Annotated in this window: 50 protein-coding genes and 4 pseudogenes (1 of these 54 running past the window's edge); 30 read left to right on the top strand and 24 right to left on the bottom strand. The window is 61.6% G+C overall.

Features of this window, described 5'->3' with window-relative positions:
* The 3 genes and pseudogenes from NKJ17_RS14995 to NKJ17_RS14985 form a co-directional block, all read right to left on the bottom strand.
* A pseudogene (locus NKJ17_RS14995) lies at positions 1-408 on the bottom strand (transposase); the annotation flags it as partial.
* 71 nt (positions 409-479) lie between these two features.
* Positions 480-746, bottom strand: coding sequence for a hypothetical protein (locus NKJ17_RS14990; protein WP_352689242.1), 267 nt, complete (start codon positions 744-746; stop codon positions 480-482).
* A gap of 285 nt (positions 747-1031) precedes the next feature.
* Entirely contained in the window at positions 1032-1283 is a 252-nt protein-coding gene (locus tag NKJ17_RS14985; protein ID WP_352689240.1) for a DUF982 domain-containing protein, read from the bottom strand.
* Positions 1284-2268: 985 nt separating this feature from the next.
* On the opposite strand from NKJ17_RS14985, the gene NKJ17_RS14980 reads away from it, so the two are divergent.
* Both NKJ17_RS14980 and NKJ17_RS34050 read left to right on the top strand, forming a co-directional pair.
* Positions 2269-2985, top strand: a complete 717-nt coding sequence (locus NKJ17_RS14980; protein ID WP_352689239.1) for a pentapeptide repeat-containing protein — start codon at positions 2269-2271, stop codon at positions 2983-2985.
* Between the two features lie 131 nt (positions 2986-3116).
* The gene (locus NKJ17_RS34050; protein ID WP_502899825.1) at positions 3117-3362 is read left to right on the top strand and encodes a Y4oE-related protein; all 246 of its coding nucleotides are present in this window, start codon (positions 3117-3119) and stop codon (positions 3360-3362) included.
* A 192-nt stretch (positions 3363-3554) separates the two neighbouring features.
* Here NKJ17_RS34050 and NKJ17_RS14975 read toward each other — a convergent pair whose 3' ends face one another.
* Together NKJ17_RS14975 and NKJ17_RS14970 are read right to left on the bottom strand one after the other, a co-directional pair.
* Positions 3555-3806 (bottom strand): hypothetical protein, encoded by a 252-nt coding sequence (locus NKJ17_RS14975; protein WP_023722511.1) that lies wholly within the window; start codon positions 3804-3806, stop codon positions 3555-3557.
* A complete protein-coding gene (locus NKJ17_RS14970) occupies positions 3803-4231 on the bottom strand; it encodes a putative toxin-antitoxin system toxin component, PIN family (protein WP_352508730.1) in 429 nt (142 codons plus the stop codon). Before NKJ17_RS14970 ends, NKJ17_RS14975 begins: the two co-directional genes overlap by 4 nt.
* Positions 4232-4371: 140 nt before the next feature.
* Here NKJ17_RS14970 and NKJ17_RS14965 point away from each other — a divergent pair, with 140 nt between their 5' ends.
* The 3 genes from NKJ17_RS14965 to NKJ17_RS14955 are packed head-to-tail and all read left to right on the top strand — an operon-like array spanning position 4372 to position 6218.
* Complete coding sequence (locus NKJ17_RS14965; RefSeq protein ID WP_352508729.1) at positions 4372-4599, top strand: hypothetical protein; 228 nt, start codon at positions 4372-4374, stop codon at positions 4597-4599.
* Positions 4600-4623: 24 nt separating this feature from the next.
* Positions 4624-5136, top strand: a complete 513-nt coding sequence (locus tag NKJ17_RS14960) for a recombinase family protein (RefSeq protein WP_352508728.1) — start codon at positions 4624-4626, stop codon at positions 5134-5136.
* Complete coding sequence (locus NKJ17_RS14955; RefSeq protein WP_352508727.1) at positions 5085-6218, top strand: recombinase family protein; 1134 nt, start codon at positions 5085-5087, stop codon at positions 6216-6218. Before NKJ17_RS14960 ends, NKJ17_RS14955 begins: the two co-directional genes overlap by 52 nt.
* 57 nt (positions 6219-6275) lie before the next feature.
* Here the strand turns inward: NKJ17_RS14955 and NKJ17_RS14950 are convergent, their stop codons facing one another.
* A complete protein-coding gene (locus NKJ17_RS14950) occupies positions 6276-7178 on the bottom strand; it encodes a LysR substrate-binding domain-containing protein (protein ID WP_352508726.1) in 903 nt (300 codons plus the stop codon).
* Positions 7179-7278: 100 nt separating this feature from the next.
* Between NKJ17_RS14950 and NKJ17_RS14945 the strand changes: the two genes are divergently transcribed.
* The 8 genes from NKJ17_RS14945 (at position 7279) to NKJ17_RS14910 (ending at position 14712) form a co-directional block, all read left to right on the top strand.
* A complete protein-coding gene (locus NKJ17_RS14945; RefSeq protein WP_023680716.1) occupies positions 7279-8493 on the top strand; it encodes a trans-sulfuration enzyme family protein in 1215 nt (404 codons plus the stop codon).
* A 24-nt stretch (positions 8494-8517) separates the two neighbouring features.
* The gene (locus NKJ17_RS14940; protein WP_245274882.1) at positions 8518-10116 is read left to right on the top strand and encodes an ABC transporter substrate-binding protein; all 1599 of its coding nucleotides are present in this window, start codon (positions 8518-8520) and stop codon (positions 10114-10116) included.
* 9 nt (positions 10117-10125) lie between these two features.
* Positions 10126-11061 carry an ABC transporter permease gene (locus NKJ17_RS14935; RefSeq protein ID WP_023680718.1) on the top strand — a complete coding sequence of 312 codons (936 nt, stop codon included), beginning with the start codon at positions 10126-10128 and terminating at the stop codon, positions 11059-11061.
* Positions 11062-11063: 2 nt separating this feature from the next.
* Positions 11064-11957: an ABC transporter permease gene (locus tag NKJ17_RS14930; protein WP_352508725.1), complete on the top strand. Its 894-nt coding sequence runs from the start codon at positions 11064-11066 to the stop codon at positions 11955-11957.
* The gene (locus tag NKJ17_RS14925; protein ID WP_352508724.1) at positions 11954-12952 is read left to right on the top strand and encodes an ABC transporter ATP-binding protein; all 999 of its coding nucleotides are present in this window, start codon (positions 11954-11956) and stop codon (positions 12950-12952) included. Before NKJ17_RS14930 ends, NKJ17_RS14925 begins: the two co-directional genes overlap by 4 nt.
* Positions 12952-13938: an ABC transporter ATP-binding protein gene (locus tag NKJ17_RS14920; RefSeq protein WP_352508723.1), complete on the top strand. Its 987-nt coding sequence runs from the start codon at positions 12952-12954 to the stop codon at positions 13936-13938. The genes NKJ17_RS14925 and NKJ17_RS14920 overlap by 1 nt, the downstream gene beginning before the upstream one ends.
* Positions 13939-14195: 257 nt before the next feature.
* Positions 14196-14441 carry a TetR/AcrR family transcriptional regulator gene (locus NKJ17_RS14915; RefSeq protein WP_352508722.1) on the top strand — a complete coding sequence of 82 codons (246 nt, stop codon included), beginning with the start codon at positions 14196-14198 and terminating at the stop codon, positions 14439-14441.
* A gap of 76 nt (positions 14442-14517) precedes the next feature.
* Complete coding sequence (locus tag NKJ17_RS14910) at positions 14518-14712, top strand: TetR-like C-terminal domain-containing protein (RefSeq protein WP_352508721.1); 195 nt, start codon at positions 14518-14520, stop codon at positions 14710-14712.
* A 151-nt stretch (positions 14713-14863) separates the two neighbouring features.
* Here the strand turns inward: NKJ17_RS14910 and NKJ17_RS14905 are convergent, their stop codons facing one another.
* Complete coding sequence (locus tag NKJ17_RS14905; protein ID WP_352517488.1) at positions 14864-16309, bottom strand: hypothetical protein; 1446 nt, start codon at positions 16307-16309, stop codon at positions 14864-14866.
* Positions 16310-16467: 158 nt separating this feature from the next.
* On the opposite strand from NKJ17_RS14905, the gene NKJ17_RS14900 reads away from it, so the two are divergent.
* Complete coding sequence (locus NKJ17_RS14900) at positions 16468-16806, top strand: hypothetical protein (RefSeq protein WP_352453299.1); 339 nt, start codon at positions 16468-16470, stop codon at positions 16804-16806.
* Between the two features lie 48 nt (positions 16807-16854).
* Here NKJ17_RS14900 and NKJ17_RS14895 read toward each other — a convergent pair whose 3' ends face one another.
* The 5 genes from NKJ17_RS14895 to metC all read right to left on the bottom strand — a co-directional run bounded on the left by NKJ17_RS14895 (position 16855) and on the right by metC (position 22208).
* Positions 16855-17604 carry an amino acid ABC transporter ATP-binding protein gene (locus NKJ17_RS14895; RefSeq protein WP_352517496.1) on the bottom strand — a complete coding sequence of 250 codons (750 nt, stop codon included), beginning with the start codon at positions 17602-17604 and terminating at the stop codon, positions 16855-16857.
* Positions 17605-17648: 44 nt separating this feature from the next.
* Positions 17649-18704, bottom strand: a complete 1056-nt coding sequence (locus tag NKJ17_RS14890) for an amino acid ABC transporter permease (protein ID WP_352689235.1) — start codon at positions 18702-18704, stop codon at positions 17649-17651.
* A gap of 39 nt (positions 18705-18743) precedes the next feature.
* Positions 18744-19859: an ABC transporter permease subunit gene (locus tag NKJ17_RS14885; protein WP_352517485.1), complete on the bottom strand. Its 1116-nt coding sequence runs from the start codon at positions 19857-19859 to the stop codon at positions 18744-18746.
* A 70-nt stretch (positions 19860-19929) separates the two neighbouring features.
* Positions 19930-20970 (bottom strand): transporter substrate-binding domain-containing protein, encoded by a 1041-nt coding sequence (locus NKJ17_RS14880; RefSeq protein WP_352517484.1) that lies wholly within the window; start codon positions 20968-20970, stop codon positions 19930-19932.
* Positions 20971-20993: 23 nt separating this feature from the next.
* Positions 20994-22208 carry a cystathionine beta-lyase gene (metC, locus tag NKJ17_RS14875; protein ID WP_352689233.1) on the bottom strand — a complete coding sequence of 405 codons (1215 nt, stop codon included), beginning with the start codon at positions 22206-22208 and terminating at the stop codon, positions 20994-20996.
* An 80-nt stretch (positions 22209-22288) separates the two neighbouring features.
* Between metC and NKJ17_RS14870 the strand changes: the two genes are divergently transcribed.
* Both NKJ17_RS14870 and NKJ17_RS14865 read left to right on the top strand, forming a co-directional pair.
* A complete protein-coding gene (locus NKJ17_RS14870; protein WP_352517482.1) occupies positions 22289-23185 on the top strand; it encodes a LysR family transcriptional regulator in 897 nt (298 codons plus the stop codon).
* Positions 23186-23668: 483 nt separating this feature from the next.
* Positions 23669-24250, top strand: a complete 582-nt coding sequence (locus NKJ17_RS14865) for a DDE-type integrase/transposase/recombinase (protein WP_352517480.1) — start codon at positions 23669-23671, stop codon at positions 24248-24250.
* Between the two features lie 200 nt (positions 24251-24450).
* On the opposite strand, the gene NKJ17_RS14860 is transcribed toward NKJ17_RS14865, so the two are convergent.
* Positions 24451-26001: a winged helix-turn-helix domain-containing protein gene (locus tag NKJ17_RS14860; protein WP_352517479.1), complete on the bottom strand. Its 1551-nt coding sequence runs from the start codon at positions 25999-26001 to the stop codon at positions 24451-24453.
* Positions 26002-26188: 187 nt separating this feature from the next.
* Between NKJ17_RS14860 and NKJ17_RS14855 the strand changes: the two genes are divergently transcribed.
* The gene (locus NKJ17_RS14855) at positions 26189-26884 is read left to right on the top strand and encodes an alpha/beta hydrolase (RefSeq protein ID WP_352517478.1); all 696 of its coding nucleotides are present in this window, start codon (positions 26189-26191) and stop codon (positions 26882-26884) included.
* 103 nt (positions 26885-26987) lie between these two features.
* On the opposite strand, the gene NKJ17_RS14850 is transcribed toward NKJ17_RS14855, so the two are convergent.
* The 5 genes and pseudogenes from NKJ17_RS14850 to NKJ17_RS14830 all read right to left on the bottom strand — a co-directional run.
* A complete protein-coding gene (locus NKJ17_RS14850) occupies positions 26988-27155 on the bottom strand; it encodes a hypothetical protein (protein WP_352517477.1) in 168 nt (55 codons plus the stop codon).
* Positions 27156-27219: 64 nt separating this feature from the next.
* Positions 27220-27315, bottom strand: a pseudogene (locus NKJ17_RS14845) (hypothetical protein); the annotation flags it as partial.
* On the bottom strand, positions 27312-27938 hold the full coding sequence (locus tag NKJ17_RS14840; RefSeq protein WP_352689231.1) for a hypothetical protein: 627 nt from the start codon (positions 27936-27938) through the stop codon (positions 27312-27314). The gene NKJ17_RS14840 and the pseudogene NKJ17_RS14845, both read right to left, overlap by 4 nt.
* 86 nt (positions 27939-28024) lie before the next feature.
* On the bottom strand, positions 28025-28525 hold the full coding sequence (locus NKJ17_RS14835) for a hypothetical protein (protein WP_352517475.1): 501 nt from the start codon (positions 28523-28525) through the stop codon (positions 28025-28027).
* 86 nt (positions 28526-28611) lie between these two features.
* Positions 28612-28783: pseudogene (locus tag NKJ17_RS14830) on the bottom strand (DNA starvation/stationary phase protection protein); the annotation flags it as partial.
* Between the two features lie 623 nt (positions 28784-29406).
* Between NKJ17_RS14830 and NKJ17_RS14825 the strand changes: the two are divergent.
* Positions 29407-30282: a MurR/RpiR family transcriptional regulator gene (locus NKJ17_RS14825; protein ID WP_352517473.1), complete on the top strand. Its 876-nt coding sequence runs from the start codon at positions 29407-29409 to the stop codon at positions 30280-30282.
* Between the two features lie 60 nt (positions 30283-30342).
* Here the strand turns inward: NKJ17_RS14825 and NKJ17_RS14820 are convergent, their stop codons facing one another.
* From NKJ17_RS14820 to iolD, 3 genes are all read right to left on the bottom strand, one after another.
* Complete coding sequence (locus NKJ17_RS14820; RefSeq protein ID WP_352517472.1) at positions 30343-31176, bottom strand: SDR family oxidoreductase; 834 nt, start codon at positions 31174-31176, stop codon at positions 30343-30345.
* Between the two features lie 4 nt (positions 31177-31180).
* The gene (gene iolE / locus NKJ17_RS14815; protein ID WP_352689230.1) at positions 31181-32080 is read right to left on the bottom strand and encodes a myo-inosose-2 dehydratase; all 900 of its coding nucleotides are present in this window, start codon (positions 32078-32080) and stop codon (positions 31181-31183) included.
* Between the two features lie 125 nt (positions 32081-32205).
* Entirely contained in the window at positions 32206-34053 is a 1848-nt protein-coding gene (gene iolD, locus NKJ17_RS14810; protein WP_352689228.1) for a 3D-(3,5/4)-trihydroxycyclohexane-1,2-dione acylhydrolase (decyclizing), read from the bottom strand.
* Between the two features lie 150 nt (positions 34054-34203).
* On the opposite strand from iolD, the gene iolG reads away from it, so the two are divergent.
* The 9 genes from iolG (at position 34204) to NKJ17_RS14765 (ending at position 43807) form a co-directional block, all read left to right on the top strand.
* The gene (iolG, locus tag NKJ17_RS14805) at positions 34204-35169 is read left to right on the top strand and encodes an inositol 2-dehydrogenase (protein WP_502899827.1); all 966 of its coding nucleotides are present in this window, start codon (positions 34204-34206) and stop codon (positions 35167-35169) included.
* 3 nt (positions 35170-35172) lie between these two features.
* Positions 35173-36609: an NAD-dependent succinate-semialdehyde dehydrogenase gene (locus tag NKJ17_RS14800; protein ID WP_352517468.1), complete on the top strand. Its 1437-nt coding sequence runs from the start codon at positions 35173-35175 to the stop codon at positions 36607-36609.
* A 10-nt stretch (positions 36610-36619) separates the two neighbouring features.
* Positions 36620-37435 carry an HpcH/HpaI aldolase family protein gene (locus tag NKJ17_RS14795; RefSeq protein WP_352517467.1) on the top strand — a complete coding sequence of 272 codons (816 nt, stop codon included), beginning with the start codon at positions 36620-36622 and terminating at the stop codon, positions 37433-37435.
* The gene (locus NKJ17_RS14790) at positions 37435-38400 is read left to right on the top strand and encodes a hydroxyacid dehydrogenase (protein ID WP_352517466.1); all 966 of its coding nucleotides are present in this window, start codon (positions 37435-37437) and stop codon (positions 38398-38400) included. Before NKJ17_RS14795 ends, NKJ17_RS14790 begins: the two co-directional genes overlap by 1 nt.
* On the top strand, positions 38390-39514 hold the full coding sequence (locus NKJ17_RS14785; RefSeq protein WP_352517465.1) for a Gfo/Idh/MocA family protein: 1125 nt from the start codon (positions 38390-38392) through the stop codon (positions 39512-39514). Before NKJ17_RS14790 ends, NKJ17_RS14785 begins: the two co-directional genes overlap by 11 nt.
* A 137-nt stretch (positions 39515-39651) precedes the next feature.
* On the top strand, positions 39652-40392 hold the full coding sequence (locus tag NKJ17_RS14780; RefSeq protein WP_023676590.1) for an ATP-binding cassette domain-containing protein: 741 nt from the start codon (positions 39652-39654) through the stop codon (positions 40390-40392).
* The gene (locus tag NKJ17_RS14775; RefSeq protein ID WP_352689226.1) at positions 40385-41485 is read left to right on the top strand and encodes an ABC transporter permease; all 1101 of its coding nucleotides are present in this window, start codon (positions 40385-40387) and stop codon (positions 41483-41485) included. The genes NKJ17_RS14780 and NKJ17_RS14775 overlap by 8 nt, the downstream gene beginning before the upstream one ends.
* A gap of 58 nt (positions 41486-41543) precedes the next feature.
* Complete coding sequence (locus NKJ17_RS14770; RefSeq protein WP_352517463.1) at positions 41544-42548, top strand: substrate-binding domain-containing protein; 1005 nt, start codon at positions 41544-41546, stop codon at positions 42546-42548.
* Positions 42549-42757: 209 nt separating this feature from the next.
* A complete protein-coding gene (locus tag NKJ17_RS14765; protein WP_352517462.1) occupies positions 42758-43807 on the top strand; it encodes a Gfo/Idh/MocA family protein in 1050 nt (349 codons plus the stop codon).
* Positions 43808-44262: 455 nt separating this feature from the next.
* Here NKJ17_RS14765 and NKJ17_RS14760 read toward each other — a convergent pair whose 3' ends face one another.
* Entirely contained in the window at positions 44263-46089 is a 1827-nt protein-coding gene (locus NKJ17_RS14760; protein ID WP_352689225.1) for a heavy metal translocating P-type ATPase, read from the bottom strand.
* A gap of 123 nt (positions 46090-46212) precedes the next feature.
* Positions 46213-46486: pseudogene (locus NKJ17_RS14755) on the bottom strand (transposase); the annotation flags it as partial.
* A gap of 265 nt (positions 46487-46751) precedes the next feature.
* On the opposite strand from NKJ17_RS14755, the gene NKJ17_RS14750 reads away from it, so the two are divergent.
* Positions 46752-47057, top strand: a complete 306-nt coding sequence (locus tag NKJ17_RS14750; RefSeq protein ID WP_352689224.1) for a hypothetical protein — start codon at positions 46752-46754, stop codon at positions 47055-47057.
* Here NKJ17_RS14750 and NKJ17_RS14745 read toward each other — a convergent pair.
* The gene (locus NKJ17_RS14745) at positions 47047-48411 is read right to left on the bottom strand and encodes a hemolysin family protein (RefSeq protein ID WP_352689223.1); all 1365 of its coding nucleotides are present in this window, start codon (positions 48409-48411) and stop codon (positions 47047-47049) included. The two genes, NKJ17_RS14750 and NKJ17_RS14745, sit on opposite strands and share 11 nt — an antisense overlap.
* Positions 48412-48827: 416 nt before the next feature.
* Between NKJ17_RS14745 and NKJ17_RS14740 the strand changes: the two genes are divergently transcribed.
* On the top strand, positions 48828-49502 hold the full coding sequence (locus tag NKJ17_RS14740) for a response regulator transcription factor (protein WP_023722098.1): 675 nt from the start codon (positions 48828-48830) through the stop codon (positions 49500-49502).
* Positions 49489-49794, top strand: partial view of a sensor histidine kinase gene (locus NKJ17_RS14735; RefSeq protein WP_352689222.1) — the start only. Its footprint extends 1101 nt past the window's final position; 306 of the gene's 1407 nt are visible here — the first part of the coding sequence; it begins with the start codon at positions 49489-49491; its stop codon lies off the right edge, out of view. The genes NKJ17_RS14740 and NKJ17_RS14735 overlap by 14 nt, the downstream gene beginning before the upstream one ends.

Below are 49794 nucleotides of genomic sequence, written 5' to 3'. Positions count from 1 at the left end.
GCCGTCGAACCAGTCCCGGCGCCGCTTCAGGATGTCGAGGCGACCCTGCTCCAGTGCGTGCGCGGACTTTTTTGAATGTCCAGCCGTGACCGCGAAGCCAGGCGCTCAAGGCGCTGCGGCTGATCCGCATCGACTGCTCGGCGACGAGCCGCTCCACCATCTCGTTCAGCGTGATGTCCTTGCGCTCCTCAATCAGCCCGACGATGAAGGCTTCATGCGCATCGAGGCCGGAGGCGCGGCGGGGGCCCTGCGGGCGTGGCGCCAGTTCGCCGATCTTCGCCCGCGCAATCCAGCGGATCGCGCTGGACACTCCCACGCCGAACCGCGCCGCCGCTTGCCGCGCCGACATGCCCTCGTCCGAGCCTTCAAGACCCGCGACCGAAGATCCCCGCTCAATGCTCTTCCCATCGTCCACCTCCATCGAGGTGGATGTTGAATCAGCACAAAACGCAGCCGTCACATCACAATCGATTCATCGATCACAGGACGTGCTCTAGCTGTGCTCTCCCGGAGGCGCCGGTAAGGATCCCAGCTAGCGCATGCCCCTGATGAACGCGGCCGCGCAGCTCATTGACGATCGCCATGTATGCGCCGAGCGGGATCGCGTCGAAAACCTCGAGCACGGCGGCCATGCCCTGCTTCACCAGGTCCGGACCGGCCAGCAGCAAGTCAGAGACGGCCGTCAGGCTGCTTTCTTCGATGAGCGCGTGATTGCCGCGGCCCTCACCCAGGACACACAGGACCAACCGTGCATGCTCAGCGCCATGATTGTCGATCAGCCGGCGGATGGAGCCGACGGCGCGCGTCTGGCCTTCCTTTGGTATCGGCTCTTGGGAATGATCTCGACTTCGAACTCGACACAGAGGGCAGCAACGCGCGGGTCGACGGCGAGTGCAGATCCGCGGCTCCAGCCTTCTCGCGCAAGCATTCGGCGTCTCCGCATGATCGACGCACGATGTTTGCACAAATGTAACGGCCGCTGCAAGAGTGATGCACGATGGACAAGTGGTGGGGCACGCATTGACGAGATGTCAAGCGTTCAGGATTTTCGCTTCATTGGCGGCGCTGAGAAATGCCACGCGCGCTATGTCCGGTGCGCTGCCGCCGCCGAGCACTTTCATGCATGCCATACGAGCCTGGATGCGGCGCCCGGTTTCTCCAGCGGGCCAGCGGTAAAGCAGCATTTCGGCGGCTTCCCGGGTGCTCGAAACACTGACTTTGCCCGAGGACAGCAAAACGGTCACGGGCTCTTCGAACGTGCCGACGTCTCGTTCGCAGGTCATATGCTGGTCTCCTTTCGCAATCTCCCCAAGACCTTACGGGTGAACCATTCGTTCCGTTGCGTCACGTTTGGCCCGGTGGGCGAACATTCTGTGAGGATGGGACCTCGTCCAGAGCGCGGGCTTGATCGCTCAGACTAGACTCGCCAACCCGTTGCGGTCCTCAAATAGCGAGAACCGTCCTTATCGTTACGAGCCCGCTATGCCTTGGTCAGTTGCCGGCGCTGATATCGGAAACGAAGCGCGGAAGGGCACTCTGCCGCCCAGAGTAGCCGGCCTGCACGGTGAAGACGAGAAGGACGCTCTTCCAAGCGCGGAGTTCGAATCCTCCCTCACCGCCATAAGTCATTGTTTACATCAATAAAAATACAAGAATAGGTTGGGCGCCCGCCATAAAGCCCGCCTACCGAAAACGGGGTATTCGCGGCACGTCAGCTTACGACACAAATATGCGGGTTGATGCTTCAACCTGGTAGATGGCAGAGATCAACTTCGGCCTCGCTAAGCGAAGTCGTGGGATTTATGCGACAGCGGAATCAGGATACGCGACTAGCACCCCGTGCCGGGTCAACCTCGCCGTCGGGAAGTACCGACCGGTGCGGAACCAAGCGGATTCACGCTTGTCGGCAGCGGACGCCGGCGGTGGCGGTCTGCACTCGAGCAGGCTCCCAATTAGCGAGACAAACGTCCAGAGCGGAGGCCAATCTTGGCACGCGACTTCGCCAGCCTGAACGACCGCTCTCCTCGGCTTAGTCAAGCATACCTACGGAATGATGCGCCTGGCCGGTGACAAATGAATCTCTGCTGGACCGCCGATGATATGGGGAGGCGCTCGCAAATCGCGCCCTACGCGCGGGTTGATCGGTTGATCAACATCAAAGCTTGAATATGAGAAATGCGCTAACTGTGACGGCGGTGGTCACCGTGGCTCGAGTGTCAGCAGATGTGGTAAGGTTGAGTGTCGGCGAGTAGCAGAGGTCCAGCAACAATGACTTTGAGGCGAACCAGAGCTTACGGCGCATCCGGCTTGGTTCTAGCGGTTTGCACTGTGTTTGCTTGGCAGAACGCCACTGCTGCTCACAATTGCCACGCAGCCGCGACGCCTGGCGTCAATTGGCACGAGTGTGACAAGAAGCTTCTCATCCTAGAAGGACAGGACCTGAGCGGGGCGAACCTGTTCGGTGTTGATTTCACTTCGACCGACCTCAGGAACAGCAATCTCCTTGCGGCAAATCTTGAGAAGGCAACGCTTGTGCGTGCTTCCCTGGCCGACTCGACCGCCAAAGGCGCCCGGTTCGACAGAATCGAGGCCTACAGGACCGACTTCAGCCGTATGGACGCGCAGGGCGCTGTGTTTGCGAGCGCGGAAATACAGCGCTCGAATTTCCAGGGCGCCAATCTGACCAATGTTGATTTCACAAAGGCAGAATTGGGGCGTGCGCAGTTCCATGACGCCGATATCAGCGGCAGCCGCTTCTCGTTTGCCAATCTCGCACGGGCGGACTTCCGAGGAGCGACGTTCACCGCGCCGATAGACTTTGACCGCGCCTTTTTCTTTCTGACCCGTATCGAGGGCGTCGACCTTTCCAATTCGGCGGGTCTGTCCCAGTGGCAGCTCAACATGGCTTGCGGAGACGCCCGGACCGAGTTGCCTTCTGGCTTGACGAGGCCTGAAGATTGGCCCTGTCAATTCCAGCAGGAATAGTTGTCGGCAAGCGACCCCTCAACTTGCGCGAAGCGTCTGCCTCACGTCACCCTCCAACCGCCAGGAATTGCCAGCACAGAGCACTCTTGCGGCATCTCACCATCCGGCGGTGAGCGATCCCGATCTGCTGGATGCCTTCAACCGCGATGCCGCCGTGCACAAATGGACCGTGGCCTGAAGCTGCAGAGGCAGCGACAGCCCTGTGGGGAAAGACAGCCGCAACCGCAATCGCCTGGGGCGCCGTGTCGGCGCGTTGCGACGGGCGGACACAGGAGTATCGATTCTGGTTTCGGGTATTCGCCCATCTTCAAGTGGGTTCGCCCAATGCCGTGGCGGAAGCAGCGTCGGAGAGAGTTCGTCCAGGCTTTTCCCGATAGGGAAATCATGTTCGACGAGGGAACTGCCTGCTTGTCGAGGGAACGCCGGACCGAAGTCAGCCCGTCAATGCCAGAGCCGCATCGCTGTGGCGCGTGCTGCGCCAGCCTTGACCGGCAGTCTTCGGCCCGGCGGCCGCTTTGGACGCAGGCAAACTCCGGTACGAGCGGTACCGCTCTGCCCCTCGGGGTACATTACTCCGGCAATTCGTCGCCCTTGATCGGCGCCTTCCCTTTGCCGGCCCGTTTCAGGATATGCAGCGCCTTGGGAAGGTCGGCACGGGCGGCGCGTTCCTGAAAGTAACTTTCCGTGCGCAGCGCCGAAAGCTTTTCAGCGACTGCCACGTTAATGAATTGGTTGAGCGGCACGCCTTCGCTCTCCGCCACCTTGCGCGCCTCATCCAGAAGCGAGAGCTGAAGCCGCAGTGCGAAATTGCTTCTCCTCATGTCTTTCTCTCCAATCGTCTCAGCGCCTCGCCCGGCGACAGGACCAAGATACCGAAGCGCTCGGCCACTTTGCCGAAATCGCGTAGGTTGAACGTCACTATAGCATCCGCCCGTCCGTTTACCGCAGCTTCCAGCACCATGTCGTCGTCTGGGTCGCGCACGGCGGGTCGCCAGAGGAAGAGAAGGCGAACCGGCTCGGCGACGGCCGCCACGGCATCTAGCAACGCGTTCACATCCTCAGCGGACAGGCCGGAAGCTTCAAGGTGCTCGGGCCTTGTCATGACCGCCTGGTACTCGATCATCAACGTCACCGAAGCGATGAGCGTCAGCCGGCGTTCCAAAGCTGCCACCAACAGTTGGCGCGAGGCGCCAGCGTCACTTCGGATCGCCGCCACCATGGTCGCCGTATCGAGAAGCAGTCTCATACAGACATATTGGATATCGCGTGCGATATTGCAAGAGGACCGAGCTTTTGGTAATTTGGCGACAGCTCGGCAACTGAAGTTGTCTTGCTGATCATCACGTCGCTCAATGCCCTTGATCTACACAGAATAGCGGGCATGCCATGGTGGACGAGGCCAAACCTGGGAACGACAGCGCAAGCCATGATTACAGTGCTGACATGTCGGCACGAGACATGACTGAACGAGCCGTCCTGTCGATCGCCCGTTTGTTGGGCCGGCGGGTTGCTCGGGAGCATTTCGAGGAATTGCAGGCGGCCAACGACAACAATGTTCATCCTCTTGAGAAAACACCGTCAGAAGGGGAGGATGGGGACGGCGGCGGACAATAGCAACGAGAGGAAGAGGAGCGGTTCATGACCCGTGTCGCGCTGTATGCTCGTTACTCATCCGACAACCAGCGTGAAGCCTCTATCGAGGATCAGCTGCGGCTTTGCCGAGAGCTCGCGGCCAGGGAGAGGTGGACTGTCGTTGGGACCTATGCCGATGCTGCCATATCCGGCTCAAGCATCATCCGTCGACCAGACATCCAGCGGCTTCTCGCCGATGCTCAAAGCGGGCAATTTGAGATCGTTCTAACCGAGGCACTCGATCGCTTGTCACGCGACCAGGAACACGTAGCCGGCCTCTTCAAGCGGCTGCGCTTTGCCGGTGTCAAGATCGTCACTCTCTCTGAGGGCGCCGTAGACGAACTGCACGTGGGCCTGAAAGGAACGATGAACGCGTTGTTCCTGCGCGATCTTGCTGCCAAGATCAGACGGGGCCAAAGCGGCCGCATATTGAACGGCTACAACGCCGGCGGCCTCAAGCCGAGGTCGTGCGTCGGATTTTTCGGGCGTTCGCGGCTGGTCAATCGGCGCGTACGATAGCTGCAGGCCTCAACAGGGAAGGTATCCCATCACCCTTTGGGGGTGCCTGGGGCGCCTCGACCATCAATGGCAATCTCAAGCGGAGAAGCGGCTTTCTCTACAACGAAGCCTATATCGGGCTGCTCGTCTTCAATCGTCTCCAAATGCGCAAGGATCCCGAGACTGGGAGGCGCATCTCGCGGCCGAATCTGCCGGAAACCTGGCAGGTCGTTGAAGTGCCGCATCTGCGTATCATCGACGATGAGCTGTGGGATGCGGTGCAAGCCCGCAAGAAGCTTTATGGAGGCATGAAACTCCATCACCGCCGACGGCCGACGTACATGTTCTCGGGGCTTGTGCGGTGCGGCTGCTGTAGCGCTTCCTATACGGTGAAGAACAGAGACCAGCTTGCTTGTACCGCGCACCGTGAGAAAGGCACTTGTACCAATAACAGGACGATCCGTGTTGGCGAGCTTGAGAAGCGTGTGCTTGCTGGCATCCAGCGGCGCTTGCTGGCGCCAGATGCCATTGCGGGCTTCCTTGCTGAATATCATGCTGAGCATAAGCGACTGAACGCCATGAACCGCGAACGGCAAAGGGAAGTCGAAAGGCGGCATGCCGGCATCGACAGGCAGATCGCTAACATCGTCGATGCTATCGCTGACGGTGTCGCGACGACAAGCATGAAATCGAAGCTACTGGACCTCGAGCGCGAAAAGGAGAATCTAGCCCGAGAGCTTCAGGCGATGGCGGCCGCGGAAAGCATTGTGGAGTTTCATCCGGCTGCGGTAACGATTTACCGTCGGCAAGTATCCGAGCTCCAGGACGCGTTGCAATCCGACGAGTGTGAGCGGCACGAGGCGGCGAGGATCATCCGCTCACTGGTCACGGGGATCGAGATCATTCCGACGGAGGGTAGGGGACAGGTTGAGCTGAAAGTTCGCGGTGCGCTGGCGGAGCTTCTCAACCTGCCAAATCGTAAACCAGGAACAGCGCCTAGCGCTGCAGTGATGGTAGCGGGAGAGCGCTACCGCCTTCCCCACACTCATCGAACTCCCAGTTCCAATTTCGCTGCTGCGGCTGAGCGAGGCGCGCTATCCTAATTGCGGCCTGGCGGGTGACGGCATGGGGCCCAGAAGCCGACGTTCACGAAAGTGAAGTCAAGTTTGGACAGCCCCATCAATTTCCAATGCGATACGCATCAGCTGCTCGACAAAGTCGCTAACTACTCTCGATGGACGTCGGTTGGGTGGCAACAACAGAAGGGTTCGGAAGGAGATTCCCGGGAGAAATGGACGGAGGCTGAGGTTTCCGTTGAGATAGGGAAGGGCAGTTAAAGGATTGACCATTCCGCATCCAAGCCCCGCATTGACCATCGAGCAGATGGTGGTGGAATAGGGGGTTTCTAGAACCACTTTGGGCTTGATGCCGTGATCAGCGAAGATGGCCTCTGCTTCCCGTCTCGTAGTGTCCTCCGGAGCCAACGCGATGAAGGCCTGCCCATGGAGATCGGCGGGACGGATCACTTCCCTCCCCTCTAGCGGATGGCCCTTGGGCATGGCGATCGCGACCCGGTAGTTCCGGAATGGGTGGGCTTCGACGCCCGCAAGATCGATCTCGTCCGCCGCCAGGCCGACGTCGAACTGGCCGGAGGCGACGAGTTCTTTGACTTCCGAGGATAGCCTTGCCTGAAAGGTGATCGCAACGTCAGGGTGACGGTGTTGAAATGCCTTTAATGCCTTTGGCATTACATTCGTACTTAATGCGGAGAGACTTGCGATCCGGATTTCCCCCGAACCGAAGTCGCGAATCCGCGCCGCGGCCCCTTTCAAATGGATGAGGCCGGAGAATGAGGTCTCCACTTCCCTGAAAAACAGGTTGCCTTCTGCCGTCGGCGACATCCGTCCTTTGATGCGGTGGAAGAGCGCGAAACCGATGTCGCGCTCCAGTTCTTGGACGGCCTTGCTCACCGCAGGTTGTGAGATGCGTAGTATCTCCGCGGCGCGTGAGGCGGTTCCAATCGTCATCACGGCGTGGAAGACCTCGATCTGGCGAAGATTCATGGCGCACCTATAACCTGAGAGAATAGCACATCCCGATGTTGATATTGGACGGAATAGGTTTTGTCATGCTGTAACTGTCTCCAACACATGAGGAGCAAGCATGAACGATCTCACCCAATGCGTTGTGACCCCCAAAGTCAAAACAGACGGCTTCGAGGCTCTGGGTGCAGCCGTCCATCGGGCTTCGACGATCGTATTCGCGGATGCCGCAGCCTACGCCACTCGCGGCCAGCGAGGGCCTGACGGCTATTCCTACGGCCTCTACGGCACCCCGACGACGCGTACACTGGAGCAAAAGATCACTCAGCTCGAGCAGGGTCACCGGACGCTTCTCGCGCCATCGGGCCAGGCCGCAAACGCAATCGCAATGCTCGCCGTCCTCAATGCCGGAGACAAGGTACTGGTGGCGGACACGGCCTATCCCCCGGTCCGTGATTTTGTGAACACCGATCTGGCAAAGTTTGGCGTCCGAGCGGAGTACTACGATCCCACTTCGCCCGAGGGGCTCGAACGTCGGATCGACGGGAACACGAAACTGGTGTGGTGCGAGTCCCCCGGTTCGACGACCATGGAAGTCCAGGATCTGCCGCGGATTGCCGAGATCGCGCATCGGCACGGCGCGCTCGTCGGATTCGACAACACCTGGGCGACCCCTCTTAACTTCAAGCCCCTCGTACATGGGGCCGACATCGTGACCGAAGCGCTCACCAAATATATCTCGGGCCATTCCGACGTGCTGATGGGATCGATCACGGTGGCTTCCGAGCAGCTTTTCAACGCGCTCAAGGCGACTATGGGGCGGGCCGGGATCGGTGTTTCCCCCGACGACGCCTCTTTGGTGTTGCGGGGCATGGAGACTCTTGGCGTGCGAATGAAACACGCGCACGACGGCGCGACGGCGATGATCAACTGGTTCCGCGGCCACCCAGCCGTCGAGCGTGTGCTCTACCCCGCCCTGCCGTCTTCTCCCGGGCACGAATTCTGGAAGCGCGACTTCCTCGGCGCGAGCGGAGTGTTCAGCGTGGAATTGGTTCCCGAAGCACTGCCGCACGTGCCGGAGGCGCTCAATACGCTAGAGACGTTCGCCATCGGCGCCTCGTGGGGTGGGACACGCAGCCTCGTTGCCCCCATGCCCGTGAAGAGCAACCGCTCCGCGACGACCTGGAGTGGGCAGGACCTCCTTCTGCGGTTCAGCGTGGGGTTGGAATCGCACGACGATCTCATGGCCGATCTCGAGAAAATGTTGGCCCAAATCCAAGCACGGATCGACGACGAGCGGTTCGGCAAAGAAAACATCCGGCAATCAATGCTGTGAGTGAACACAAAAAGGGGAATGACAATGAACAACAACAATGAATTCATGCGAATAGACAGGCGCTCCTTCCTGGCGGGCGTCTCAAAACTGCTGGGAGTTTCGGCGCTATCCTCCATCCTGCCGTCAATCGTTGCGGCATCAGAGGTTAAGGACACGCTTCGGATCGCGATCGCCAAGCCCGCCGGCGATATCAATCCTCACAAATACACCGGCCTGTGGGGCGTTCAGGACCTCGTTTTCGAGCCGCTGGTTAAATACGGCCATGACGGTAAGATCGAGCCAGGGCTGGCGACCGAATGGTCGGTCGAAGACGGGGGCAGGCTGCTTAAGCTCACCTTGCGCAAGGGCGTGACTTTCCACGACGGCACTCCGTTCGACGCCGCGGCGGTGGAATGGAACCTGAAGAGGTGGATCGGACTCGAAGCGAACAACTGGATGAATTCGTCCCGGCTTTACGCCGGAACGGACATCGTCGACGACGATCACGTCAACGTCCGGTTCAAGGAACCGGTCCTCGGCCTGCTCCAGGAGTTCGCTTACGTCCGGCCAGTCAGGCTCCTCAGCCCCAAGTCGGTCTCTGGGGACGGTAGCTATAAGGCGCCCGTCGGCACGGGACCGTGGCATCAAGCGACTGCCGGGAATGAGGGCAGTGCCTTCGAGCGCTTCGACGCCTACTGGGGTGACAAGCCCTCTTTCAAATATCTTGAGGTAAAAGTCCTTCCGGACTCGCGCGGCCGCATGGCAGCGTTGCGCGCGGGCGACGTGGATCTGATCGGCGGAGCGTTTGTGTCGCCTTTGACCGCAACGGAAGCAGAGACGCTGAAGGGAGCGGGCATCGATGTCGTCATCGATCCCGGCACCACCACAATGATTATGGCCTTCAACACTTCCCGCGTCGAAGCGCTGAGGGACCCGAAAGTCCGCAAGGCGATCAACCTCGGCATCGACCGGGCTGCGATCTCGCAAGTGCTTTACCGCGGTCTGGCGACCTCCACTGGCAACCTGTTCTCCGAAACCGTTCCGTATTCGGGGAAGCGCTTCGATGTGCCTAGGCGGGATACCGAGACCGCAAAGTCGCTGCTCGAGGAGGCAGGCTGGGTCGGGGGGCCTGTCAGGCAGAAGGACGGCAAGGACCTTGCCATTGAACTGGTCGTTAGCGAGGAGCAAGTACCGGGGTCCCGATCCGTCGCGGAAGTGATCCAGTCCGAGCTCCAGGAGATTGGCGTCACGCTCACGATCCGCTCGGTGGATCATGCGTCGCGGCACAGCGACATTCCGGAGCGCAAGTTCGATCTCGCTTTCTTCCAGACGTTCGGCGCGCCATACGAACCTTTCGGGACTGTGGTGGGCCTGTTCCTATCCACCTATGACAACGGCGTGGACGGCAAGCTCTTCATCGACCCCGAGCACCTCGATCCGTTGGTGCTCGCCGCGATGTCCGCGCCCGAAGGCGAGATGGAAGCAGCTCTACAGAAGGTCTATGACTGGCTGCACGACAACGACGCCATCGCGCCGCTGCTCTTCGTTCCGGGCATATGGGCGCATGCCGCTCGGGTGAAGGGCTTCCAGAGCCCCGCGACCGAGTACGACATGCCCTACGAGAATATCACACTGGCGGAGTAGGATACGGCCGTGTTCGCCTTCATCGCTAAAAGGGCCCGCAACGCAGTCTTGTTGCTGTTTCTGGCGTCCGTTCTATGCTTCGCGCTCGTGGTATCCGCTCCGGGCAACGTGGCGATACTCATCGCCGAGCTGCGGACGCCGACGGCCACCAAAGCCGATATTGCCAAGGTCGAGGAGGAATTGGGGCTCAACAAGCCGCTTCTCGAACGCTACGGCTTCTGGCTGAACGGAGCGATCCACGGCGACTTCGGCATTTCCTACAAGACGGGCGAGGCGGTCGGCGCGTCCCTCAAGAGCCGCCTTGCCGTGACCGCCACCCTCGTTGCGGGCGGAGCGGTCGTGGCTTTCTTGCTGAGCCTGTTCGTCGGCTTCGTAGGCGCGCTCTGGGCACATAGGGCGCCAGACGTGGTCACCCGAGGGAGCGCTCTTCTGGGCGCTTCGACTCCGTCCTTCTTCGTCGGAGCACTGCTGGTCTACGCCTTTTCGGTCACGTGGCACGTCTTTCCGACCTTCGGGTTTGCCGGACCCGTCAGTTGGGTGCTTCCATGGCTCACTCTGGGATTTCTTCCCGCAGCAGTTCTGAGCCGCGTCGTCCGAGTTGGCTTCGAGGAGGCGATGGCCAAACCTTATGTCCTAACGGCCATGAGCAAAGGACTGTCAAGGACGAGTATTCTGGTTCGCGACGCGATCCCGAACATCGCGCCGACGTACTTGAACGCCTTGGGAACGCAGATCGGGACGATGGTCGTGGGCGCGGTCGTTGTCGAACCTCTGTTCGCTTGGCAGGGCATCGGCGACCTCTTCCTGACCGGGGTGAGATTCCGCGACTTCATGGTCGTGCAGGCCTGCCTTCTGGTCTTCATCACGTTCTTCATCATCCTGAACGTCGTGGTCGACATCTGCATTACGCTGACCGATCCGCGCCTTAGACTTCAAAGGAGCTGAACATGCAGGCAGTCAGACCACTCCTGAAGGCCATTGGCGCCTTCCCGCGCTCGGCGGTATTTACTATTGGCGCGTTCGTTCTGTTGGGACTGCTCGCACCCTACATCGCGCCACATGATCCCAATGCGCAAGACCTGCTGATCGCTGGCCAGGGCCCGACGCTCGCCCATCCGTTCGGAGTCGACCATCTCGGGCGCGATACATTGAGCAGGTTGATTGTGGCGGCTCGGACGTCGCTGGTCGGAGTCTGTCTCGTCCTTGTGTGCGCGCACGCCATCGGCATCGCCATCGGCACGATTGCCGGATACCGGCGGGGCTGGACGGACGAACTGCTGATGCGCATCGTTGACGTCGGCCAGGCAATCCCCAGCCTCATCGTCTCACTTGCGGTGATCGGCATTGCCGGAGTCAGCTACTGGAACATGATCCTCGCGCTCGCGCTCGCCTGGTGGCCGGGTAGCGCCCGCATTAGCCGGGCCGTGGCTGTCAACACCATGAACAAGCCCCACATGGAGGCCCTAAGAGTATTGGGCGCAAGTCCCGTTCGCATTTACTTTGTCCATCTTCTTCCCACGACGATCGGGGCGGTGCTCGTATATGCCACGGCCGACGCCGGAGCAGTCGCGCTCGCAATCGCAACGTTGAGCTTCCTCGGGCTGGGGATCCAGCCGCCGACGCCTGAATGGGGACAGATGTTGGTCGACGCGCTTCCATATCTCGAGTCCGATCCGCGCCAGGTCATCCTGCCGGGGCTGACCCTGACTTTAGCTGTCATCGGATTCAACATCCTCGGTGAAGCGGTCGCCCTCAACAGAGTTCCGAAGCCGCTGACCTCCCGGATGCTCGCGGCCCGTCGCCGGGTAACCGCATTCTGGGCCAAGGAGGCACGGCCATGAGTTCTGAACCGATACTCCGCGTCAAAGATCTGACCATAGACCTGCTGACGGCGCATACCGTGGTCCGCCCAGTCGACGGAGTAGCCTATGAACTGAGCCGTCGAGAGACCCTCGCGATTGTGGGAGAAAGCGGTAGCGGCAAAACGGTCACCTGCTTTGCGCCTCTCGGCCTGATGCCCGTGGGCGTCCAGGCGGATATATCGGGCTCCATTTTGTTCGACAGCCGCCAGCTCGTCGGATCGGACAATGAAACGCTTCGCAGCCTGCGCGGAAAATCCATTGGCTTCATTTTCCAGGACCCGATGAGCGCGCTCAATCCCGCCCGCCGGGTCGGACGGCAGATAGCAGAAGTAGCCGAGCTTCACCTCGGCATGACCGCAAGAGCTGCGGAAACCCGGGCGCTTGAACTTATCAAGATGGTCGGGATGTCCGACCCCGAAATACGCCTCAAGCAGTATCCCCATGAGCTTTCGGGCGGTCTCCGACAGCGTGTCATGATCGCAATCGCCATTGCCGCCGAGCCGACACTTCTCGTAGCCGACGAGCCGACCACCGCGCTCGACGTGACGGTCCAGGCGCAAATCCTCCGACTGCTGAAGGAAATCCAGTCCAGAATGGACATGGCCATGATCTTGATCACGCATGACATGGGTGTCGTGGCGGGCGCGGCCGACCGCGTAATGGTGATGTACGCGGGGCGCCACGTCGAAACCGGACCGACCGAGCGTGTACTCTCCCAGCCGCAGCATCCCTATACGATGGGCCTCATCGACGCAATTCCGAGGAAACAGGACGCAATCGGATCGCGTTTCCGTGGATTGCCGGGGGTTCCGCCCATCCTTGGCGCGCCGATCACAGGGTGCGCCTTCATGCCCCGCTGCGGATACGCTGTGGATGCCTGCGGCGAGCGACGTCCGCCGTTCTTGCCGACGGCAGTTCCGGGTGTGTCAGCCGCCTGTCCCGTTCTGAATATTCGGGCGAAGGAGTGCGCATAATGAGCGCGGTACTCGAAGTCGAGCATCTGGTCACCAGCTTTCCAAGCGCCAAACGTGGCCAAACGATCAAAGCGGTAAATGACGTCTCGATCCACCTCAATCCCGGCGAGATTGTCGGCTTGGTGGGGGAGTCCGGCTGCGGCAAGTCCACGCTTGGCCGTTCGATCGTGGGCTTGGAAAAACCCCAGTCCGGACGCGTCGTTTTCGATGGCGTCGACCTCGGCTCCCTGAGCGGGCGCCGTCTGCGGGAAGCGCGTCGCGCCGTTCAGTACGTGTTCCAGGACCCCTATGCATCGCTGAATGATCGCCAAACTGTGGGCGAAGCCATAAACGAAGCCCTCATCATTGCAGGTTTGCGTTCGCAAACGGAACGCGAGGGGAGGATCGCCGAACTCCTCAACCAGGTGGGTCTGGCGACGACGGCCCGGGACAGATTCACCCGTGAACTCTCAGGCGGCCAGAGGCAACGCATCGCGATCGCGCGCTCGCTGGCCGTAGAGCCGCGGGTTTTAATCTGCGACGAACCGGTCAGCGCGCTAGACTTGTCTATACGCGCGCAGGTCATGAACCTATTCCTCGACCTCAGAGAGAAGCTAGGCGTGTCCTGCCTCTTTATCGCGCATGACCTCGCGCTTGTCCGGCAGGCGGCGACCCGGGTCTACGTGATGTACCTCGGCAAGGTGGTGGAAAGCGGCAGCTCGGAAGAGGTTTACCGGAATCCGAGCCATCCCTACACCCAGCTCCTTCTCGCGTCTATTCCGGAGGCTGATCCTGCCACCGAGCGTCGGCGCAACCCTCCGTTGATCACGGGCGAAATCCCAAGTCCGACGAATCCGCCCTCCGGCTGTTTCTTCAGGACGCGGTGTCCCCTTTCCGTGGAAGCTTGTGCGGAGGCTGAGCCTGTGTCGCAAGAAGTAAGCTCAATGCACAAGGCGGCGTGCAGGTTCGCCGGCGACCTATTCGCGAAACGGGTCTCGGCCGCATGATTAAACGTCAGATCTAGCTGACCGTGCGGGACCTGATGCGTTGCGCATTCTGGTGGCGAAGCAGAGATTTGCGCTCCTTCCTTCCGGTACCGGGCCGGCAGTGAGTGGGAAAGCGCTCTGTCGGCAGCCCTGGTTACTCAGGCGGGCCGGGAGGATCCTCTTGCCGGTTATTAGTCCGCTTCTTGTAGCGTTGGCTTAAGACGATAGACCGCCGTGTCGCCCGGACCCGGTCGACTCTTCACCATGCGCTGATCACTTTGATCCTGAGAAAGGGATATGAAGCAATTACCGTCGAGGACATCTGCAATGAGGCAAACATCGGCCGATCGACCTTTTACGCGCACTTCACCAGCAAGGACGACCTCAAGCGCAGCGGCCTGGACGATCATCTGCGCGCCATGCTGGTCGAACGCCAGCGGCATGCGCTTGCAGCGCCAGGCGAGCTGAAAGATCGCAGCTTGGGTTCGTGCTCGGTATGTTCGAGCACGCGCGTGAACATATAGATCTCTACCGAGCTCTGGCCGGGGGCCGCGGTGGGACTATTGTGCTCGGCAGCATCCGCGAGATCTATGCGATCTCGTGCGCGCGGAGCTTGCCGCAAACAAGGACAGGAAGCTTCCCGATGTCGTGCCGAACGAACTGATCGTCCAGTTCGTCGTGGGTGCCTTTCTGTCGGTGCTGATCTGGTGGCTCGACGGCGGCGCCAAATTGCCGCCGCAACAAGTCGACCAGATCTTCCGGCGTCTGGCCACCGAGGGCGTCCCGTCGGCTTAGATATCAGGCCGAAGAACTGTGAAGCAGTCAGTTGCACTGCCGGCGTTGCCAATTCACCAACCACCGGCTTTGTTCGACGCATGTCCTTGAGGTCGCGATACACCGCCGTGAGGTCTGTCGACCAACGCCTCCGATACGTGGCTTGCGGCCGTCAGACGGCCGTCGGCGTGGACAGCAGCCACAGCCCGAAAACCGTATATCCGACCATAAAAACGGTCAGCGGAAATTGGCTGAGCGCCGCGCGGCTGCGCGCCGGATGCAAACGGAACGCCAGCCCGTGCGCGACCAGAACGGCAAGTATATGGCCGCCGATGATCGCCGCCGCCTGAAAGTTCCAGATGATCCACGCTGCATCGGAGCCCATGATCACTCCCGCCCCGACATTCATGTGCGCCGTGCCGAATAGGTTCCATCCCCGATCAAACGGATCCGAAATAGCGACGATCGCATTCTGGCCGTTCACCAGGAGGGCCGTCAGATAGTGGGAAAAATGATAGGCGAGCGCGATCGGGACGATCGACCAGACAAGGAGCCCGACCGCTTTTCCGAAAGAGATGCTCCCGGCCAACCGCTCACCGACAAACACTGCGGCGAAGAACACGGCGACAAGTGCGATAAACATCAGCACAAGACCGGCGCTGTTGATTCCGACTAATGCCGAGCGCCCCGGAAATTCGAGCGGATTGACACCATTCGCGCCCAGCCAAGAGAAGGTCTTCGACAGACCGTCGAAGGACACCGAGCTCAACGTCAGCAACAGAAAGAGCATACCGCTCGCCGGCAAGGCTTGCGCGCTCCACAATTTCGCTCCAGGCCAGCAGAGTGAGAGGGCGCGCCCCCCGCTTGGGTGGTCCGGCGTCGTTTCGACGATGGCGAAGCGTGACACCATGCGGAAGAACGCGGACAGAAACTCGCCGCGCCGGCTCCAGCCTTCGTAGCCGAAGATGATCATGCAGACGAAGGTCGAGAGCCAGTAGGCCATGAGAGCGAACGCAAGCCGCGCCGGATCTTCGGGCGCCGGATAGATCAGCTCGAACCAGGCGAAGCTTGCAAACAAAATCAACGCCGGCCAGTAAGCCAGTCCTTGTGGCATTGTGCGATCGCGGAATGCCGGGAAGACGCTGGAGAAAATGCGCCACGGCCCGTACCACGGGTTTGTCCACGACCAAACATTGCCGAATACGCCCTGAAGCAATGTCAGTCCGACCCAGACCAGCGTCCACACCGTTAGCGGAAGTGGATTCGACAGCGGATCTCGGCTGCCGAGAATTCCCGCCGCCACGAGTATGGCGAGAACCGCGAAGGCGAGCATGCTGATCCAAATGCGCGCGGCGTCGCCGAATTGACCAATTGGCAGGCGGGATGCCGAAATGCGTTCGAGCAGCCTGGGCGGGAGGACAGCCAGAACCAGAAAACTCGCGGCTACGGCCACCGCCCCGCCCACGACATAATATCCGGTCGGCAGGAGCATGACATAGCCGCGCTCGGAAGCATGGGCAAAGGCTGGGGTTGTGAAATGCGGCACGAGGGCAGCAGCTGATAATGCGATGCCCAACGCTCTCGCAGAGATGCTTTTATGTTCGCTGTCCGCCGCCATCCATCCGTCTTGCCACATGGCATTTGCGAAGGAAAGCGGACTACTGCTCGCGCAAGTGGAGGTGCCAAAGTGGGTGCCCGACTTCGTGCTAGCCCCCAAAGCCCGCTTGGTGAACAGGCCATATGATACAGCTACGACTTCGAGTCGAGAGTTGCGTTGTGGACGACGTTCTCGTCCTCTGCCGTCTGCTGCAATACGTGGCAGCTGTGCCTGCGCCGGCCGGCGGCGCATTATCGTCGAAACAGGACCGGAGCGCCCACCGCCAGGCGCCCGGATCGTCGACGTGCAGAAGTTGTGGGCCGAACATCTACCAATGGCCGGAACTCGCGGCGCTGTCGATCCTGTTTCGCGAACGCCTGGTGTATTCCTTCGAGAGTCGGCCGCGCTTGTTCGACATTATCTCGCGCAGCATCGAAGGCGTCGCCGGCCTGATCCTGGGCCGGCGTCGCGGTCTGGCAGGTCGCTGCGCGCTGACCAGGCCCCGGATGGATTTCTGATTTGCGTCTGCCCATCCGGCCGGCGCATGGGCTGGCGGGAGAGGTTCGCTAGTTCAGGATCTGGGCAAGAAACAGTTTGCTGCGCTGGTGACGCGGATGCGAGAAGAATTCGGAGGGCGTGTTCATCTCGACGATCTCGCCCTGGTCCATGAAGACGACGCGGTCGGCGACCTGGCGGGCAAATCCCATCTCGTGCGTGACGCACAGCATCGTCATGCCATCGTCGGCCAGCGTGACCATGGTGTCGAGCACTTCCTTGACCATTTCAGGATCGAGGGCGGAGGTCGGTTCGTCGAAGAGCATGATCTTCGGGCTCATACAGAGCGCACGGGCGATGGCGACGCGCTGCTGCTGACCGCCGGACAACTGGCCGGGATATTTATGCGCCTGGTCCGGGATCTTCACCCGCTCCAGATAGTGCATGGCGGTCTGCTCGGCTTGCCCGCGCCGCATCCTGCGCACCCAGATCGGCGCCAGTGTCAGGTTTTCCAGAATGGTCAAATGCGGGAACAGGTTGAAGTGCTGGAACACCATGCCGATGTCACTGCGGATTACGTCGATCTGCTTCAAATCGTTGCTGAGTTCGACGCCTTCGACGACGATCTGCCCCTGCTGATGCTCCTCCAGCCGGTTGATGCAGCGGATCATCGTCGACTTGCCCGAGCCGGACGGACCGCAGATCACCAGCTTCTCGCCGCGATGGACGGTCAGGTTGATATTCTTCAGCACATGGAAATTTCCGTACCACTTGTTCATGCCGGTCATTTGGATAGCGGGTGGAGCGCTGCGATCGGGCATGGACGGAACGCGCGTTGGGGCGGACGATAACATCAAGGCATTTCCTAGTGAGCGGTCGGGCCGCGCCGCTCCAGGAAGTCGGCGAAGCGGGCGAATGAGAAGGAGAGCGCGAAGAAGATCGCGCCGATGAACAGGAACGTCTCGGCCGCCGGCGACGGCCAGTCCGGGTCTGCCAGCGCCGCCTTACCGGAGCTGATCAGGTCGAACAGGCCGACGACCAGGACCAGGCTGGTGTTCTTGATCATGACGATGATGGTGTTGGCCAGCGCCGGGATCGCCACCCGGATCGCCTGCGGCAGGATCACCAGATATTGCGTGCGCCAGAAGGGCAGGCCGAGCGCCGCCGCGGCCTCGTGTTGGCCATTCGGGATGGCCTGCAGGCCGCCGCGGATCACCTCGGCGAGATAGGCCGCCGCGAAGATGGTGAGGGCGACCAGCGCACGCACGAACTTGTCGGGCAACAAGGCTTCGGGCAGGAACAGCGGCATCATGATCGATGCCACGAACAGGATGGACAAGAGCGGCAGTCCGCGCACCGATTCTATCAGGACCACGGCGCCGATGCGTATCGCGGGCATGGTCGAGCGCCTGGCAAGCGCCAACAGGATGCCGACGGGGAAGGCGACGCCGATGGCAACGACGGTGAGGATGAGCGTCACCGGCAGGCCGCCCCAGGACGAGGTCGGAACCTCGGCTAGGCCGAAACCGCCGGCCATCAGCCAGAAGATCAACACGAGCGCCGCCATCCAGAGCGCTGCCAGCCGCGGCGCCCAGCTGGCGGGCCGCACCGACCAGGCAAGCAGCGCCAGGATGAGCAGGCAGACGATGGCGGGGCGCCAGCGTTCGTCGAGCGGATATATGCCGAACAGCAACTGCCCGGACTTGGCGTAGATGAAGCTCCAGCAGGCTCCGGTGGCCACCCGGCAGGCGCTTGGATTGGGATCGAACAGCACGGCGTCGATTACCAGCCAGCGCAGCATCGGCGGTACCGTGGCGACGAGCAGAACGCCGAACAACAGCGTCAGGGCGGCATTGAGCGGCGTGCCGAACAGGAGCTTGGCGGACCGCCGCAAGGCGCCGAAGCGGATCTGTCCTGGCATTGGCTCGGCCGGAAGGGAAAGAGACACGGCCTTCATAGTTCAGCGCTCCACGATGGCGATGCGACGGTTGTACCAATTGGCCGCGCTCGACAGGCTCAGGTTGAGGGCGAGATAGACGCCGAGGATGATGAAGACGCCCTCGATCGAATGGCTGGACTTGCTGATGATGGTGTTCATGACCGCAAGGAAGTCCGGATAGCCGACCGCGATCGCCAGCGTCGAATTCTTGACGACGTTGATGTATTGGCTGTTGAGCGGCGGGACGATCACCCGCAGCATCTGCGGGATGATGATCAGACGCAGTATTTTGCCGCGCGGCAGGCCGAGCGAATGACCTGCGTCCCACTGACCGCGGCCGACCGAAAGCACGCCGCCGCGCACGATCTCGGCGACGAAGCCGGTAGTGTAGATGGTCAGCCCGATGAGGATGGTGCTGAGTTCGGGCGTCAGTTCCTTGCCGCCCTTGAAATTCGACCCGGTGAAGGTCGGCCAGTCGACGGAGAATTTCGCGTCGGCAAGCCATAGTCCGGCAACGCCCACCGTGAGGATCGCCGGCGTGGCCAGCGGCGGCAACCATCCTCTTCTCGCCGCCGCCCAGCCGGCGGCCGCCAATGCCAGGGCGAGAGCAATGACGAGCAATCCCGGGGTGGCGAAGTCCATGCTGACAGCCGGCACCACAAAGCCGCGCATGGAGGCGTAAACGCCTGGCAGCGGATTGAGCGCTTCGCCGACCGGCGGCAGCACCTTCCACCACAGCGAGTAGAGAAAGATCAGAAGCACGATCGGCGGTGAATTGCGGGCAACCTCCACCCATACGCGGCAGGTGCCCGCCGCCAGGGGATTGCTGCTCAGCCGGGTGATGCCGACGACGAGGCCGAGCGCGGATGAAAAGACGATGATGACCGCGGAGACGAAGACCGTATTGGCGAGCCCGGTCGCGATCGCCCAGTAATAGGGGTCCCGCGACTTGTAAGTGAGGATTGCTTCCGAGATGACGATCCTTGACGGCATCGTCAGGAAATCGAAGCCGATCGGGATGCCGCGTGCCCTGAGATTGGCGAAAGTCGTGCTGACGAGCAGGGCAGCGAAAGCGGCAACCGCGGCGGCCAGGGCACACTGGATGATGATCGATCTGGTCTTGGCATCGCTCAGCATGTTGACCTCGAGGGTTCGCGGCGTTGGCAGGGAAGGGGAGCGCCGGGCCCGTTCCCCTCCATCATGCGGCTCAATCCCAGGGGAAAGGATAGTTGAGGCCCCCGTCCTTCCACAACGCATTCAGACCGCGTTCGACCTTTAGCGGGCTGTCCTTGCCGAGATTGCGGTCCCAGATCTCGGCGTAGTTGCCCATTTGCTTGATGACGTTGTAGGCCCACTTATCGTCCAATCCGAGCGGCTTGCCGAAGCCGGATTCCTCGCCGAGCACCCGTTTGACTTCCGGACTGCCCGACACAAGCTTTTCATCGATGTTCTGCGAGGTGATGCCGTTGGCCTCGGCCCAGAACAGGGCATTCAATGTCCAGCGCACGACGTCGAAGAGTTGATCGTCGCCGCGGGCGACCGCGACGCCATTGGGTTCGGCGGCTTTGCCGACCTTGATGATGTCGTAGTCGTCGGGGTTCTTGGCCACCGAAGCACGCTGTCCGGCTGCCGCAGTGCCGTCGGTGACGTATGAATCGCAGCGGCCGCCGAAGAAGGCGTCGCGCGCCTGAATGGTCGAGTCGTAATAGACTTTCTCCATCGCGATCCCGAACTCTTCCTCGGTTTCCTCGATCGCTTTCTCGGTCAGGCTGCCACCGCCTTGCAGGCAAACGGTCTTTCCGTCCAGCAGTTTGGGCTCGGTAATATTGTCGGCCTTGCGCACGAGCATGCCGTCCGTGTCGTAGAGATTGATCCAGACGAAGCGGACAACCGTATCGCGACTGTAGGTGATGGTGGATGTGCGCGACAGAACGTCGATCTCTCCGGTCTGCAGCGCAGGAAAACGCTGGCCTGCGTTAAGCGGCACGTAACGGATCTTCTCCTTGTCGCCGAGGATGGCGACCGCGAAAGTGCGGCAGATGTCGGAATCGAAGCCGCGATAATACCCCTTCTCGTCGGGCCGGGAGAGACCAGGCACGCCCTGGCTGGCGCCACAGCTGACGTAGCCGCGCTCCTTGATTTTGTTGATGACCGCCTGCGCGTTGGCGTTGCTGCCGCCCGAAGACAGGCTGGCCAGCCCTATCGCCAGACCCGTGAGCCATTTCAGACCTTGATGTTTCATAGTCATTCCCCTTCTCGTTGAGGTTGTAATCATTCGGCGGCCTTGGCGTCGGCTGCTGCGGTTCCGTTGCGCCGGGCTTCAGCAAAGAGTTCGAAGGCCTGGGAAAGGTCGGCCAGAAGATCTTCGAGCGCCTCAAGGCCGATCGACAGGCGCCAGACCGGGCCGGGCTTCAGCCAATCGAGGCTGGCGCGGCCCTTGCGCGGATCGCTGACGGCAATCAGCGAATGCACGCCGCCCCAGCTTGCGCCGAGCCTGAACAGCCGCAGGCTGCGCAGGACATCGGATTGCAGTGGCGCCAGTTCCGGCCGCAGCACGAAGGAGAACACGCCCGCCGATCCGGCGAAGTCACGCTTCCAGACCGCGTGGCCGGGATGGCCAGGCTGCGCGGGATGCAAGATCTGCGCGACTTCCGGGCGTTCCGATAGCCAGACGAGGATCTTGCGCGCGGTGCCGTCCGCATGACGCATGCGCACCGGCATGGTCATCAGGCCGCGCTCGCACAGCGCGCAATCCTCGGGCGAGACGCCATAGCCGAGGAAACGCGCCGTATCCTTCAGCTGCCGGAAAAGGGCCACGTCGTTGACGGCCACCGAGCCCATTAGAAGATCTCCATGGCCGCCGGCGTGTTTGGAAAGCGCCTGCATCGAAATGTCGACTCCATGGGCAAGCGGCTTGAACAGAAGGTGCGAGGCCCAGGTGTTGTCAGCCGCGACGAGAGCGCCAGTCTTGTGGGCGGCCGCCGCGATGGCCGGCACATCCTGCACCTCGAAGGTGGCCGAACCAGGCGATTCCACCCAGACCAGCCGCGTTCTGGCGTCGATCATCGCCGCGATGCTTGCGTCCAGCCGTGGATCGTAGGAAACCGCCTCGATCCCGAGGCGGCCAAGAAAACGCTCGGCCATGTCGCGTGCCGGGCCATAGAGCGTCTCCGGGATCAGAACCCTTTCGCCGCCGCGGCAGACAGCCATGGTCGCCAGCGTCATGGCAGCCATGCCCGACGGGACGACGAGAGCCCGGGATCCGCCTTCCAGCACGGCGATGTGATCTTCGAGCTGCCGGCTGGTCGGTGTGCCGTAAAGTCCGTAGCTGAACCCGTCGTACAGGCGCTCGACGCGACGCTCGAACGACTCCAGATCGTCAAAGACAACGGTCGAGGCTCGCTCGACCGGCATCGCCACCGCCTGGAACGGTTCCTCGGAGCGCTTGGGAGGATGGACATGTGAAGTGTCGTCGCGTCGGTTCATGGGCGAAACTTAGCGGGCTCATCCATTGCCATCTATGACCGCGCCGATAAAGTTAATTCGCTTTTGATATGGGCTGCACTATGAACCTGCGCGACATCGATGTCTTCAACGCGATCATGATCACGCGCGGCGCCGGCGCGGCGGCCGCGCTGCTCGACACCTCGCAGCCGGCCATCAGCCGTTCGCTAGCCAAGCTAGAGGCTGAACTCGGCTTCAGGCTTTTCGACCGCATTCGTGGCAGGCTGGTGCCGACACGCGAAGGGGAGTTGTTCCATGCCGAGGTGAAAGCCAACCTGGTCGGGCTCGACCGGCTGAAGCTGCGGGCGGCCCAGATCAAGGAGGTCGGCACCGGTACCATCCGCGTCGCCTCCCTGTCGGCACTCGGGCATGGGCTGGTGCCGCGCGCCATCGTAGCGTTCTCGCACCGGCATCCGCAGGTGCGAATCAGCTATCAGGTCCGCACCTCCAATGTCGTGCGCGACCTGGTCGCCTCTGGCAGTTTCGATATCGGGCTCGCGGCCGACGAGGTCGACACCAGCGGCGTGCTGCACAGCGTCTTCACCACACCGCGCGCCGTCTGCGTGATGCCGAAGAACCACCGGCTGGCGCGGAAGCAGATAATCACGCCGGCCGATCTCGCCGACGAGGCCTTCCTGGCATTGTCGCCGGAAGATACTGCTCGGCTCGCCATGGACAAGATCCTGGCCGCGCATGGGGTACGGCCGCGCATCTTGATCGAAACGCCCTACGGCCTGACTATCGCTATCCTTGCAGCGAAGGGCATGGGGATCGGCTTGGTCAATCCCTCCGTCATTGCGGACCGCATGATCGGCGGCATTTTGGCCAGGCCATTCGAGCCGGCCGTCAATTTCCGCGCGCTACTCCTCCGCCCGCCGGACGGCATCAATTCGACCTTGATCACCGACTTCATTGGCGAACTCTATGCCGCCCGCAATATGCTATCGAGCGAGGTATAGGCAATGTGGCTCGCCGCCTAAACATAGACGCCACCGGTCTTGCCTCAGTAAGGCGCGGACGTCCATGGCCTCACGCAGCGCGTCGCACGGCGCAAATTCGTGTTCGCCCCTTAGCCGGCTTCCTCGTTTGCACGAAACCGGACGATCTCGGCGAACGCGGAGCTATCCTGCCAGAGAAATAGATGGCCACCTTCGAACATGCGCAAGGTCGCCCTCGGGATTCTTCCCACCATGCGTTCCTGAGATGACAGTAGAGCGATCCCGTCGTACCACCCGCCACATATTAGAACTGGGCACCCGATTTGGTCCAGGCGCTCCCAGGGGCGTTGTCACGGTAACCGCGTGTCAGGAATCGCTGCGATAGATGCTGGGGATGAACACTTCGCAGATCAGCTACAAACGGCATCGGTTCCCACCCGAGATCATCGCCCACGCGGTGTGGCTATATTATCGATTTCCGCTGAGCCTGCGTCAAGTCGAAGAATGCTGCTGGAGCGCGGCATTGTCGCTTCCTACGAGACGATCCGTCGATGGGGAAAGAAGTTCGGGCTGGACTACGCTCGGCGCCTGCGCCGCAAGCAGCCCAGTCGAAATGACATCTGGCACCTCGACGAAGTCGCCATCACGATCGCCGGCAAGAAGCATTGGTTATGGCGGGCCGTCAACCAGGACGGCTATGTGCTCGACGAGATCGTCCAGACCCGGCGCAACACCAAGGCCGCCAAGCGCTTACTGACGGCTGTTGAAGAAGCAGGGCCAGGTGCCGAAGCGGATGATCACCGACAAGCGCGGCTCCTATGGAGCAGCGCGGCGTCAAGTCATGCCGGACGTCGAGCACCGGTCGCACAAGGGTTGAACAACAGAGCGGAGAATTCGCATGTGCCACGGCGAAAACGAGAGCGGATGATGCAAGGCTTTCGATCACCGGGGAGCCTCCAGCGTTTCGTCTCGACCTTTCTCTGCAGTCCGCAATCTCTTCGTCCCGCCCCGTTCAAAATGCTCCGCCTTTCAGATCCATCTTCACCGCCTGAATGCCAGCGCAATGGAAAGCTGCTGCCGGCGTGATCGCCTGAAATCATTCCCAAAAGTCACAACGACAGCCCATCTCCGTTTATGTGACATCACCCTTCAGATCGCCCGCAATTTGTAGTCCGCCGCTTTTGACCGGCGCCACGCCGCGTTGGTGGCGTGGATGATCGCAAAGCCTGAATTCGCGCTGCTTGCACGGCAACGTTCGTCCCGCGACCGGCATGCGCCTTTATCGGTTATGCCGGCAGGCCGGCTATCCGCATGGCGTCGGTGACGTCATCGACAATATCCGGCGCAATGCCTACGGCGGCGGACCAGCGGCCGATGGTGAAGTGCGGGTCGAGCGACATCAGCCGCGCGGCCGATACTTTGGCCTCGTCGAGCCGCCCGAGCCTGGCCAGCGGTGCGGCCAGCCATCCGTGCAGCATGCTGAATCCGGGGTTCATTTCTACCGCCCGGCGGCCTGATATGACGGCCTGCTCGTGCCGGCCGGTGAGAAAATTGCCGAATCCGATCATGCCTTGCGGCACGCAGCTCATGGCGTCGAGGGGGTTCAGCCGTAACGCCTGCTCACCCCAGTCGATCGCCCGGGCAGCGTCGCCGCCATACGCCACCGACACGCAGCCGAAGGCAAAGACGAAGGCGCAGGAGGCGCTGAGCGTCAAAGCCTGCGCAAACGCTTCGTCGGCCAGACTGCGGTCATGCTCGACGATGCCGATGGTGAACCCGGCCAGAGCGAGCGCCATCGCGTCGCCCGAACCATGCTCGATCGCCGCATGGGCATGGCGGATCGACTTCTCGCGGTTCTCCGGATGCATCCCGCCGCGCACGAATAGCGTCTGGTGCGCCCAGGCAGCAAAGCCGTGCGCAAGGGCATAGGTCGGCTCGATGGCGAGCGCCTGGTCGAGCAGCGGCAGCCCCTTGGCGGCACCTTGCGGCATGAAGGTGTAGACATCGGGCAGCGCGCGCAGCAGCAGATCGTAGGCGTCGAGACTGTCGGGGCGCTTGCGCTTGACGCGTTCGATCTCGGCCCGGCGCAGATTGGGCTCTATTGCCGCGACCACGCTGATGGTGATCTCGTCCTGTAGGGCAAATACATCGGTCAGGTCGCGGTCGTAGCGTTCGGCCCACAGATGGCTGCCGTCCTCCGCGTCGATGAGCTGGCCGGTGATGCGCACGCGGCTTCCCACCTTGCGCACGCTGCCTTCCAGCACGTAGCGCACGCCAAGCTCGTGACCGACCTGCTTCACGTCCACCGCGCGGCCCTTGTAGGTGAAGGAGGAATTGCGCGCGATGACGAACAGCCACCTTATTCGCGACAGACCGGTGATGATGTCCTCGACCATGCCGTCAGCAAAATAATCCTGATCCGGATCGCCGCTCAGGTTCGCGAATGGCAGCACGGCGATGGAAGGACGGGCGGGAATGCCTAAGGCAGGCTTCGGCTGCTCCATCGGCGCGGTTGCCTGCGCGCCGCCATCCTCGCGGACGGTGCCGACGAAGCGAAGGCCCCTGCGCAGAATTGTGCGGATCAGGCGCTGTTCCTCGCCACTGTCATGCAACGCATTGCGGGCGGCGTTGATGCGGCTGGAGAGCGTGGCGTCCGAGACGATGCGGCCCTGCCAGACCGCATCGATCAAATCATCCTTGCTGACCACCCGCTCGCGATTGCGGATCAGATATTGCAGCAAGTCGAACACCTGCGGCTCGACCGAGATCAGGTCGTTGCCGCGACGGAGTTCGCGCCGGTCTCCGTCCAGGGCAAAATCCTCAAAATGATACGGCAAACTGCATGCTCCGGATTACGGCGAAGAGGGGCTGCCGACACTTTAGCCGCGTCGCGGACGCAAAATCAAAGCGATCTCAAGGTAAAATCAAGAGGTCCTGAAAGTCGCCTCAAAGCGCGCGCTTCTGCTCCGTCGCATAGTCCTCCTGCCACAACGGTTCACAACACTTTGAAAAAGGAGAACTCAGATGTCGAACACTGCAGCAAATTCCGTCGTCCTCGTGCATGGCGGCTTCGTCGATGGCTCCGGCTGGGACGGCGTCTACCAGATCCTGAAGAAGGACGGCTATGACGTGACCATCGTCCAGAACCCGACGACTTCGCTCGCCGACGACGTCGCTGTCACCAAGCGCGCCATCGCCGCCGCTCCCGGCAATGTCATCCTGGTCGGCCACTCCTATGGCGGCGTCGTGGTCTCCGAGGCCGGCACCGATCCGAAGGTGGCAGGTGTCGTCTATATCGCGGCGTTCGCGCCGGATGCAGGCGAGTCGGTTTCGACCCTGATCGCCAACCCGCCGCCCGGAGCGTCGGTGCCGCCGATCCTGCCGCCCGTCGACGGCTTCCTGATGCTCGACAAGGAGAAGTTCGCCGCCGCGTTCGCCGCCGATGTCCGTCCCTCGCTCGCCTCCTTCATGGCCGATTCGCAGGTGCCGTGGGGTGCGGCGGCGCTCGAAGGCAAGGTCAGCGCTCCGGCCTGGAAGGTGAAGCCCAGCTGGTACCTCGTTGCCACCGACGACAAGATGATCCCGCCGCCGGCGCAGCGCAACATGGCGAACCGGGCAGGGGCGACGACGGTGGAGGTGCCCGGCAGCCACGCCGTCTACGTCTCCGATCCTGCAGCTGTCGCCAGCCTCATCAAGCAGGCGGCCGCCGGCAAGAACTGAACCGGCATCACCTCTTATAGACAGCCTGGGCGCATGGCGGCGCTCAGGACCGTAGGCCGGCCGAACGACCGGATGCACCAGGACCTGACTGCTGTTGACTGCGTCAGAGTGAGCAATACACCAATTTTGCCGCGAAAAGATCCGCAAGGCCCGAGCCGACCGCTTTGAAAAGTGTGATTTGCTGCGGGTTGCTCCTCCCTTTGATCTCCTTCCTTGCAAGCTCTGCAAGGGTGCCCGCGGATGTGACTTGCCGATATGAGTGTGCTCGCAATTGGCTGGCTCAGATCTCCGGCCTCATGCAGTGCCTCAGGGGTGTCCACATATACGGCCGCACGTAGCACAGCCTCGGAGTTCGCCTCACGCATCTTTGGAGTGAAGCCTCCGATCAGGTCGACATGGGTCCCAGGAGAGAGCCACGCGCCCTGAATCAACGCGATGTGGCAAGCGTCGCGGCAGTGACAATATCGGCATTTCTGACACCCGATTCGAGGTCACTCTCGATTGACGCCAGGAAGCCTTTGTTGCTCAGATCGGCAACCATGCGGGCCGCGCTCTCCTGATTGATATCCCAGACGGATACCTCGGCAATTGGACGAACGGCGCGATATGCCTCAGGTATGAGACTTGCAACGCGGCCCGAGGCCAAAACGAGCAATTTCCGAGAGTCCTCGCGAGAAAGGTAGCGCGCCGCGAGCGCCGAGGTGGCCACTGTCCGCCGCGCGCTGTGAGGTTGCCGTCCATCATGGCCAAATGCTGTCCCGTATCGCCATCGTGGAGCACATACGTTGAAGCGTTGAAGTGAGGCCCGCCAAGCCCTGGCGGAGTTGCTGGGGAACACAGTCACGAGCTTGACCCCAAGATATTTGACGTCATCGGAGTTGCTGCTCCAGGCAGGCATCAGAAGCAGAGTAGCGTCGGGCTGGCCCTCCATCTCGATCGTGTGATGGTGGCGCGTCGGGACGATACAACCTTGGGCGAACACACGATCTATCAAACGACCATAGTCCAGATGACGGGACCTTATATCGGCGTCTGCGACTTTGAGCGTGGTCATGTCTTCTCCCTTAAGAGCGGCCGGCATTGCTTAAGTGCTCCTGTTAGAGGGTCTGGTATCGGCTTGAACTATCGCCAGAGGAAATCTCAATACACAGTCACCAGACCGCGCCGACGCAGTTCGTGTACGCCGCAGGTACCCCGTTCGCTTACCGGCGGTTCGGCAAAACGGGTGGCGTGCCGCTCGTCTTCAACATGCATTTCACCGGCACGATGGATCATTGGGACCCGGCGGTGACCGACGGCTTCGCCAGGGATCGCGAGGTCAGGCGTGCCATCCGTTTCGCCGGCGCGATGGCGCCGCGAGGCATTCCGGGCCCGGGATATCGACAGGATCGCGGGCATTGAAGACGTATGCCCCCATCTGAGGCGGCCCGCCGTGCGGAGCATCGGGGCGATCATGCGCAACAATATGCGGACAATGATGGCCCTGACCTTCGACGCGGCCGGGCCGAATGCGCCCGGTACGATGAATGAGCTCAGGGCGAGCTTGCGCACCGACCTCTCAGTCGGCTCAAGTCGGAAGGCTGAACGCCATCCGATCACAGGCTTTTGAGGCGCGTCGTCGGCGTTGATGTTGGGCGGCATCTCGTGTTACGCCTGCCGACGTTACCATTGCGGCGTGCTTCGGTCGGTGAAAATCTGACATCCTGACATCCATTGAGTTCCAACTGTCATCCGTTGGTGCCGCGCAGCGTCTCGAATAGGAACCAGACGCGCTTCTCGCTCTCGTTGATCCAGTTCTCCAGCAGGCTGGCGATCGCCACGTCGCCATATTCGTCGCCGAGATCGTGCATCGGGCGCATGGCTCGCGACGAGCGTTGCATTGTCCTGACGCAGTTCGGCTTGCGCCCATGATGGACTGGACGGGCTGATCCGAAAAGCTACTAAAAATCAAAGCTTAAGGGGGATTTAAGTTGGCGATGCAGTACCAAATGCAGTACCGCTGAAGCGCAGCCGATGATGTTTTCAGGGTCGTAGGACGGACTTGCCGTTGCGAACGTCGGCGCGACAGAGCACTTACGGAGCCCGTGGTCGCAGAGGTTGCCCGAATGCACATTCGAGACCGGCTGAATCCCAGTCCGCAAGCGCGCGGCGAGATATGTGCTCTCCAGGAAGACCATGAGGCTTGCTTCCGGATCGGTAACTCTGCGGATCGCATAAGGCAGCAGGTATTCTCCAAGTCGTAGTGGGCGGCGTCGTCAAAGATCTTCGCCGCCGCGAAGCCTTTTGGTCGGGCGGTGGAGCGGTCGACTTTCCGGCCTTCTATTCCTACGCCTGTCCGAAACCGCTGCTCCTCTGACGCTTCTCCTTCGCACGGAGCTGTCGCAGCCCTCTTGGTGCGCGGACGCGCGGTGCGCACACAACTTGTGGCCGATAACAGACCCGATAACAGAGTTGACAACTCTCTGCTGGTCAAAAACCTTCAAAGACGCCATCATGCAACAAAAATTGCAAGGATGTGCATCGTGGACGAGAAGGTCGAGGCTCCCAAGGATTATGAGGATCTCATCCGCGTGATACACGACCGGTATGATGAGATGAGCAAGGCGTATCAGAAGATTGCGTTGTATCTCACCCAAAATCCGAATGACGTCGCGGTGCGATCGGTGAACTCGATTGGGGAAGGCAGCGGCGTTCACGCGTCCAGCTTCGTCCGATTTGCCCAAGCATTGGGGTATGAGGGGTTCAAGGACCTGCAGAGCCTCTTCCAGAAACGATTGTCCACCGCGGCCCCCGGCTTCGAAGCCCGCATCAAGGCGTTGGAGAAGGAACTGGGGGAGCGGACAGATCGCAGCGAGATGGGACTGATGCACGACCTGGTCGTCCGTGACATCGCGTCCCTGAAAGAGATGCTCACCGATCTTCAACCCGAGGATCTGGCAGAAGCCGTTAGCCTGCTCGAGAAGGCCGACGTCGTCTATCTGATGGGACAACTTCGCTCGGCACCGGTCGTCGAACTCCTTCGCTATATACTGACCATGCTAGGTAAGCGCTGTGTGCTCCTGGATCCGGGCGGCGGACTGGCCACGCATATGGCCCGTGCAATGCAGAAGACGGACCTGCTGTTTGCGGTGTCGTTCCGCTTCTATGCGAACGAGGTCGTCAATGTTGTGGAAGAAGCCGCGGGGAGAGGTATACCCATCGTGGCGATCTCGGACAGCACGTTGTCTCCATTAGCCAAGAGCGCGCGCGTTCTCTTCGCCGTACCGGAGCACGAATACACATTCTCGCGCTCGCTTGCGGCTCCCATGTGTCTTGCCCAGGCTTTGACCGTGGCCTTGGCGGCCAGGCTTCAGAACAACGCGGTCAATCCCCGCATTCCAACGGTTACCGAGCGGTAGGGACTGCAAACCGCGAAAGCTGACGTCGTTGCAGCATTGCCGTCCGCCAGCCGTCGATTATCAATCAGTGTCGGAAGGCGAGAGCGCCATCGCCTTTTCAGGCACGGCCATGGGGCCGGATGCGGCACCGAGGACTGTCTGGTCGTAATCCACCACCGCACCTGTCATGAGCCCGGCATCGTCCGAAACGAGGAAGTTGACGGTGCGGGCGGCCTCGGCCGGATCGACCAGACGGCCGAAGGGCAGGTTCGCAACGGCTTTCGCTTCCCAATTGGGATCGCCCGTCTCACTCGCCTGCAATTCTCGCTCGTTATCAGACGCCATCCAGCCGACATCCAGCTGGTTGACGCGGATGCGGTTCTTCATGACGGAAAACGCCGTGTTGCGGGTCAGCGTCGCCAGCGCCGCCTTAGTGGCACAGTAAACGTTGATGAAAGGCTGGCCGGCATGTTCGGAGATCGAGCCGATGTTGCAGATGGCGCCTTCGATTCCGTCGCGGATCATGCGGCGGATGGCCTCCTGCATCAGGAAGTAGGGCCCTCGCACATTGACGGCGAACAGGGCGTCGAAGAGTTCGGGCGAGGTATCGAGGATGGTGCCACGGTCCGTGCGGGCACCGGCGTTTACCAGCACATGTATCTTGCCGTATACGCGCTCGGCCTCCGCCATCACGCGTCGGCAATCCTCGACTTTGCCGAGATCGGCCTTGACAAAGTGGACAGGCACGCCGGTGTCGTGCTTGATCGCCTCCGCCGCGGCACGGCCCTTCGCCTCGTTGCGGCCGAGCGTGACAAGACCGGCAGCGCCGGCTTCCGCCAGCCGGCGCGCAATGGCCGCTCCCAACCCCTGCGTCGAACCCGTGACAACGCAGACCTTCCCATCCATGCGATTCATAACTTCAGCTCTCCACAGTGTAGCCAGCCGCGGCCATGACGCGCAGCAATTCCTTATGCCCGATCTTCGCCATTTCGAGTGGCGGACTTTTGACGGGATCCTGCTCGGCTTCAACGACGAACCAGCCTTCATAACCGTAGGAGGCTAGCCGCTTCACGATCGCCTCGAAGTCAAGCGAGCCGTCACCGGGCACGGTGAAGGCCCCCTTGACCACCGCGTCGAGAAAACTTTCCCGGCTGCGGTCGAGCCCGTCCACGACCGCTTGACGGATGTCCTTGGTGTGTACATGCGAGATGCGGGCGTGGTGTTTGTCGACCACCCGCAGCACGTCGCCGCCGGCAAAGGCCATGTGGCCGGCATCGTAGAGCAGGGGCAGACCCTCGCCGGAATGCTTCATCAGCAGATCGACGTCCTGTTCGCTTTCGATCGGCGCGGCCATGTGGTGGTGGTAGGAAATCGGCATGCCCTGGTCCGCGCACCACTCGCCGAAAGTGGTGAGCTTGCGGCCGTAGGCCTTGATCTGATCGTCGTCGAGACGCGGGCGCATGGCCAGCGGCGTGCCGCGGTCGCCTTGGATGGTGCGACCCGTCTCGCCATAGACGATGCATGGCGCGTTGGTCGCCTTGAACAGCGCCATCTGCGCGGCGATGCGGTCCTTCTCTTCATCGATGTCGCCGACCAGCAAGCGACCGGAGAACCAGCCGCCGCAGACGCTCATGCCGTGCTGCGTCAGGATGGGCTCAAGCACCGCCGCGTCCATCGGGAAACGGCGGCCGGTCTCCATGCCGGTGAAGCCGGCCTCACAGGCCTGCCGCAGGCACTCTTCCAGCGAAACGTCGTCGCTCAATTCGGCGAGGTCATCGTTCCACCAGGCGATCGGCGCGATGCCAAGCTTGGCTCTCATTCTCTTCTCCAATCATGATTTTCCGGCCGGCGCCGGCTGCTTGCGCCACGAAAAACTGCCGGAACAATGCTCAGGGAGTGTCGCATCGTTCCGGCAGAGGGCGCCCCGAGGGGCGCCAGACAAACTCAGACACCTATGCGCTGCCGTTTGCGGCCTTCGGCTTGCACGGAATGGGCCTCGCGAACCTGTTCGCGGTTGCTGACTTGTGGTACGCCGACGTCCCACCACGCATCCCCGGGGGTCCAGGCGAAAGCGTCGGAGACGATGGTGATGACGGTGGTGCGGTCGGTGGTTTTCGCCCATTCGATCGCCTGGCCGAGATCGGCAAGGCTTTCGACACGCCGCGTCAGCGCGCCCATGGCTTCCGCATGCTTGGCGAAGTCGACCGAGAACGGCTCCTTGACCCGGCAGTCCTTGATCAAATTGTTGAAGGAGGCGCCGCCCTTGGCGTTCTGCAGCCGGTTGATCACCGCATAGCCGCCATTGTCGCATACCACGAGAATCATCTTGTGGCCGGCGAGCACCGACGAATAGATGTCGGAGTTCATCATCATGTAGGTTCCGTCGCCGATCATGACGATTGGCGTGCGGGAAGGGGCGGCCATGGCCGCCCCCCAGCCGGCAGAGATTTCATAACCCATGCAGGAGAAGCCGAACTCGCAGTCGAAGGTGTTCGGCTCCTTCACCCGCCAGTTCTTCATCACCTCGCCGGGAAGTCCGCCGGCCGCCGTAATCAGCAGGTCACGCTCGCCCGCCTTGGCGTTCACCACGCCCACCACTTGCGCGTAGGTCGGCACGGGGTCGTTGGTCGGCTTCTGGAAGCCATCAAGCAGCGTGTTCCACTTGCCAAATTCGACCTTGCCTTTCTGGGTCCAGGCACTGTCGGCTTGCCAATCACCAAGGTCAGCCCCAAGTTCGCTTACCGTTTCCAGCGCATCGCCGACGACAGCGAGCGCCCGGTGCTTGGTGGCATCCCAGCGTGCGGCATTGACCGAGATGAATTTCGCGTCGGCGGAGAAGGCGCTCCAGGATCCGGTAGTGAAGTCCATGAGCCGTGTGCCGACGGCGATGATCACGTCGGCTTCCGCCGCCAGCGCGTTGGCCGAGGTTGAGCCGACGATGCCGATCGGTCCGACATGCGCGGGGTGGTCGTGCGTAACCGTGCCCTTGCCGGCAATCGTCTCCGCCAGCGGGATCCCATGCCTTTCGGCGAAATCGCCAAGAACCTTCTCGGCACCGGAATAACGCACGCCGCCACCCGAGATGATCAGCGGCCGCCTTGCGCTTTTGAGGATGCGCGTCGCCTCAGTGAGCCGGCTCCGATCAGGCCGCGGGCGTGGAACCGTATGCACCGTCGGCTCGAAGAAGGCTTCGGGATAATCCCAGGCGATCTCCTGCACATCCTGCGGCAAAGCGATGAAGGCTGGCCCGCAATCGGCCGGATCAAGCAGCACCGCAACCGCCTGCGGTAGCGACGAGATGATCTGCTCGGGATGGACGATGCGGTCCCAGTAGCGCGTGACCGCCTTAAAGGCGTCATTGACGTTGATGGTCGGGTCGCCGAAGTGCTCGACCTGCTGCATGACCGGATCGGGCCGGCGACTGACGAAGGTGTCGCCGGAGAGCAGCAGCACCGGCAGCCGGTTCGAATGGGCGACGCCCGCTGCCGTCACCATGTTCAATGCGCCCGGACCGATCGAGGTGGCCGCAACCATGATCTGGCGCCGGCGCTTCGCCTTTGCAAACCCGATGGCAGCGAGCGCCATTGACTGCTCGTTCTGGCCGCGCCAGGTCGGCAGCACGTCCTTCACCGCCTCGAGCGCTTCGGAAAGGCAAGTCACGTTGCCGTGCCCGAAGATGGCGAAGACTCCCGGAAAAAGCGGAACTTTCTCGCCTTCGACAACCGTGAACTGGTTGCACAGATAGCGCACGAGCGCCTGCGCCATGGTCAGGCGGACGGTGGTCCTGGTCATCTTTGTCTCCTCCCCTAACGACGGTCTTTCCAAATCTATACGGAATGCCCATTGACAAATCAATATGTTTGCAACGATCATTGCAAAAATTCAAACCGGGAGGATTTCTTGCTTAGAATTGCTGTGCTCGGCTGTGGCCGGATCGGCAGGATGCATGCGGCAAACATTGCCGCGCATCCTCGTGCGCAACTCGCCACTGTCTATGACATCGACCAATCGTCCGCGGAGAGTGTGGCGGCGCGGCATGGCGTTCGCGCTTCGGCGTCCGCCGACGAGGTCTTTGCCTCGGCAGACGTCGATGCGGTCCTTGTCGCGACGGTGACTGACACGCATGCCGATTACATCGAAAAGGTGGTGGCCGCTGGCAAACCCGTGCTCTGCGAGAAGCCGATCGATCTTAGCCTGGAAAGGGTGAACCGTTGCGCCGAAGCAATTTTGTCCAAGGGCGTGCCGGTCCAGATCGGCTTCAACCGACGTTTCGACCCCGGTCATCGTGCGGCGTGGAACGCCGTACGATCCGGCGAGATCGGCGACCTGCACCAGGTCATCATCACCTCGCGTGATCCTGGCATGCCGCCCCGTTCCTACTACGAGGTCGCGGGCGGACTTTTTCGCGACATGACGATCCACGATTTCGACCTCGCCCGCTTCATGCTGGGAGAGGAGCCGGAGGAGGTGTTCGCCATCGGAGGCCGGCTGATCGACCCGGCGATGATGGAGGAACTGAACGACTATGACAGCGTCATGGTCGTGATGCGGACCAAAAGCGGCAAGCAGTGCCACATCAACAATTCCCGCACCTCAACCTATGGGTACGACCAGCGCGTCGAACTGCTGGGCAGCACCGGCATGGTGATCAGCGGCAACCGGAAGCCTCATGAGTTGCTCCGTTACTCGGCCGCGCGGGCCGAAGCCACCGCGCCCTACCTCGACTTTTTCATCGAGCGATACCGCGAAGCGTTCGATGCCGAGATCGACGCCTTCGTTACCTGCGTCGAGAAGGCCGAGCGGCCGCTGGTCGGTTTCGAGGACGGGCGCCGCGCTCTGGTCTTGGCCGAAGCGGCGATGAAATCGGCGGTCGAAGGCCGCTCCGTGAAGGTCAGCGAGATCGGATAAGCCATGTACGCGAAATACGGATTGTTTATCGATGGTCGTTGGCGACCGGCGTTCGGAAATGCCACCTTCCCGATCCTGAGCCCGGTCACAGAAGAGTCACTTGGGAATGCGCCATCTGCCGCCTTCGTCGATACCGAGGAGGCTCTGGAAAGTGCGGTCCGCGGCTTCGCCGCCTGGAAAGTCAAAAGCGCCTTCGAGCGGGCTGACGCGCTTCACGCCATCGCCGACGAGATGATCCGCCGCAAGGACGAAGCGACGCGGATGATCTCGACCGAGACCGGCAAGCCAATCGCCCAGTCGGAGCGGGAATGGGGACTCTCGATCGACCAGTTCCGCTGGTATGCCGAAGAGGCGCGGCGCATCTATGGTCGAGTCATCGAAAGCCGCGTACCGGGCGGCCGGTTTGAGGTCCTGCGCGAACCGGTCGGGGTTGCGGCAGCGTTCACGGCCTGGAATTTTCCGGCTGCTCTGGTTGCCCGCAAGGTGGCGCCGGCGCTAGCTGCCGGTTGTTCGACTATCATCCGTCCGTCGAGCCAGACTCCCGGCGTGGCGATGGTGATGGTCGACTGCATGCGCGCCGGCAAGCTTCCTGCCGGCACGGTGAACCTCGTCATCGGCCTGACGGACACGACTTATGCGCCCATCATGGCTTCGCCTGCTGTGCGCAAGGTATCGCTGACCGGCTCCACTCGAGTCGGCCAGCAAATGATCCGCGATGCCGCCGACACTGTGAAGAAGGTGTCGATGGAGCTTGGCGGCAACGCGCCGCTGATCGTCTTCGACGATGCAGATCTCGACGCTGCGCTCAACCTATCGGTGCCAACCAAATACGCTAATGCCGGGCAGGTCTGCGTGACGCCTGATCGCTTCTTCGTCCACGAAAGCCTCCACGACTCTTTCATCGAAGGCTTCGTCGAACGCGCAAGAGCATTGAAGCTGGGCGACGGCCTCGACCCCTCGGTTCAGATGGGACCGCTAATCAGCGACCGCCGGCTTGCCGAGATCGAAGCCATCGTCGACGACGCGGTGGGGGCCGGAGCAAAAGTAGCGACCGGAGCTGGTCGCGCCGCCTCGTTCAATGCGGGCCATTTCTATGAGCCCACCGCCCTCACCGACGTTACCGACAACATGACGGTCTTTGCCCAAGAGAACTTCGGTCCCATCGCGGCGATCGCCAGATTTTCCTCGGACGACGAGGTGCTCGCGCGAGCAAATGCTTCGCCGGTGGGGCTTTCGGCCTATGCGTTCACCCGCAGTCCAGACAGGGCCAGGCGAGTCGTCGCGGAGCTCAAGGCGGGCATGGTGGGCATCAACAGCTTCGCTCTTGCCGCGTCCGAGGCTCCGTTCGGCGGCACGAAATATTCCGGAATGGGTCGCGAAGGCGGCAGCGAAGGTATCGGTGACTACCTCGACACCAAGCTTGCGCAGATCGTGTTCTGAGGAGGCCGCCTTGATCAAGAACGAGCTCAAGCAGATCTGGGCCGAAGGGCGGCCCACGATCAATGGCTGGCTTTCGATCGGCAATCCATTCACCGCCGAGATCATGGCCGCGCAGGGCTATGACAGCGTGAGCATCGATGTCCAGCACGGCGCGCTCGACTATTCGATGCTGCTTCCGATGTTCCAGGCGATGCGTGCATCCAGGGTGGTGCCCATGGCGCGCGTGCCGTGGCTGGAGCCGGGCATCATCATGAAGGTGCTGGATGCCGGCGCCTATGGCGTGATCTGTCCCATGATCAACACGCCGGAACAGGCGGCTCAGTTCGTCAGCTACCTGCGCTATCCGCCGGCCGGCCAGCGCAGTTTTGGGCCGACGCGTGCCAACTTCTCGGCGGGTGCCAACTACGCGGCCGAGGCCAATGACGAGATCCTGGCTTTCGCCATGGTCGAGACCGCCGAGGCGATGCGCAATCTCGATGCGATCGCCGCAACGCCAGGACTCGACGGCATCTATGTCGGTCCCGCAGACCTGACCTTCAGCCTGCATCAGGGGCGTCTCGCGCCGGGCTTCGACCGCGAGGAGCCGGAGATGATCGAGGCGCTGCGGACCATAGTCGCGGCCTGCAAGAGGCATAACAAACGTGCCGCGCTCCATTGCGGCACGGCCGACTACGCCGCACGTGCCATCGAATGGGGTTTCGAGATGACCACCGTCTCGGGTGACTCCCGACTGCTTGCCTCCGCCGCGCAGGCAAGTGTCGCTCGCTTCCGCGAATTGACGGGTGCGAAAGCCGTCCCGGCCGAAGCCGGCAAGGGAGGCTATTGATGCCCCACGTCCTGGTCGCCGGAAAGCTTCATCCGAGCGGCATCGAACTTCTCGATGCGTCGCCCGGCGTCACCTACGACTATGTCGAAGATGTCTCCGAGCCAAGCTACGCACCTCTGATCGGCAAGGCCGATGGTCTCGTCATCCGCACCCAGCCCTTGTCGGCTCCGACCGTCGCACGCGCCGAGAGGCTGAAGATCGTCTCGCGCCATGGCGTCGGCTACGACGCGGTGGACGTTTCCGCACTCAACCTGCGCGGCATCGCTCTTGCCATTGTCGGCGATGTGAATTCGGTGTCGGTGGCCGAGCACGCGATGATGCTTCTTCTGGCGGCTACCAAGCGGCTTATCCGCGCGGATCGTTCGGTCCGCGACAACGAATGGGGTTGGCGCAACAGGCTGGAGCCAAGCGAACTCGCGGGCAAGCGGCTGCTGATCCTCGGTTTCGGCCGCATAGGCCGCCATCTTGCGCGCCTGGCAGCGGCGTTCGGCATGGAAGTTCGGGCGCACGACCCGTTTCTCGAGCGGCAAGGCTGGCCGGAGGGCTTGGTGGCGCCGGCAAGCGACCTAATGGCCGGTCTGGCTTGGGCGGATGCGGTATCGGTCAATGTGCCGAAGACTGACCGGCCGGCGATCGGCGCCGCGGAGCTTTCGGCCATGAAGCCTACCGCAATCCTCATCAACACGGCGCGAGGCGGTGTGGTCGACGAGGCTGCGCTGATCGCGGCGCTGCGAGAAGGGCGCATCGCGGCGGCCGGTATCGACGTCTTCGACGATGAACCGCCTGCTCCGGACCATCCGCTCTTCGGCTTCGACCAAGTGATTCTGACGCCGCACATTGCCGGGCTCACCGCCGAGTGCGGCGAGCGCATGGCGATCTCGTCGGTGCAGAACGTGCTCGATTTTTTCGCCGGGCGGATCGACTCGGCGCTGGTGGTAAACGGAGCCGCGTTGAATGGCCGGTGAAAAACTTCAACTCAGAATCGGCCTGATCGGCACCGGCTTCATGGGCAAGACCCATGTGTTCGGCTTTGCTGCCGCACAACGTGTCTTCGATCTTCCCTACGAACTGGTGCTCCACACGATTGCGGACAGAACCGATGACCTCGCCGCGCAGGCGGCGCAGGCCTTGGGGTTCGCGCGGGCGAGCGGGGACTGGAGGCGTCTGGTCGAGGACCCGGAGATCGATATGATCGATATCACGGCGCCGAACGCCTTCCACAAGGAGATGGCGCTCGCCGCCATTGCCGCCGGCAAGCACGTCTATTGCGAGAAGCCGCTGGCGCCCCTTGCGGCGGATGCCCGACGGATGGCCGAGGCGGCGGAAGCGGCCGGCGTCAGGACGCAGGTCGGGTTCAATTATCTCTGCAACCCGCTGCTCGCGCTGGCACGGCAGATGATCCGCGCGGGCGAGTTGGGCGAGATCCGCAGCTATCGCGGCATTCACGCCGAGGACTACATGGCGGATGCGGAAAGCCCATTTACCTTCCGGCACGATCCTGTCGGCGGTGGCGCATTGGCGGATCTGGGCAGCCATGCTCTGGCCACGGCGGAGTTTCTGCTTGGCTCGGTGGAACGGGTCCTCGGCGATTCCGTCACCGTCATAGCGAGCCGTCCGGATGGCCGAGGCGGGCGCCGGACCGTCGAGGTCGACGACATCGGTCGCGCGTTTCTGCGTTTTGCCAATGGTGCATCCGGCAGCATCGAAGCGAGCTGGGTCGCCACCGGCCGCAAGATGCAGCACGATTTCGAGGTCTATGGCACCAAGGGGGCGCTCGTCTTCAGCCAGGAGCGCTTCAACGAGCTGCATTTCTACAGCACGGCCGATCCCGGCGGCCGGCGTGGCTTTCGGCGCATCGAGGCCGGTCCGGATCACGATCCCTATGGACTCTTCTGCGTCGCACCAGGCCATCAGCTCGGCTTCAACGATCTGAAGGCTATCGAGATTGCGCGGTTCGTCGATGCGATCGCCGGGAAGCGAGACGAGTCTTTCGGCTTCCGGGCCGGCCAACGCATCCAGGAACTCGTGGAGGCAATTCAGGGCTCGGCCCGGGAGAGCAAGTGGCTGCGAACAGACTGATGCAAGGGAGAGTTGGTCGACGCCCCGCATGCGTCTGAAATAAACGTTGCATGTTTGTACATTTTGCAATATAGATTGCAGCCGGAGAGAGGCACGTCGGCTGAGTGCTCAAGTCGACGTCGCACAGGGAGGAGAATGTGTCTGTGCTGGACGTACGAAGCGTCTCGAAAAGCTTTGGTGCTATCCGCGCCTTGTCAGATGTTAGCTTCGCGGTTGCTGCCGGCGAGGTGGTTGGCCTGATGGGCGACAACGGTGCCGGGAAATCGACCATGGTGAAGCTGATTGCGGGGAACTTCCCACCCTCCGACGGCGAAATCGCGGTGGACGGCAAGGTCTGCCATTTCCACAAGCCGATCGAGGCACGGGGCGAAGGGATCGAGGTCGTCTATCAAGATCTGGCCTTGGCCGACAATCTGACGGCCGCCCAAAATGTCTTTCTCGGCCGCGAGATGAAGAAGGGGTTTTGGCCGCTCCGCGTGCTCGACAAGCAGGCGATGATCAACCGCTCGGCAAAACTGTTCGCGGAGCTGAAGTCCGAGACGCGGCCGCGCGATCTGGTCAAAAAAATGTCAGGCGGCCAGCGGCAGGCGGTCGCCATTGCCCGCACCCGGCTATCCAACTCCAAGCTCGTGCTGATGGATGAGCCGACCGCGGCGATTTCGGTCCGCCAGGTAGCCGAGGTGCTGGAGCTGATCCGGCGGCTCAAATCGCAAAATGTGTCGGTAATGCTGATCAGCCACCGCATGCCCGATGTGTTCGCGGTCTGCGACCGCATCATCGTGCTGAGACGCGGCTCGAAAGTGGCCGACAAGGCGACGGAGAAGACATCGCCGGAGGAGATCACCGGCCTAATTACGGGAGCGATCCGTGATGCATAGCCAGAGCGACATGCTGAAGGAAGGCCATGCGTCCATCGGTGATGTGGTCGGCATAAGAGAGCAGAGCGTTTTCCAGAAGATGATCGCCAGCCAGGCCTTCTGGGTCGCGATCGCGCTTTTCGTGTTGGGGGTCTTCATGACGTGGCTGGAGCCCAGCTTCGGCACGGTCGACAACGTTACCAACACCACCCGCAATTTTGCACCTATCGCCATCATGGGGCTGGGCATGACGGTGGTGCTGATCACCGGCGGCATCGATCTCTCGGTCGGCTCGGTGATGGGGCTGGTCGCGATCGTCGCCGGCCTGCTGCTCACTTGGCACCAGCCTTGGTATGTGGCGTTTGGCGCGGGTCTGCTCGCAGGCATCGCCTGCGGAGCCTTTAACGGTTTCTTCGTGGCCTATATCGGCATGCCGTCCTTCGTGGTGACGCTAGGCATGCTGTCGATCGCGCGCTCGCTGGCGGTCGTGCTGTCCGGCAACCAGATGCTTTACCAGTTCGGACCCGATGCGCCGATCGTCAAGGCCATGGGCCAGGCCAAATGGCCGAGGCACACGCCTGACGGCTGGGTGCCTCATTGGATCCCGGAACTGTCCTCGCATTTCTGGGTGATGGTGATCCTCGCGCTCATCGTCGGCTTCGTCTTCATTTTCACCGCCTGGGCGCGCCACCTCTTCGCGATCGGCGGCAACGAGAACGCCTCGCGGATGACCGGCGTCCCGGTCGACTGGATCAAATTCCAGGCCTATGTCTTCTGCGCATTTACCGCGTCGATCGCGTCCCTGCTGCTGCTCGGCTACAGCGGCTCGGCCATCAACGCGATGGGAACCGGCTACGAGTTGAGGGTGATCGCCGGCACCGTCATCGGCGGGGCCAGCCTGATGGGCGGCTACGGAACCGCGTTTGGCGCTGTGATCGGTTCGGCCTTCCTCGAGGTCATCCGCAACGCGCTGCTGATGGCCGGGATCGATTCGAACTGGCAGGGCGCCTTTGTCGGGGCCTTCATCATTCTTGCCGTGCTTCTCGGCATGCAGACCTCGGGCAAGTCGCTGCGGGCGACGCTGGAGGGTATGTTTACCTGGAAGCGCAAATAGAATCCGGCGGCCGCAAGCCGTCGGGGATAGTGGACGTCAAAACAAAGTGGAGGAACAGGTGAAAAAATACATTCTGACGGCGGCCGTGGCGTTTTCCGCGCTGATGGCAGGGCAGGCCTATGCCCAGCAGAAATACGTCTTCGCTCTTGTGCCGAAGAACATGAACAATCCTTTCTTCGACCAGGCTCGTGACGGCTGCAAGAAGGCCGAAGCCGAATCCAACGGCGCGATCGAATGCATGTATATCGGCCCCGGCGAGCATGGCGGCGGCGAGGAGCAGGTGCAGATCGTGCAGGACCTGGTGGCCAAGAAGGTCGACGGCATCGCCGTCGCCCCGTCGAACGCCGCGGCAATGGCCGTCGCGCTTCAGGCCGCCAAGGAAGCGGGCATTCCCGTGCTTACCTGGGACTCGGATGTGCTACCGGAGAACAAGGACCTGCGTGTCGCCTATATCGGCACGCACAATTACGAAATTGGCGTCAACCTCGCCAAGATCGTGCAGACCATCAAGCCGAAAGGCGGCACCATCTGCATCCAGTCGGGCGGAGCTGCCGCGGCCAACCACAATGAGCGCATGAAGGGTATACGCGATACGCTGGCCGGCAAGGAGTCGGCCGCCTCGCCAGGTGATGCCCTGACCGGCCAGAACGGCTGGACGGAAGCACCGGGCTGCCCTCTCTATACCAACGACGACTTCCCTCTGTCGGTTCAGCAGTTCCAGGACTTCATGGCGAAGACGCCAAACCTCGACGCCTTCGTGCCGACAGGCGGCTTTCCGCAATTCATACCGGATGCCAATCGCGCTGCGGTCGAGCCGTACAAGGATAAGATCGCCAAGAAGGAGCTGGCTCTGGTCGTCGCCGACACGCTGCCGGTGCAGATGGACCAGATGAAGGAAGGCCTGTCGCTCGGCCAGGTCGGACAGCGGCCGTTCGAAATGGGCTACAAGACCATGCTGGCGCTGAAGGACATCAAGGACGGCAAGCCCGCGCCGGCCGACCCGACCTACACCGGTCTCGACGTCTGCACCCCCGAAACCGCTGACACCTGCATCGGAAAGTAGGCGGGGGCGCAACTCTGCGGCGGGCGAGGGACGACTCTTGCCCGCCTATGCCCCTGAGAGGCGACAACAGACCCATCGAGCGACTGGCTCAAATCGACCGCTGCCGTCAGGCCTCAGAGACGCTCCGCTGGCCACGGCGTTACCATTTTTAGACGAGTGCCGGGAGTGATCCCGTTCGGGAGGAGCAATTGAGAAAGATACGATATGCCGTGGTGGGCGCGGGCTGGATCACACAGGAAGCCTTTATGCCCGGTGTGTCCCAGACCGGAAACTCGACAATCACGGCGATCGTCAGCGGCTCGGCCAAAAACGCCGCTAAGCTCGCCGAATTCTACGGCGTGGAACACGTCTTCAGCTATGAGCAGTACGACCAGATGCTTGCATCGGACGTCGCCGATGCAGTTTACGTGGCATTGCCGAACTCCATGCATGCCGACTATGCGATCCGAGCCCTGAGAGCCGGCAAGCACGCGCTGGTTGAGAAGCCGCTGGCCACGACCGAGGCGGAATGCGAGGCGATGATCGCCGCCGCCAATGAGAGCGGCGCGTACCTGATGACCGCGTATCGGCTGCACAACGAGCCCGGCACTGTCGAGGTGCTGGAGCGCATCCGCAGCGGAGAGATCGGCGATCCCCGCATCTTTGCCGCGGTCTTCTCCTTCGTAGCGTCGTCCGACAATCACCGCCTCAAGGCCGCCTATTGGGGCGGTCCCTTGCAGGACATCGGCGTCTACTGCCTGAATGCCGCGCGCCATATCTTTGCCACTGAGCCGATCGAGGCAGTCGCGGTAAGGAGTTTCGGCAGCGCCTCAGTCGGGGAGGTAGAGGAAAGCATTGCCGTGACGTTGCGCTTCCCCGAGGGCCGGCTTGCACAGTTCATTGCCAGCTTCGGCGCGGACAACTCGGATTTTTACCACGTGGCCGGAACGAAGGGGAGCGTAACGGCCGACCCTGGCTTCCGTTTCGAGACTGCCGTGCAAATGAAGCTTCGGCATGGCGACATCAGAACCGACAAGACGTTCCCGCAGACAGACCATTTCGCCGGACAGACCGCGTATTTCTCCGACTGCATCCTGAATGCACAACCGCCTGAAGCCGACGGTGGAGAAGGATTTGCCGACGTGCGCGCCCTGCTTGCCATTGAGCGCGCCGCCAGCACCGGTCAGCCTCAGAAGATAGACACGCCGGCACGGCAGGTTCATCCTACTGCGGATATGATCCGCATCTTGCCTACAACGGACCAGCGGCTGCTTCTCTGACGCGCTTTTGCCCGCGGAGCCAGCCAGGATTCATTGCGAGAAGCATCTCACGAACGCCATCGCGTACCGCGTTGTACCGTGCAACCGTTCTTGCGGAGGCAGTCACGATCTTGTTTCCGAACGTGCCGGCACTATGGATCATCCGTTGGTACCGCGCAGCGTCTCGAATAGGAACCGACCAAAGGATCGAAGAAATCGCTGGGTCGCCAGGCGCAGCGCGATATTTGGAGCGTAACGATGAATTTCACGGACAGCCGCCTCTGGTACGGTGTGGCAGCCGTGATCGTGGTGTTGTTTGTGATCGGGTATGCGGCTGGGTGGTTTGGCGGCACACCGCCACCAGCGCCACAGTAGTAAGCGTACTCTGGTTGCGGTTGCCCGGTTTCGTGGACAATGCGAATGGACGCGTTTGTCGTCCAAAGAACTGCAAGCGCCCTAGGCTCCAAAGAGATGCGCTAAACATCTTGGATTCGAACGCGCAGCAGTTTTGCCGAATTCAAAAACACCAGGACATCTGGCCCCAAGTGCAAAATCGCTGCCTGGATAGGACCGATCCAGCCCATCAGCGCTGCGGTAATGCCCAAGACGTGCACAACACCGACACCGACGAAGATATTTTCCTGAATTGTCCGGTAAGCACGTCGAGCAATTGCGCGCGCGCTGACAATTTTTGCCAGATCATCCTTCATCAATGCAATGTCGGCCGCTTCCAGCGCTGCCTGCGTGCCGCCGCCGCCCATCGCAATGCCGACATCGGCGCGTGCCAGCGCCGGCGCGTCGTTGATCCCGTCGCCGACCATCGCCACGCGATGGCTCTGCTTTTGCAGTTCGGCGATGGCGGCGACCTTGTCCTGCGGCATCAGATTGGCACGCACTTCATCCACGCCGAGTTCCTTGGCGATGGTCCGCGCTGTGGCCTCATTGTCACCCGTCACCATCACCATGCGCTTGACCCCGGTCGCGCGGAGTCGTGCCAGCGCTTCGCGCGCACCTGGTCGCAATGTGTCGGCAATCAGAATCACGCCCGCGAAATTCCCATCGATCGCGACGTGAACCGGCGTCTGTCCGCCCTTTTCGATCGCATCGGAAAGCGGCACGCCGGCCTCGCGCAGCAACGATGCATTCCCGACCAGCACGGTGCGTCCGGAGACCGTCGCCTTCACACCGCGCGCCTGCAACTGCTCGTACTGCTCCGGTTCCGGGACATCGATTTTCATCCGGGCGGCATAGTTGACGACCGCTTTCGCCAAGGGGTGAGCGGACCGCCGATCGGCGGCGGCGGCAAGGCTGAGCAGATCAGCTTCCGAAAGCGTGCCGTCCTGCATCTCCACGCCGACAACCTCGGGCTTGTTCGCCGTCAGGGTGCCTGTCTTGTCGAACACCAGGACGTCGACCTTGGCCAAAGACTCCAGATAGACGCCCCCCTTGACCAGAATTCCACTGCGTGCGGCTCGCGCAATGGCTGCGATAATCACCAGAGGAGTCGCCAATCCGAGTTCGGCAGGCGATGTGAAAATCAGCAGAGTGACGATCATCCGAACGTCGCGGGTATAAAGATAAACCGCAACGAGGAAGATCAGCACGACCGGGATCAGCCATGACGCGACCTTATCCGCCAGTTTCTGGACGGGTGCCTGTTCCGCTTCGGCATTCTCGACCAGACTGATGATGCGGGCAAAGGTGGTGTCGGCACCAACCTTCTCGGTCTCGATGTCGAGGGCGCCGGATTCGACGAAGGTTCCGGCAAAGACATCGGCGCCATCGCTCTTGTCCTTGGGAATGCTCTCTCCAGTGATCGATGCTTCGTTGACCGAAGCCGCTCCACCGACGACGGTGCCGTCGACCGGGATCTTCTCGCCGGCCCGCACCAAGACAACGTCGCCCGCGCGCAAATTCTCGATCGTGACCATGCGTTCGCCACCTGGGTCCCGCACAAGTGCCACCTGGGGCACCGAGCCGATCAGGTCTTTGATCGAGGCTCGCGCACGATCCATATTCAAATCGGCAATGAACTCTGCGATCAGAATGATCACCATGAGGACCGCGCCGGCGACGGTCTCGCCTCCGATCAGCGCTACCACCGTAGCGATGGTGACGAATATCTCGGTACCGATCTTGCGCTCTTTTACGAGGTCAACGGCGCCGGTCTTGACAAGCGGATACAAGCCGATGGCAACCGCCCCCCACAAAGCTTGAATGGGAATCAGCTGTTGCCAGTACAGAAAGGCCATCAGGCCGGTAAATATAATGCGAGCGACTTCGGTCCAACGTTCGCGTGTCATCAACACTCGCCAACCCGATGGAACAGCCTTAGGCGCCGGCTCAACGCTTTCGGTGGCTGCTGTCTCGGATTTCATGATTGGCTCGCTATCTGGATTGCGGTCTTGGCTTGAAGCGTGAGCGCATCAGGATCTTGTCCCAGGGAGTGGTGTAGTTGACGGCTTGGTCGCCGCAGCTTCCGGCATGGGCCGGGAATGATCAGCGCGCCACAGCAGGCTGATGAGTGGATCATCACTCATTTGGCTGATGGTTTCCAGCGTAATGTATCTCCCCCGCTGCATCGTTCTGCTCGAGCAGGATCGCGCCAACCAGACGGACGATGGCGTCATCAATTGGGAAGATGCCGATGACCTCGGTGCGCCGCTTGATCTCGCCGTTGAGGCGCTCGATCGGGTTGGTAACCGGTATGATCATGACGGTGCCATCTGATCCTCCGCTGGAGATGCGAGATTTTCAGCGTATGTGTGACCATCCGGGACAGCGGCGCCGGGAGCACGCCAAGTGCGGGCAGGCCGATGTATTCGATAAGCTGCGAGCTCGCGTTAGTAGCTGGCCGCCCCTGCGACCTGCCCGGTTGCGCCGAGAGCGCGGATCCGTAGGTGTCGCGTCGCCCGCCGGCCCCCGATTGTTCAAGGAGAGAGGGCGCCAATGACGTGTAATTGGAATGGCGATCCACCGCACCTTTGCGGAAGTGGTTTTCTGCGAAGATGACCGGCTGCGCCATCACGGACAGGTCGACATGACCCGCTCCGGACTGGAGGGATTTGGCCGCAGCTTGAACAGGACGGACGAGGTCGTTGTCGAGGCGACCCGCAACGCCATGGGGGTGGTGCGGGTGCTTTCGCCTTTCGTGGACCGGGTGATGGTGCATCAGTATCAGTCAGGTTGGATCACGCAGGATACAGTTGGTTCGCGGGCACCGGCGACCTCGACGAGGCCATGGCGGCCTATTCATTGGCCTATGTTCTGAGCCCATCTACCTCCGATGTTTCTTGCCGCCCCGTGGGAGAGTTCCTTCGTGCGAGCAGTTTGTCGATCCGCCGGCCATCCATGTCCACGATCTTGAAGTGCCAGCCGCCATACTCAAAATGTTCCCCGACCTCAGGCAGATGCCCTAGTCGAAACAGGGCAAATCCTGCGATCGTATGGAAGTCGCCTTCAGTTGGCCGTGCTCGAAAACCAAGGCGATCGAACGCGTCCTGGGCCGACATCATACCATCCACGAGAAGGGAGCCGTCTTCACCCTCGACGACATCCGGCTCTTCGCCTTCGATGTTGGGCAGGTCGCCGGCGATGGCTTCGAGCAAATCGGTCTGGGTAACAATTCCTTCCAGACTTCCGTACTCGTCGAGGACCATTGCTATGCGGACGGGCGCCTTCCTGAACTGCTCCAGCACTTTGAAAATCGGCGTTGATTCATGAACGACGAGCGGCTCACGGATGATCGCCATCGGATCGAGAACCTGCCCGTCAAGAACCTGGTCGAGCATGTCCTTCTTCAGAACCATGCCGAGCAGTTCATCGATACCGCCCTTGCCAACAAGGAGCTGCTCATGGCGGCAATCGCGGATCGTACGAAGAGTCTCGGTTCGGTCATCATTCACGTCGATCCAGTCGATATCCGGCCGAGGCGTCATAATGTCACTGATGCGGCGCTCGCCGATATTGAAGACCCGCTCGACCATCTCCCGCTGCGCCTGCTGCAACAGGCCGCCTTCCTGACTGGCCGAGATCAGAAGCTTCAGCTCGTCTGGCGAGTGCAATGAATCCTCACCGGTTCCCGGGCGCAGGCCGCAGAGTCGCAGAACGAGGTTGCCGAGACCATTCAGCATTAGAATCGCCGGCCTGAGCAGAAAGAGGAACAGACCGAGCGGACGCACGACCCAGAGCGCAGTGTCTTCGCTGCGCTGGAGCGCCAGACTCTTTGGTGCGAGCTCGCCAAGCACGATGTGAAGCGCGGTGATGATGATGAAAGCGATCGCGACGGCGACAGTGTGTGACCCCGCAGTCGCCAACGACCCGAGCAGCCCGATCAAGAGAGGCTCGACGAGATGCGCGAGAGCAGGTTCGCCGATCCAGCCGAGTGCCAGCGATGAAATGGTGATGCCGAGCTGGGTCGCCGCCAGATTGGCATCGAGATTGTCGACGGCCCGCTGGAGCGCTGCCGCGTTCAGCCGCCCAGCCGCAGCGAGTTCGGCAACTCGGCTTCGGCGCACGGCGACCAGGGAAAACTCGGCGGCGACAAAGAAGCCGTTTGCGGCCACGAGTAGGAGAACCGACAAGATTCCAAGAATGTCGCTCAAACTGCCATCGCCTGTCGGCATGATATCCTCTTAATGACGCAATTGGATACGTCTCTGAAGCGCAAATGATGGCATTGCGCAATCGCTATCAGCATCACGATCGCCAGAAGCATAATCCCCTGATGGCGATGGTAGTGCATCTACTAGCGACTGATCACGGTGCGGTCGAATACGTTGAATGCGGCAAAGTGCGTGGTCCAGCCGTGGCTTGCAGCGCGGGTCATGTACCGACGCGCCGCGTTCTTGGCGTGGATGCGCAGATCACATGAAGGCAGACGCCATCACGCAGCCCGTCGATAAAGCTCAAATGATTGGATAGCTTGAACTGCTGACGGTAACAGGGCTGAAGCCAACGCGTGATCTGCAGATGATGTCAAGCGCCTCTCCGCAAAGAGCTGACGCTTGATAGGCGGCTGCTTCCGTGCAAATGCTCCGGCATGCGAATTCTCCTCGTCGAAGACACGCGCGACGTTGGCGAGGCTATCAGCCGCCGCTTCGAAACGATCGGCCACGCAGTCGATTGGGAGACGGACGGCCGTGCTGCCGCAGAGATCCTCGATTTCACCTGCTACGATCTCGTCATCCTCGACGTCATGCTGCCCAGCCTCGACGGGTTCGAAATCGTTCGACGGCTCCGGCAGGCAAGGAATACGACCCCGGTTCTGATGTTGACGGCCCGTTCCGAGATAGAGGACCGCGTTGGCGCGCTTGATCTCGGCGCCGACGACTATCTGGTCAAACCGTTCGATTTCCGGGAATTGGAAGCGCGCGCCCGTGTTCTGCTCCGGCGGAAAAGCGGCGAGGCGACCAACATCGTACAGTGTGGCGATGTCGTGCTCGACCGCGGCAGCCGCTCAGTCCGAGTAGGCAGGCGCGAGGTGCAATTGAAACGACGCGAGATGACGTTGCTTGAGATACTGGCGTCGCGGCCAGGCCGCGTCTTCAGCAAAGATGAACTTATCGATCAGCTTTTCGGGTTTGACGAGCCGGCCAATCAGAACGCGATCGAACTTTATGTCGGGCGGCTGCGCAAGAAGCTGGAAGGCGCCAAGGCGCAGATCGTTACCGTGCGGGGCGTGGGATATCAGCTGGCTTCCGATGATACCGGCTGAGCCTTCCCTTTTCACGCGCCTGGCGGTCCGCATCTCGCTGGTGCTGGGCCTGGGTGCGGCTCTTCTGGTGAGTGCGGCGTCGTACTACGCACGTACCGCCGCCGATGGCGCCTATGACCGGCTTCTGCTTGGTGCGGCCATCCAGATGGCAGACAGCCTTACGGTTGAATCCGGTTCGCTCATCATCAACCTGCCGGTATCAGCTTTTGAACTCCTGGGCCTCGCCAGCCGCGATCGCATCTTCTATCGCGTGATCGGCCCTTCCGGCGCGACGCTGACAGGTTATGCCGAT

Source organism: Mesorhizobium sp. M0208 (assembly GCF_040322015.1).
Taxonomy (GTDB): Bacteria; Pseudomonadota; Alphaproteobacteria; order Rhizobiales; family Rhizobiaceae; genus Mesorhizobium.
This window is presented reverse-complemented; position numbering and strand designations above follow the sequence as displayed.

Coding starts and splice junctions, on each gene's coding strand:
- NKJ17_RS14985 (WP_352689240.1), bottom strand. CDS start 1,283: ATGACCTGCGAACGAGACGTCGGCACGTTCGAAGAGCCCGTGACCGTT.
- iolE (WP_352689230.1), bottom strand. CDS start 32,080: ATGAGAGCCAAGCTTGGCATCGCGCCGATCGCCTGGTGGAACGATGAC.
- NKJ17_RS14905 (WP_352517488.1), bottom strand. CDS start 16,309: ATGGCGGCGGACAGCGAACATAAAAGCATCTCTGCGAGAGCGTTGGGC.
- NKJ17_RS14740 (WP_023722098.1), top strand. CDS start 48,828: ATGCGAATTCTCCTCGTCGAAGACACGCGCGACGTTGGCGAGGCTATC.
- NKJ17_RS34050 (WP_502899825.1), top strand. CDS start 3,117: ATGCCTTCAACCGCGATGCCGCCGTGCACAAATGGACCGTGGCCTGAA.
- NKJ17_RS14960 (WP_352508728.1), top strand. CDS start 4,624: ATGACCCGTGTCGCGCTGTATGCTCGTTACTCATCCGACAACCAGCGT.
- NKJ17_RS14750 (WP_352689224.1), top strand. CDS start 46,752: ATGGCGATCCACCGCACCTTTGCGGAAGTGGTTTTCTGCGAAGATGAC.
- NKJ17_RS14800 (WP_352517468.1), top strand. CDS start 35,173: ATGTACGCGAAATACGGATTGTTTATCGATGGTCGTTGGCGACCGGCG.
- iolD (WP_352689228.1), bottom strand. CDS start 34,053: ATGACCAGGACCACCGTCCGCCTGACCATGGCGCAGGCGCTCGTGCGC.
- metC (WP_352689233.1), bottom strand. CDS start 22,208: ATGAACCGACGCGACGACACTTCACATGTCCATCCTCCCAAGCGCTCC.
- NKJ17_RS14930 (WP_352508725.1), top strand. CDS start 11,064: ATGCAGGCAGTCAGACCACTCCTGAAGGCCATTGGCGCCTTCCCGCGC.
- NKJ17_RS14820 (WP_352517472.1), bottom strand. CDS start 31,176: ATGAATCGCATGGATGGGAAGGTCTGCGTTGTCACGGGTTCGACGCAG.
- NKJ17_RS14950 (WP_352508726.1), bottom strand. CDS start 7,178: ATGAATCTTCGCCAGATCGAGGTCTTCCACGCCGTGATGACGATTGGA.
- iolG (WP_502899827.1), top strand. CDS start 34,204: ATGCATGCGGCAAACATTGCCGCGCATCCTCGTGCGCAACTCGCCACT.
- NKJ17_RS14925 (WP_352508724.1), top strand. CDS start 11,954: ATGAGTTCTGAACCGATACTCCGCGTCAAAGATCTGACCATAGACCTG.
- NKJ17_RS14940 (WP_245274882.1), top strand. CDS start 8,518: ATGAACAACAACAATGAATTCATGCGAATAGACAGGCGCTCCTTCCTG.
- NKJ17_RS14895 (WP_352517496.1), bottom strand. CDS start 17,604: ATGCCCGATCGCAGCGCTCCACCCGCTATCCAAATGACCGGCATGAAC.
- NKJ17_RS14775 (WP_352689226.1), top strand. CDS start 40,385: ATGCATAGCCAGAGCGACATGCTGAAGGAAGGCCATGCGTCCATCGGT.
- NKJ17_RS14745 (WP_352689223.1), bottom strand. CDS start 48,411: ATGCCGACAGGCGATGGCAGTTTGAGCGACATTCTTGGAATCTTGTCG.
- NKJ17_RS14855 (WP_352517478.1), top strand. CDS start 26,189: ATGTCGAACACTGCAGCAAATTCCGTCGTCCTCGTGCATGGCGGCTTC.
- NKJ17_RS14840 (WP_352689231.1), bottom strand. CDS start 27,938: ATGACCACGCTCAAAGTCGCAGACGCCGATATAAGGTCCCGTCATCTG.
- NKJ17_RS14865 (WP_352517480.1), top strand. CDS start 23,669: ATGCTGCTGGAGCGCGGCATTGTCGCTTCCTACGAGACGATCCGTCGA.
- NKJ17_RS14970 (WP_352508730.1), bottom strand. CDS start 4,231: ATGAGACTGCTTCTCGATACGGCGACCATGGTGGCGGCGATCCGAAGT.
- NKJ17_RS14835 (WP_352517475.1), bottom strand. CDS start 28,525: ATGCCGCCCAACATCAACGCCGACGACGCGCCTCAAAAGCCTGTGATC.
- NKJ17_RS14760 (WP_352689225.1), bottom strand. CDS start 46,089: ATGACACGCGAACGTTGGACCGAAGTCGCTCGCATTATATTTACCGGC.
- NKJ17_RS14885 (WP_352517485.1), bottom strand. CDS start 19,859: ATGCTGAGCGATGCCAAGACCAGATCGATCATCATCCAGTGTGCCCTG.
- NKJ17_RS14785 (WP_352517465.1), top strand. CDS start 38,390: ATGGCCGGTGAAAAACTTCAACTCAGAATCGGCCTGATCGGCACCGGC.
- NKJ17_RS14890 (WP_352689235.1), bottom strand. CDS start 18,704: ATGCCAGGACAGATCCGCTTCGGCGCCTTGCGGCGGTCCGCCAAGCTC.
- NKJ17_RS14980 (WP_352689239.1), top strand. CDS start 2,269: ATGACTTTGAGGCGAACCAGAGCTTACGGCGCATCCGGCTTGGTTCTA.
- NKJ17_RS14880 (WP_352517484.1), bottom strand. CDS start 20,970: ATGACTATGAAACATCAAGGTCTGAAATGGCTCACGGGTCTGGCGATA.
- NKJ17_RS14920 (WP_352508723.1), top strand. CDS start 12,952: ATGAGCGCGGTACTCGAAGTCGAGCATCTGGTCACCAGCTTTCCAAGC.
- NKJ17_RS14870 (WP_352517482.1), top strand. CDS start 22,289: ATGAACCTGCGCGACATCGATGTCTTCAACGCGATCATGATCACGCGC.
- NKJ17_RS14975 (WP_023722511.1), bottom strand. CDS start 3,806: ATGAGGAGAAGCAATTTCGCACTGCGGCTTCAGCTCTCGCTTCTGGAT.
- NKJ17_RS14790 (WP_352517466.1), top strand. CDS start 37,435: ATGCCCCACGTCCTGGTCGCCGGAAAGCTTCATCCGAGCGGCATCGAA.
- NKJ17_RS14965 (WP_352508729.1), top strand. CDS start 4,372: ATGGTGGACGAGGCCAAACCTGGGAACGACAGCGCAAGCCATGATTAC.
- NKJ17_RS14945 (WP_023680716.1), top strand. CDS start 7,279: ATGAACGATCTCACCCAATGCGTTGTGACCCCCAAAGTCAAAACAGAC.